The organism is Polynucleobacter nymphae (assembly GCF_018882155.1).
Lineage (GTDB): Bacteria > Pseudomonadota > Gammaproteobacteria > Burkholderiales > Burkholderiaceae > Polynucleobacter > Polynucleobacter nymphae.
In genome coordinates, this window is the sequence record NZ_JACVPA010000001.1 from 1,376,789 (window position 1) to 1,430,999 (window position 54,211).

At 45.1% G+C, this 54,211-nt stretch carries 67 protein-coding genes and 1 tRNA gene (2 of these 68 cut by a window edge); 41 read left to right on the forward strand and 27 right to left on the reverse strand.

All coding sequences use genetic code 11. The features are described 5' to 3' along the window. Positions 1-197 carry the start of a glutathione peroxidase gene (locus ICN29_RS07160; RefSeq protein ID WP_255538094.1) on the reverse strand. The gene continues 385 nt to the left of window position 1, outside the view, so the window shows 197 of its 582 coding nt (coding positions 1-197); its start codon is at positions 195-197; its stop codon lies beyond the left edge, outside the window. A gap of 93 nt (positions 198-290) precedes the next feature. Here ICN29_RS07160 and rfaE2 point away from each other — a divergent pair, with 93 nt between their 5' ends. Then, the gene (gene rfaE2, locus ICN29_RS07165; protein ID WP_216131107.1) at positions 291-779 is read left to right on the forward strand and encodes a D-glycero-beta-D-manno-heptose 1-phosphate adenylyltransferase; all 489 of its coding nucleotides are present in this window, start codon (positions 291-293) and stop codon (positions 777-779) included. Here the strand turns inward: rfaE2 and ICN29_RS07170 are convergent. Further along, positions 776-1,597, reverse strand: coding sequence for a type III pantothenate kinase (locus ICN29_RS07170; protein WP_216131110.1), 822 nt, complete (start codon positions 1,595-1,597; stop codon positions 776-778). The genes rfaE2 and ICN29_RS07170 overlap by 4 nt on opposite strands. Continuing rightward, complete coding sequence (locus ICN29_RS07175; protein ID WP_216131113.1) at positions 1,594-2,394, reverse strand: biotin--[acetyl-CoA-carboxylase] ligase; 801 nt, start codon at positions 2,392-2,394, stop codon at positions 1,594-1,596. The genes ICN29_RS07170 and ICN29_RS07175 overlap by 4 nt, the downstream gene beginning before the upstream one ends. A gap of 37 nt (positions 2,395-2,431) precedes the next feature. On the opposite strand from ICN29_RS07175, the gene ICN29_RS07180 reads away from it, so the two are divergent. The 8 genes from ICN29_RS07180 to ICN29_RS07215 are packed head-to-tail and all read left to right on the forward strand — an operon-like array spanning position 2,432 to position 8,417. Beyond that, the gene (locus ICN29_RS07180) at positions 2,432-3,526 is read left to right on the forward strand and encodes a VanZ family protein (RefSeq protein ID WP_216131116.1); all 1,095 of its coding nucleotides are present in this window, start codon (positions 2,432-2,434) and stop codon (positions 3,524-3,526) included. A gap of 16 nt (positions 3,527-3,542) precedes the next feature. Next, positions 3,543-3,851, forward strand: coding sequence for a (2Fe-2S) ferredoxin domain-containing protein (locus tag ICN29_RS07185; protein ID WP_216131118.1), 309 nt, complete (start codon positions 3,543-3,545; stop codon positions 3,849-3,851). 19 nt (positions 3,852-3,870) lie between these two features. Further along, positions 3,871-4,587 carry an alpha/beta hydrolase gene (locus ICN29_RS07190; RefSeq protein WP_216131120.1) on the forward strand — a complete coding sequence of 239 codons (717 nt, stop codon included), beginning with the start codon at positions 3,871-3,873 and terminating at the stop codon, positions 4,585-4,587. Positions 4,588-4,605: 18 nt separating this feature from the next. Next, positions 4,606-4,872: a YbeD family protein gene (locus ICN29_RS07195; protein ID WP_088525457.1), complete on the forward strand. Its 267-nt coding sequence runs from the start codon at positions 4,606-4,608 to the stop codon at positions 4,870-4,872. A gap of 9 nt (positions 4,873-4,881) precedes the next feature. Continuing rightward, positions 4,882-5,526 carry a lipoyl(octanoyl) transferase LipB gene (lipB, locus tag ICN29_RS07200; RefSeq protein WP_216131122.1) on the forward strand — a complete coding sequence of 215 codons (645 nt, stop codon included), beginning with the start codon at positions 4,882-4,884 and terminating at the stop codon, positions 5,524-5,526. Continuing rightward, positions 5,523-6,533: a lipoyl synthase gene (gene lipA, locus ICN29_RS07205; RefSeq protein ID WP_216131125.1), complete on the forward strand. Its 1,011-nt coding sequence runs from the start codon at positions 5,523-5,525 to the stop codon at positions 6,531-6,533. Before lipB ends, lipA begins: the two co-directional genes overlap by 4 nt. Beyond that, on the forward strand, positions 6,496-7,110 hold the full coding sequence (locus tag ICN29_RS07210) for a hypothetical protein (RefSeq protein ID WP_216131127.1): 615 nt from the start codon (positions 6,496-6,498) through the stop codon (positions 7,108-7,110). The genes lipA and ICN29_RS07210 overlap by 38 nt, the downstream gene beginning before the upstream one ends. Positions 7,111-7,112: 2 nt before the next feature. After that, entirely contained in the window at positions 7,113-8,417 is a 1,305-nt protein-coding gene (locus ICN29_RS07215) for an MFS transporter (protein ID WP_216131129.1), read from the forward strand. A gap of 14 nt (positions 8,418-8,431) precedes the next feature. Here ICN29_RS07215 and ICN29_RS07220 read toward each other — a convergent pair whose 3' ends face one another. Then, a complete protein-coding gene (locus ICN29_RS07220) occupies positions 8,432-8,692 on the reverse strand; it encodes an accessory factor UbiK family protein (protein WP_216131132.1) in 261 nt (86 codons plus the stop codon). Between the two features lie 262 nt (positions 8,693-8,954). On the opposite strand from ICN29_RS07220, the gene ICN29_RS07225 reads away from it, so the two are divergent. The 8 genes from ICN29_RS07225 (at position 8,955) to ptsP (ending at position 16,634) form a co-directional block, all read left to right on the forward strand. Continuing rightward, positions 8,955-9,941 (forward strand): TorF family putative porin, encoded by a 987-nt coding sequence (locus ICN29_RS07225; protein WP_216131135.1) that lies wholly within the window; start codon positions 8,955-8,957, stop codon positions 9,939-9,941. 25 nt (positions 9,942-9,966) lie between these two features. Continuing rightward, the gene (locus tag ICN29_RS07230; RefSeq protein ID WP_216131138.1) at positions 9,967-10,305 is read left to right on the forward strand and encodes a P-II family nitrogen regulator; all 339 of its coding nucleotides are present in this window, start codon (positions 9,967-9,969) and stop codon (positions 10,303-10,305) included. 13 nt (positions 10,306-10,318) lie between these two features. Beyond that, the gene (locus ICN29_RS07235) at positions 10,319-11,803 is read left to right on the forward strand and encodes an ammonium transporter (protein ID WP_216131141.1); all 1,485 of its coding nucleotides are present in this window, start codon (positions 10,319-10,321) and stop codon (positions 11,801-11,803) included. A gap of 105 nt (positions 11,804-11,908) precedes the next feature. Next, complete coding sequence (gene gshA / locus ICN29_RS07240; RefSeq protein WP_216131144.1) at positions 11,909-13,207, forward strand: glutamate--cysteine ligase; 1,299 nt, start codon at positions 11,909-11,911, stop codon at positions 13,205-13,207. 15 nt (positions 13,208-13,222) lie between these two features. Next, positions 13,223-14,164: a glutathione synthase gene (gene gshB, locus ICN29_RS07245; RefSeq protein ID WP_216131147.1), complete on the forward strand. Its 942-nt coding sequence runs from the start codon at positions 13,223-13,225 to the stop codon at positions 14,162-14,164. Position 14,165: 1 nt separating this feature from the next. Then, positions 14,166-14,588, forward strand: a complete 423-nt coding sequence (locus tag ICN29_RS07250) for a PTS sugar transporter subunit IIA (protein ID WP_216131150.1) — start codon at positions 14,166-14,168, stop codon at positions 14,586-14,588. Between the two features lie 19 nt (positions 14,589-14,607). Further along, positions 14,608-14,877, forward strand: a complete 270-nt coding sequence (locus tag ICN29_RS07255) for an HPr family phosphocarrier protein (protein WP_216131153.1) — start codon at positions 14,608-14,610, stop codon at positions 14,875-14,877. Between the two features lie 2 nt (positions 14,878-14,879). Beyond that, positions 14,880-16,634 (forward strand): phosphoenolpyruvate--protein phosphotransferase, encoded by a 1,755-nt coding sequence (ptsP, locus tag ICN29_RS07260; protein WP_216131156.1) that lies wholly within the window; start codon positions 14,880-14,882, stop codon positions 16,632-16,634. On the opposite strand, the gene ICN29_RS07265 is transcribed toward ptsP, so the two are convergent. From ICN29_RS07265 to gpmA, 3 genes are read right to left on the reverse strand one after another with little or no spacing between them, the layout of a single operon-like run. Next, positions 16,631-17,383, reverse strand: coding sequence for a HesA/MoeB/ThiF family protein (locus ICN29_RS07265; protein WP_216131159.1), 753 nt, complete (start codon positions 17,381-17,383; stop codon positions 16,631-16,633). The genes ptsP and ICN29_RS07265 overlap by 4 nt on opposite strands. 15 nt (positions 17,384-17,398) lie before the next feature. Continuing rightward, the gene (locus tag ICN29_RS07270; RefSeq protein WP_216131162.1) at positions 17,399-18,832 is read right to left on the reverse strand and encodes a S41 family peptidase; all 1,434 of its coding nucleotides are present in this window, start codon (positions 18,830-18,832) and stop codon (positions 17,399-17,401) included. 14 nt (positions 18,833-18,846) lie between these two features. Further along, entirely contained in the window at positions 18,847-19,536 is a 690-nt protein-coding gene (gene gpmA, locus ICN29_RS07275) for a 2,3-diphosphoglycerate-dependent phosphoglycerate mutase (protein WP_216131165.1), read from the reverse strand. 19 nt (positions 19,537-19,555) lie between these two features. Between gpmA and ICN29_RS07280 the strand changes: the two genes are divergently transcribed. From ICN29_RS07280 to ICN29_RS07295, 4 genes are read left to right on the forward strand one after another with little or no spacing between them, the layout of a single operon-like run. After that, positions 19,556-19,975, forward strand: a complete 420-nt coding sequence (locus ICN29_RS07280) for a rhodanese-like domain-containing protein (RefSeq protein ID WP_255538096.1) — start codon at positions 19,556-19,558, stop codon at positions 19,973-19,975. A gap of 4 nt (positions 19,976-19,979) precedes the next feature. After that, on the forward strand, positions 19,980-20,234 hold the full coding sequence (grxC, locus tag ICN29_RS07285) for a glutaredoxin 3 (protein ID WP_216131168.1): 255 nt from the start codon (positions 19,980-19,982) through the stop codon (positions 20,232-20,234). Between the two features lie 27 nt (positions 20,235-20,261). Further along, positions 20,262-20,783 carry a protein-export chaperone SecB gene (gene secB / locus ICN29_RS07290; RefSeq protein WP_216131170.1) on the forward strand — a complete coding sequence of 174 codons (522 nt, stop codon included), beginning with the start codon at positions 20,262-20,264 and terminating at the stop codon, positions 20,781-20,783. 24 nt (positions 20,784-20,807) lie between these two features. Then, positions 20,808-21,830, forward strand: a complete 1,023-nt coding sequence (locus tag ICN29_RS07295; protein WP_216131173.1) for an NAD(P)H-dependent glycerol-3-phosphate dehydrogenase — start codon at positions 20,808-20,810, stop codon at positions 21,828-21,830. A gap of 25 nt (positions 21,831-21,855) precedes the next feature. On the opposite strand, the gene trmL is transcribed toward ICN29_RS07295, so the two are convergent. Next, positions 21,856-22,326, reverse strand: coding sequence for a tRNA (uridine(34)/cytosine(34)/5-carboxymethylaminomethyluridine(34)-2'-O)-methyltransferase TrmL (gene trmL / locus ICN29_RS07300; RefSeq protein WP_216131176.1), 471 nt, complete (start codon positions 22,324-22,326; stop codon positions 21,856-21,858). Next, positions 22,319-23,068, reverse strand: coding sequence for a ComF family protein (locus tag ICN29_RS07305; RefSeq protein ID WP_216131179.1), 750 nt, complete (start codon positions 23,066-23,068; stop codon positions 22,319-22,321). Before ICN29_RS07305 ends, trmL begins: the two co-directional genes overlap by 8 nt. 23 nt (positions 23,069-23,091) lie before the next feature. On the opposite strand from ICN29_RS07305, the gene ICN29_RS07310 reads away from it, so the two are divergent. The 7 genes from ICN29_RS07310 to ICN29_RS07340 all read left to right on the forward strand — a co-directional run bounded on the left by ICN29_RS07310 (position 23,092) and on the right by ICN29_RS07340 (position 28,680). Beyond that, positions 23,092-23,889 carry a class I SAM-dependent methyltransferase gene (locus ICN29_RS07310; protein WP_255538097.1) on the forward strand — a complete coding sequence of 266 codons (798 nt, stop codon included), beginning with the start codon at positions 23,092-23,094 and terminating at the stop codon, positions 23,887-23,889. Positions 23,890-24,069: 180 nt separating this feature from the next. Further along, positions 24,070-25,227, forward strand: coding sequence for a cytochrome c oxidase subunit II (gene coxB, locus ICN29_RS07315; protein ID WP_216131182.1), 1,158 nt, complete (start codon positions 24,070-24,072; stop codon positions 25,225-25,227). Positions 25,228-25,267: 40 nt separating this feature from the next. After that, positions 25,268-26,887, forward strand: coding sequence for a cytochrome c oxidase subunit I (gene ctaD, locus ICN29_RS07320; RefSeq protein WP_216131185.1), 1,620 nt, complete (start codon positions 25,268-25,270; stop codon positions 26,885-26,887). Beyond that, positions 26,871-27,002, forward strand: coding sequence for a cytochrome oxidase small assembly protein (locus ICN29_RS10705; protein ID WP_216131188.1), 132 nt, complete (start codon positions 26,871-26,873; stop codon positions 27,000-27,002). Before ctaD ends, ICN29_RS10705 begins: the two co-directional genes overlap by 17 nt. 14 nt (positions 27,003-27,016) lie before the next feature. After that, positions 27,017-27,601 carry a cytochrome c oxidase assembly protein gene (locus ICN29_RS07330; RefSeq protein ID WP_216131191.1) on the forward strand — a complete coding sequence of 195 codons (585 nt, stop codon included), beginning with the start codon at positions 27,017-27,019 and terminating at the stop codon, positions 27,599-27,601. Beyond that, positions 27,598-27,795, forward strand: coding sequence for a DUF2970 domain-containing protein (locus ICN29_RS07335; RefSeq protein WP_216131194.1), 198 nt, complete (start codon positions 27,598-27,600; stop codon positions 27,793-27,795). Before ICN29_RS07330 ends, ICN29_RS07335 begins: the two co-directional genes overlap by 4 nt. Before the next feature lie 30 nt (positions 27,796-27,825). After that, a complete protein-coding gene (locus ICN29_RS07340) occupies positions 27,826-28,680 on the forward strand; it encodes a cytochrome c oxidase subunit 3 (protein ID WP_216131197.1) in 855 nt (284 codons plus the stop codon). 67 nt (positions 28,681-28,747) lie between these two features. Here the strand turns inward: ICN29_RS07340 and ICN29_RS07345 are convergent, their stop codons facing one another. Continuing rightward, positions 28,748-28,960 (reverse strand): twin transmembrane helix small protein, encoded by a 213-nt coding sequence (locus ICN29_RS07345; RefSeq protein WP_216131200.1) that lies wholly within the window; start codon positions 28,958-28,960, stop codon positions 28,748-28,750. Between the two features lie 24 nt (positions 28,961-28,984). On the opposite strand from ICN29_RS07345, the gene ICN29_RS07350 reads away from it, so the two are divergent. The 5 genes from ICN29_RS07350 to ICN29_RS07370 are packed head-to-tail and all read left to right on the forward strand — an operon-like array spanning position 28,985 to position 33,026. Then, complete coding sequence (locus ICN29_RS07350) at positions 28,985-29,770, forward strand: SURF1 family protein (protein ID WP_255538098.1); 786 nt, start codon at positions 28,985-28,987, stop codon at positions 29,768-29,770. Further along, positions 29,767-30,423: a redox-active disulfide-containing membrane protein gene (locus ICN29_RS07355; protein ID WP_216131203.1), complete on the forward strand. Its 657-nt coding sequence runs from the start codon at positions 29,767-29,769 to the stop codon at positions 30,421-30,423. The genes ICN29_RS07350 and ICN29_RS07355 overlap by 4 nt, the downstream gene beginning before the upstream one ends. Beyond that, a complete protein-coding gene (locus ICN29_RS07360) occupies positions 30,423-31,547 on the forward strand; it encodes a COX15/CtaA family protein (protein ID WP_216131205.1) in 1,125 nt (374 codons plus the stop codon). Before ICN29_RS07355 ends, ICN29_RS07360 begins: the two co-directional genes overlap by 1 nt. Next, positions 31,544-32,434, forward strand: a complete 891-nt coding sequence (gene cyoE, locus ICN29_RS07365; protein WP_216131208.1) for a heme o synthase — start codon at positions 31,544-31,546, stop codon at positions 32,432-32,434. Before ICN29_RS07360 ends, cyoE begins: the two co-directional genes overlap by 4 nt. Before the next feature lies 1 nt (position 32,435). Then, positions 32,436-33,026 (forward strand): SCO family protein, encoded by a 591-nt coding sequence (locus tag ICN29_RS07370; protein ID WP_216131211.1) that lies wholly within the window; start codon positions 32,436-32,438, stop codon positions 33,024-33,026. A gap of 11 nt (positions 33,027-33,037) precedes the next feature. Here the strand turns inward: ICN29_RS07370 and rpoH are convergent, their stop codons facing one another. Together rpoH and ftsY are read right to left on the reverse strand one after the other, a co-directional pair. Then, the gene (gene rpoH / locus ICN29_RS07375) at positions 33,038-33,943 is read right to left on the reverse strand and encodes an RNA polymerase sigma factor RpoH (protein ID WP_439651262.1); all 906 of its coding nucleotides are present in this window, start codon (positions 33,941-33,943) and stop codon (positions 33,038-33,040) included. A gap of 120 nt (positions 33,944-34,063) precedes the next feature. Continuing rightward, positions 34,064-34,954 (reverse strand): signal recognition particle-docking protein FtsY, encoded by an 891-nt coding sequence (gene ftsY, locus ICN29_RS07380; RefSeq protein WP_216131216.1) that lies wholly within the window; start codon positions 34,952-34,954, stop codon positions 34,064-34,066. 63 nt (positions 34,955-35,017) lie between these two features. Here ftsY and ICN29_RS07385 point away from each other — a divergent pair, with 63 nt between their 5' ends. From ICN29_RS07385 to ICN29_RS07405, 5 genes are all read left to right on the forward strand, one after another. After that, positions 35,018-36,385 (forward strand): M16 family metallopeptidase, encoded by a 1,368-nt coding sequence (locus tag ICN29_RS07385; protein WP_216131219.1) that lies wholly within the window; start codon positions 35,018-35,020, stop codon positions 36,383-36,385. Beyond that, a complete protein-coding gene (locus tag ICN29_RS07390; RefSeq protein ID WP_255538099.1) occupies positions 36,382-37,722 on the forward strand; it encodes a M16 family metallopeptidase in 1,341 nt (446 codons plus the stop codon). Before ICN29_RS07385 ends, ICN29_RS07390 begins: the two co-directional genes overlap by 4 nt. 73 nt (positions 37,723-37,795) lie before the next feature. After that, entirely contained in the window at positions 37,796-38,332 is a 537-nt protein-coding gene (rsmD, locus tag ICN29_RS07395; protein ID WP_439651263.1) for a 16S rRNA (guanine(966)-N(2))-methyltransferase RsmD, read from the forward strand. A gap of 36 nt (positions 38,333-38,368) precedes the next feature. Continuing rightward, positions 38,369-38,866, forward strand: a complete 498-nt coding sequence (gene coaD, locus ICN29_RS07400) for a pantetheine-phosphate adenylyltransferase (RefSeq protein ID WP_216131222.1) — start codon at positions 38,369-38,371, stop codon at positions 38,864-38,866. A gap of 16 nt (positions 38,867-38,882) precedes the next feature. Then, a complete protein-coding gene (locus tag ICN29_RS07405) occupies positions 38,883-39,149 on the forward strand; it encodes a YfhL family 4Fe-4S dicluster ferredoxin (protein ID WP_216131224.1) in 267 nt (88 codons plus the stop codon). Here the strand turns inward: ICN29_RS07405 and pth are convergent. The 6 genes from pth to ICN29_RS07435 all read right to left on the reverse strand — a co-directional run bounded on the left by pth (position 39,146) and on the right by ICN29_RS07435 (position 44,111). Continuing rightward, positions 39,146-39,736: an aminoacyl-tRNA hydrolase gene (gene pth, locus ICN29_RS07410; protein ID WP_216131226.1), complete on the reverse strand. Its 591-nt coding sequence runs from the start codon at positions 39,734-39,736 to the stop codon at positions 39,146-39,148. The genes ICN29_RS07405 and pth overlap by 4 nt on opposite strands. 98 nt (positions 39,737-39,834) lie before the next feature. Then, on the reverse strand, positions 39,835-40,503 hold the full coding sequence (locus ICN29_RS07415) for a 50S ribosomal protein L25/general stress protein Ctc (RefSeq protein WP_216131229.1): 669 nt from the start codon (positions 40,501-40,503) through the stop codon (positions 39,835-39,837). Between the two features lie 147 nt (positions 40,504-40,650). Then, a complete protein-coding gene (locus tag ICN29_RS07420; RefSeq protein ID WP_216131232.1) occupies positions 40,651-41,619 on the reverse strand; it encodes a ribose-phosphate pyrophosphokinase in 969 nt (322 codons plus the stop codon). A gap of 54 nt (positions 41,620-41,673) precedes the next feature. Beyond that, positions 41,674-41,750, reverse strand: a tRNA-Gln gene (locus ICN29_RS07425). A gap of 5 nt (positions 41,751-41,755) precedes the next feature. After that, positions 41,756-42,631: a 4-(cytidine 5'-diphospho)-2-C-methyl-D-erythritol kinase gene (ispE, locus tag ICN29_RS07430; RefSeq protein ID WP_216131235.1), complete on the reverse strand. Its 876-nt coding sequence runs from the start codon at positions 42,629-42,631 to the stop codon at positions 41,756-41,758. Continuing rightward, positions 42,624-44,111 (reverse strand): lipoprotein insertase outer membrane protein LolB, encoded by a 1,488-nt coding sequence (locus tag ICN29_RS07435; protein ID WP_216131238.1) that lies wholly within the window; start codon positions 44,109-44,111, stop codon positions 42,624-42,626. The genes ispE and ICN29_RS07435 overlap by 8 nt, the downstream gene beginning before the upstream one ends. A gap of 35 nt (positions 44,112-44,146) precedes the next feature. Here ICN29_RS07435 and mutM point away from each other — a divergent pair, with 35 nt between their 5' ends. Both mutM and mutY read left to right on the forward strand, forming a co-directional pair. Next, positions 44,147-44,983 (forward strand): bifunctional DNA-formamidopyrimidine glycosylase/DNA-(apurinic or apyrimidinic site) lyase, encoded by an 837-nt coding sequence (mutM, locus tag ICN29_RS07440; protein WP_216131241.1) that lies wholly within the window; start codon positions 44,147-44,149, stop codon positions 44,981-44,983. Beyond that, a complete protein-coding gene (gene mutY, locus ICN29_RS07445; RefSeq protein ID WP_216131244.1) occupies positions 44,968-46,113 on the forward strand; it encodes an A/G-specific adenine glycosylase in 1,146 nt (381 codons plus the stop codon). Before mutM ends, mutY begins: the two co-directional genes overlap by 16 nt. Here mutY and rapZ read toward each other — a convergent pair. The 9 genes from rapZ to ICN29_RS07490 all read right to left on the reverse strand — a co-directional run bounded on the left by rapZ (position 46,058) and on the right by ICN29_RS07490 (position 52,484). Beyond that, the gene (gene rapZ, locus ICN29_RS07450; protein WP_216131247.1) at positions 46,058-46,948 is read right to left on the reverse strand and encodes an RNase adapter RapZ; all 891 of its coding nucleotides are present in this window, start codon (positions 46,946-46,948) and stop codon (positions 46,058-46,060) included. The genes mutY and rapZ overlap by 56 nt on opposite strands. Positions 46,949-46,951: 3 nt before the next feature. Continuing rightward, complete coding sequence (gene hprK / locus ICN29_RS07455; protein ID WP_216132143.1) at positions 46,952-47,926, reverse strand: HPr(Ser) kinase/phosphatase; 975 nt, start codon at positions 47,924-47,926, stop codon at positions 46,952-46,954. An 8-nt stretch (positions 47,927-47,934) separates the two neighbouring features. Beyond that, positions 47,935-48,396 carry a PTS sugar transporter subunit IIA gene (locus tag ICN29_RS07460; protein WP_216131250.1) on the reverse strand — a complete coding sequence of 154 codons (462 nt, stop codon included), beginning with the start codon at positions 48,394-48,396 and terminating at the stop codon, positions 47,935-47,937. Positions 48,397-48,429: 33 nt separating this feature from the next. Then, positions 48,430-48,753, reverse strand: coding sequence for a ribosome hibernation-promoting factor, HPF/YfiA family (hpf, locus tag ICN29_RS07465; protein WP_216131253.1), 324 nt, complete (start codon positions 48,751-48,753; stop codon positions 48,430-48,432). Between the two features lie 182 nt (positions 48,754-48,935). Beyond that, positions 48,936-49,703, reverse strand: a complete 768-nt coding sequence (lptB, locus tag ICN29_RS07470) for an LPS export ABC transporter ATP-binding protein (protein ID WP_216131256.1) — start codon at positions 49,701-49,703, stop codon at positions 48,936-48,938. Next, positions 49,700-50,263: an LptA/OstA family protein gene (locus ICN29_RS07475; protein ID WP_216131259.1), complete on the reverse strand. Its 564-nt coding sequence runs from the start codon at positions 50,261-50,263 to the stop codon at positions 49,700-49,702. The genes lptB and ICN29_RS07475 overlap by 4 nt, the downstream gene beginning before the upstream one ends. Positions 50,264-50,268: 5 nt before the next feature. Beyond that, complete coding sequence (gene lptC / locus ICN29_RS07480) at positions 50,269-50,910, reverse strand: LPS export ABC transporter periplasmic protein LptC (RefSeq protein ID WP_216131261.1); 642 nt, start codon at positions 50,908-50,910, stop codon at positions 50,269-50,271. A 3-nt stretch (positions 50,911-50,913) separates the two neighbouring features. Continuing rightward, positions 50,914-51,486 carry a KdsC family phosphatase gene (locus ICN29_RS07485; RefSeq protein WP_216131264.1) on the reverse strand — a complete coding sequence of 191 codons (573 nt, stop codon included), beginning with the start codon at positions 51,484-51,486 and terminating at the stop codon, positions 50,914-50,916. 5 nt (positions 51,487-51,491) lie between these two features. After that, positions 51,492-52,484 (reverse strand): KpsF/GutQ family sugar-phosphate isomerase, encoded by a 993-nt coding sequence (locus tag ICN29_RS07490; protein WP_216131267.1) that lies wholly within the window; start codon positions 52,482-52,484, stop codon positions 51,492-51,494. An 11-nt stretch (positions 52,485-52,495) separates the two neighbouring features. Here ICN29_RS07490 and ICN29_RS07495 point away from each other — a divergent pair, with 11 nt between their 5' ends. After that, on the forward strand, positions 52,496-54,211 hold the 5' portion of the coding sequence (locus tag ICN29_RS07495; RefSeq protein ID WP_216131270.1) for a monovalent cation:proton antiporter family protein. The gene runs 267 nt beyond the window's last position; only the first 1,716 of its 1,983 coding nucleotides appear in the window; the start codon lies at positions 52,496-52,498; its stop codon lies beyond the right edge, outside the window.

Here is a 54,211-nt window from a genome sequence, read left to right on the forward strand (position 1 = left end):
CTAGCAGTATTTACAGCCAAAATTACTTTACCCTGGTACTGGCAAAGATTTTGAGGCGCCTCATCCTGTAGGCGAAGAAAGGTCTGGGATAGAAGAGGGCTGCAGTTAGGTGCAGCATTTGCAAGTTGGGCGCCCGATAAAAAGGCAAGTAGGGTAAAAACCCAGGTAGAAACTAGGCGGATTGTCTCGGGGGGCATGTAGCAACTTTTTTTATCGGGTTATTAGTCCTCAAGTCTAAGACATTCTGGGTAATATCGCTCGAAGTTAGCCAAAGCCATTAATATTGAGCCATGACTTCTTTGCCCCCACCTTCTTTTGAGTCCAAGGTTTGTCCTTTAGACCAGCTGACTGCTCGCATTGCAAAGCTTCCAAGACCTCTGGTCTTTACCAATGGGGTGTTTGACATTCTTCATCGTGGACATGCTAGCTATCTGGCTCAGGCCCGCGCCTTAGGAGCAAGCTTAGTAGTTGGCGTGAATTCAGATGCTTCAGTCAAGATGCTGGGCAAAGGTGAGGATAGGCCAATTAATTCTGAGGCAGATCGTCAGGCTTTATTAGCAGCTCTTGAAAGTGTGGACATGGCTGTACTATTTGCTGAGCAAACACCAGTGAGCTTGATTGAGAAAATCCGTCCTGATATTTACGTTAAGGGCGGTGATTATGAAATTGATACTCTTGAGGAAACGCGTTTGGTAAAGACTTGGGGTGGGAAAGCGATCGCTATTCCATTTCTATACGAGCGTTCTACCACTAGCTTGCTAGGTAAGATCCGCTCTTAAAGATTATGTAGTAACCAAGCCCAAATACCCCGTAGCACCAAGCCATCAATCACTTCAGTTGCCTCTACAGCTAAAGTAGATTGCGTTTGAGATTGACTCATCTCAGCTGCCAAGATCTTGGCATTGCCACCATCGATCCAAACTCTTGCAACCGGATGATTCATTTCTTTTGCCAATTGAATAGCATATTGAATAGCGCCGATTTGCGCAGCATCGCAACCACCAATGATTGCGTTATTTGTTGATAAGCCAAAACTATAGCTAGTCTCGTTACGCACTGCTAGTGGTAATTGAGCAGTATTGCCTTCTAGGCTTTTTTGCATCAACTCAAGTCCAGGTAATATCCATCCGCCATAGTGAACACCATTAGCGCCAAGTAAATCAATGGTTGTGGCTGTGCCAGCATTAATGATGAGTGTGTTGGCCTTAGATAGGGAGCGTGCCCCGATAACCGCAGCCCAGCGGTCCGCACCAAGTTTGCTTGGGTCTTGGTAGAGAGTGCGTACACCATTGTATTGGCTATTACCCCTGAGCTGTTTCCAGGAAACATCATTCCATTGTGGAAATAGTGATTGGAGGTTTTCAATTGCATCTTTACCAGCAACACAAGTAAACCCAATGGCATCTGGTTTGGGTAAGGTTTTAGCAATGTAATCTGCTAGCTCGGCCCTATGTTCAGACGAGGCTAGAGATTTACTGCTGATGGATCCAGAATAAGCCCACATTTTTTTTTGTCGATCTGATGGCTGTTGTGTTGATTCAACGGCAGCCCATTTAAGACGCGTATTGCCAACATCAAATAGTAAGTAAAGACTCATGTTTGTACTCTTAAGGAAACATCGCCTGCATGTATGGCAATCATTCGATTATCTTGTTGTAATAGTAATGCGCCGGCTTGATCTATGCCCTGAGCAATCCCATAGATAGGCTCCTTACCTGCGCCAGATATGCATACCGCCTGGCCTAGATAGGCATCCCATTTTTTCCATTGCTCTTGGCACATCCCAAAACCATGCTGATCAAATTCACTCAGATGATGTTCTAGAGAGGCAATGAGTTTTAACCAAAGGTATTCGACATCAGGTAGGTAAGATTGTGATGGAAGAAGTTGATCAAGGGCACTAACCTTTAAACCAGATTTGTTTCCTAAACTATTTTCAATTTCCTGAGCATTGTGTAAGTTCATACCAATACCAATAATCATCCACGTGAGATCACTTGCTTTTGCTTGACCACCTTCTATTAAGATGCCACCAAGTTTCGCGTTGTTCATTAGTAAATCATTTGGCCATTTCAATCGGAGGCCAGCTTGATAAAGAGCGGCTTCAGTCAAATCACATGCTTGTGCAATTCCAGAAATCACTGCTAATCCAACTAAAAGACTCAGACCGGTGAGTTCAGTTGGCTTTCTCTTAAATGGAAAGGCCAAGGAAAAGCAGATCGAATCTTCTGGTTTGGCTACCCAAGTGCGCCCGGCCCTACCTTTTCCGGCAGTTTGTTTGTGAGCAATGCGAGCTATCGGATCGATCAGCTCTCCAGCCCGCCAGCGCTCCAAAAGATCGTCATTGGTAGATTTAGTTTGCGCAACGCGTTCAAGGATGCAATTAGCAGTCATTTCGCCATTGTAGAAAGGTCTGACCTAGAATTGTGGGATGGATCAAAAAGACCAGCGCCCCTATAAGCTTGTATGGCCTCTACAGGCCATGCCGTTGGCTAGGGCAATGAGCCTAAGTTATGCGCTATTGATTGTCTATGTGAGCCTTAATCCTTTTGATTTTGATTTCCGCAACGGCATTGACGCTTGGGCTTGGGTACAGGCGCCGCTACCCCGTTTTATCACTCTATTCGATGTTTCCATCAATATCTTGGCATACATCCCTTTTGGATTTCTGCTGGTTTTTGCTGCCTATCCCCGTTGGCGTAACTTTGTGGCATTAAGTATTGCCTTAGTCCTTAGTGCTCTACTGGCATTGAGTGTGGAAACCCTGCAGTCCTGGGTTCCAACCCGCATCCCTAGCCAGATGGATTGGTGGGCAAATATATTGGGGGGTTTATTGGGCGGCTTATTGGCTATTCCCCTTGGACCGCAATGGTTGTCAGGTAGTGTAATTCGTCGTCGTTTTGATCAATGGTTTGGTCTTAACTGGGCTGCATGTGCGCTCTTCTTATTATTTCCCTGGTCACAAATTTATCCCCAAAGTTCATGGCTAGGTACGGGGGTTTGGGGTCATGCTATTTTTGGTTCGATTGATTGGGGAACTTTGGTCATTAATCAGATAGCGCAAGAAACTCTGATTACAGCGCTCTGTTGGCTTGGCGTTGCTTTATTGCTTTCGTCAGGCCTACGCACTAATGCTCCCCAGTGGCGCATTCTAAATGGCTTACTTTGTTTAACCGTGGTGATGAAAACTTTTTTTACTGCTCTTCAGTTTGGCGGAGAATTTAGCCTCATATGGCTAACAGCTGGTGCTCTGTGGGGAATGGTATTAGCAAGCGGTTTATTAAGTTGGGCTTTACGCCTAAATCAAAAAAGAAGACTTTGCATGGCGTTATTTTGTTTGTTCACTGCCACTATTGCTATTAATGTATTGCCCGATAATCCATATTTCATCATGAACCTGCGGCATTGGCATCAAGGGCGCTTATTGCACTTTAATGAGCTAATGCAATGGGTATCAGTGGTATGGTTACCCATTGCCTTAGTTTGGATGATCCGTAACGCGGCAGCACTGAAACTAAAACACTGACGAATATAATTTTCTTATGAGCTTTTCACACCACCTGTTTTTTTGTTTGAACCAACGCAGTAATGGCGAAGATTGCTGCGATCGCCATAATGCATTTGCATTGTTTGAGTATGCAAAAAGTAGAGTCAAAGAACTTGGACTCTCCGGGCCTGGAAAGATCCGCGTGAATAAAGCGGGATGCTTGGATCGCTGTGCTGATGGCCCTGTGATGGTGGTCTATCCAGAAGGTATTTGGTATACCTTAATCGATCAGGATGATGTTGAAGAAATTATCCAATCTCATTTAATTGCTGGGCGCCCAGTAAAGCGCCTAGAGTTGTCATAGTTCAGTTGAAAGTTTTCCCATGAATAGCCGTACAAAAGTAATCCATATTGAAGGTATTGTTGGTGCGATGGAAATGTCCATCGATTTACCAGATGAATTAAAAAGTGATCCCTCCTTTAGTATTCGTGGTTTGGCATTAGTTGCTCACCCTCATCCACTGATGGGCGGCACGATGGATAACAAAGTGGCACAGACCATGGCGCGCGCTTTCAATCAATTAGGTTATGTCAGCGTGCGTCCTAATTTTCGGGGTGTAGGTGGTACTGCTGGTGTGCATGATGAAGGTGTGGGTGAGTTAGAAGATTTATTACACGTCACTGATTGGATGTGCACCCCTTCAAGTTGGACACAATTTGAGGCTACTACCAACCAAACTTGGGTTGCAAGTTCAAATACTTTGCCGCTGGTAGTTTCCGGATTTTCATTCGGTAGCTTTGTTGGTAGTCACTTGGTCCAAAGACTTGCTGATCTAGGCCGTCCTGCTGAACGTTTGGTGATGGTGGGCAGTGCAGCTGGTAAATGGACATTAGCCCCCGTGCCTGCAGATACTATTCTGATCCATGGTGAGCTAGATGAAACCATTCCCTTGACTAATGTTTTTGATTGGGCTCGTCCGCAAGAGCTCACTGTGCAAGTAGTTCCTGGCGCAGATCACTTCTTTCACCGCAGATTGCATTGCATTCGCAACATCATTACAGGCGCCTGGCTAGGCATGCCAGACCATCGTAAACAATAAGAGAAATTGAAGAAAACTATGGCCGAAGAAAAATCACTCATTGAATACCCTTCCCAATTTCCAATTAAGGTGATGGGCAAGGCCAACCCAGAATATCTACCAGCGATCATTCATATTGCTAAACAATTTGACCCCACCTTTGATGAGACTAAAGTTGAGCAGCGACCCTCTAAGGATGGTAATTACTTGGGCATCACTTTGCCTATTACAGCTACCAGTCGTGAACAGTTAGATGAGCTATATAGAACTTTGTCGACGCATCCGCTAGTTAGCATTGTTTTGTAATTCATTTTTATGCCTGCTTTAGTAAAACATCTCGGTTTAGCAGATTACGTCTCTACTTATGAGGCGATGCGATTGTTTACTAAAGAGCGTAATAGTGCAACACCTGATGAGATTTGGGTTGTAGAGCATCCCCCCGTGTTTACTTTAGGACTTGCGGGTGATGCGAGCAATTTACATTCACCTAGTGGGCAAATTCCACTAGTGCAAGTTGATCGAGGCGGCGAGATTACGTATCACGGGCCCGGTCAGATTGTTGTCTATCTCTTACTTGACCTTAAACGTTTAGGAATCTTTGTAAAAGAATTGGTCTCTCGTATTGAGCAGGCAGTGATTAACACCTTGGCAGATTTTGGGATTCAGGCAGAAAGACATCCAGGAGCTCCTGGGATTTATGTTTTAGACCAGCCTGGGGTGCCAGTAGAGTGGGTTGGAGCCAAGGTGGCTGCCTTGGGCCTCAAAGTCTCTAAAAGCTGCTCCTATCATGGTCTAGCACTCAATGTGGCAACAGATCTTGAGGCTTTTAGTCGCATCCACCCTTGTGGCTATGAGGGCTTAAAGACAGTTGATATGCAAACTCTTGGGATCAAGGACAATGTAGACACTATTAGCCAAAGGCTTTTAGAGCATTTACAAAAGCAACTGATGCCATCATGACCACCAATAAGACCGATACCAAGACTACTGTAGAGCTACGTCAAGACCTCAATTACGACGCATCACGTAAGCAAAAGTCGAGTGAGAAGACTGCGCGTATTCCGATCAAGATTATTCCTCTAGAGCAAGTCCTCAAAAAACCAGAGTGGATTCGGGTAAAGGCCGCTTCTGGCAATTCTCGCTTTAATGAGATTAAAAAGATCCTCCGCGAGAATGAGCTCGTCACTGTTTGTGAGGAAGCAAGTTGCCCCAATATTGGTGAGTGCTTTGGTAAAGGCACTGCTACCTTCATGATCATGGGAGATAAGTGCACCCGTCGTTGCCCTTTCTGCGATGTTGGCCATGGTAGACCAGATCCACTTGATCAAAAAGAGCCAGCTAACCTGGCCCGCACCATTGCGGCACTGAAATTAAATTATGTGGTGATTACCAGCGTAGATCGAGATGATTTACGTGATGGTGGCGCAATGCATTTCGTCGATTGTATTTCTCAATCGCGTGACCTCTCTCCTTCCACGCGGATTGAAGTCCTAGTTCCAGACTTCCGTGGTCGCTTAGATAAGGCCTTGGATATTTTTTCAGAGTATGCCCACAATGGTTTGCCAGATGTGATGAACCATAATCTAGAAACTGTGCCACGTCTCTACAAAGAAGCAAGACCAGGCGCTGACTATCTGCACTCCCTAAAGTTATTGAAAGACTTCAAAGAGCGCTTTCCCCATATTCCGACCAAGAGTGGTTTGATGGTTGGCCTGGGCGAAACAGATGAAGAAATTCTAGAGGTCATGCGCGATATGCGTGAGCACAATATCGACATGCTCACTATTGGTCAGTACCTGGCGCCATCAGGTCACCACCTCCCGGTCCGCCGTTATGTTCACCCTGACGTTTTCAAGATGTTTGAAAAGGAAGCCTATGCAATGGGCTTCTCTCATGCAGCAGTCGGTGCAATGGTGCGCTCTAGCTATCATGCTGACCAACAAGCTCACGGGGCAGGCATTGTTTAAAGGCGGCATCAAAGCTGTTGTATTAATAGTAGTGACAATTCTTCTCATGGCCTGTAGCCCAAAGTTAGATTGGCGTACAGTGCAATCTCCCCAAGAGGGATATATCGCCTTATTTCCTGCTAAGCCAGATAAGATTGAGCGAAAAGTTTCTTATCAAGCTCAAGAGTTACTGCAAACACTTGAGGCAGCAAAAATTGACGAAGATATTTATTCTATTAGCTCTATTTATTTAAGTAAGCAACAGGCTGATTTGCTGGCAACATTATCAGAACAATTAAAAGATAATCTTTTTCGGAGTGCAGGTGTAGATCAGTCAACAGTACTCAGCTCAGATGGCGTTTATCAAACAGCCAATCATCAACGTATAACAACAAAAGATTATTTTTTAGAATTTAAGTCGACTAATACTGCGCAGCAGGCTATGCGTGTGCGCTGGATCACAAACCCAACTGCGAAAGGCGGTATTTGGCTTTATCAAGTATCTATTTTGCATACAGGGCCAGCACAATCCGATATTAGAACCTTTTTCCTTGCAGAAGATCGTGCCAATTTCTTTGATGAATTTCATCCGAACTAACAATGTCATCACACTGGCACTCTAACCCTCACATTGCCATTGAGTTGCCACTCAAGAATAGAGCAGCTATAAGAGTTTTTCTAAGTTTTGCTTGCGCATATTTTATTTCATATGCATTTCGGTCGATTAATGCTGTCATTGCGCCTGATTTAATCAGTGATTTAGATCTGAGTAATGCACAGCTCGGATTTTTATCGGCAGCGTACTTTTTTGGTTTTGGGGTTACGCAGATTCCAGTCGGTTTAGGTTTGGATCGCTTTGGTCCACGACTGACTGAGATGGCGTTAATGATGTTTGCAATCGCGGGGGCCTTAATTTTTTCTTTGGCTGATGGTTTTACTAGTCTAGTGATTGGTAGAGTTCTGATTGGAGTGGGTGTTTCAGCTTGCTTGATGGCATCATTTTCTGGCTTTCGTTATTGGTTTCCATCGGATAGACAGGCTCAGTTAGCTTCAGGCATGCTGATTTTTGGGACCTCAGGCGCTTTAGTTACTTCTTGGCCAGCACACGCTGTATTGCCTTATTTAGGCTGGCGCGGTGTTTTTATGGTGATGGCGGTATTTACTGGCTTAGCTATTATTACTTTGTATTTTGGTTTGCCAGTAAAGGCTAAGACTCCTAAATCCAGTGCCACTAATAATGAAGCACAAAGTAGCACTGTTAGTCTTTCATGGGCTAGCTACAGACCCATTCTGACAAATGCTTTTTTTTGGAGAATGTTTCCGATCGGTGCATTTTGTTATGGTGGGTTTATTGCGATTCAAACTCTCTGGCTGGGGCCATGGCTCACGAGTGTGATGGAGTATTCATCCAGTAGTGCTGCTCAAATCATATTTTGGTTTAACGGAGTTCTATTACTTACGTATGTTCTTAATACCGCCTTACTACCAAAGTTAGCTAAACGTGGCATTACTACTTTACGTTACTTAAGTTGGATGGTTGCAGCCGCATTAATATTTCAGGCTTGTGCTTTTTATCTACGTAACTCTTGGGTTTTAGTCTGGTGGTTTTTATTCGCAATAACCTGTGCTTCTTTTGTTCTTGCGCAAAGTTTAATTGTCACTAACTTTCCAAAAGCGTTTTCTGGGCGCGTCAGCACTACTTATAACTTGGCACTTTTTATTGGTGCTTTTTTAGTGCAATGGGGAATTGGATATCTGCTAGATATTGGTATTGAGGCTGGTTGGTCACCCGCAAGTGCGTTTGATTTAGCCTTAGGAATTTATTTAGCCTTGCAGATACTTGGGTACATTTGGTTTTTATTTGCGCCGAAATTTTTCCCCGGCACAGCCATTACTGAAGGTTAGGGATTAGAAAAATATTAAGTAGTACTTTTTTCTAACGCTGTAACTTTTGCTTCCAGCGCCTCTAATTTTTCTCTCGTCTTGGCGAGAACTTTAGTTTGCAACTCAAACTCTTCACGAGTAACCAAATCCATTTTCTGAAAACCTTGGTTCATCATCGCACGCACATTCTTTTCAATCTCTTGTGCTGGTGAATTCCGAATGGCGTCACCGACCTTGTTTTGCATATCGCTAGCAATTCGTTGAATTTGTTCGAGGATTTCACCGGGTTTTTGCATGATAGGGTTTCGCAGTTCTATGAAAAGTTGCATAAAAGATACATATTCATATTTTATGTTGGGCAGCCAAAAATAGGCAAAAAGGCTAAAAAGGGCCTAAAAGGGCCAAAATTCACATGGATGGTGCAATATGGGGCACTAAAAAAGTGCAAATGCCTTAATAAGGGGAATGGCTCTCTAACGCAAAAGAGGTCGACCTTCATGATCACTCCATGCATTAAGCATTCAACCCTTTTTTATTACAACCAGTAAGGAGTAACACATGAAAACATTACGTAAGAAGGCAATCTCTGCGGCAGCAGTTGCATTATTGACTGGTTTAGCCAGTGCATCTGCCTTTGCAGCTGATACCCCAACAAATCCAGAGGACACATCAGCAACTAGTCCTATTGCTGCTAACGTCACCGTTACCAGCAACTACATTTATCGTGGCTTGACACAATCGAATAACAAACCAGCCATTCAGGGCGGCTTTGACTATGCGCATGAAAGTGGTTTCTATGTAGGTAACTGGAACTCATCCATTTCATGGCTTAGTGACAGCTATGGTGGGAATGGCTACCAAAATATGAAATCTGGTAATGGATCTGTCGGCTCTGTAACAGCGCCTGTTGAGATGGACTTTTACGCAGGCTTTAAAAAGGAACTAATCGGCGAAGGTTTTGCATCTGACTTTGGCGTTTTGCAGTACTACTATCCAACCTCTGGCTTACCAAGCTGGACCTCTGCTGCTACAAATGCAGGCGGACTCAACCAGGCTGGCGCAGTATCTCAACGTCAATTTTTAGGTTTTAGCCCAAATACAACTGAGGTCTACGCTGCACAAAACTTTACTGCTGGCCCAGTTACTGGCTTTTTAAAGCTGTCTTATTCCTTGACAAACTTATTTGGCATCTATAACAGTGCTGGCTCTATGTATCCAGATTTAACTGCGAACTACGACACTGGTTGGAACGGCATCACTTTAAATGCACATGCTGGCTATCAATATGTTCCGAACAGTATTAATCAGTCACAGCAATATGCCAATACTAATTCGTCCTTTGTTAGCCCTGCTGGCACATACAACATGAGCTATGCCGACTGGAAGTTGGGTGTAACTAAGGACTTTGGTGGTGGCTTATCTGGTTCTGTCGCTTACACCGGTACAACAGCTGGAAAAGTAAATACTACTTACATCTACGCTACACCGCTTAATGGCAATCAAGGCCGTGGCAATGCTGTAGTTTCTTTGACTAAAACTTTCTAATTTCCACCTCTGAACGGAGAAACACATGAAATTAATTACCGCAATCATCAAGCCCTTCAAGCTTGACGAAGTGCGCGAAGCTCTCTCGGAAGTGGGAGTTTCGGGCATTACCGTCACTGAAGTTAAAGGCTTTGGCCGTCAAAAAGGTCACACCGAGTTATATCGTGGTGCTGAGTATGTAGTCGACTTTTTGCCGAAGGTAAAAATCGAAGCTGCTGTTGAAGATGGCATTTTGGAGCGTGCGATTGAAGCAATTGAAAAATCTGCACGTACAGGCAAGATTGGTGATGGCAAGATTTTTGTCTCTTCAGTTGAGCACGTCATTCGTATTCGCACCGGTGAAACCGGCGCGTCAGCACTTTAAAGAGAGGTTCAAAATGTTAACTTGGATGAAACGACTCGTTGCTGGTGGTGCTATGGCCTTGGCCATTGGCGTTACTGGTGTGATTGTGACTTCGCCAGCGTATGCTGATGAAGTTAAAAAGCCAGCAGTCACTGCTCCAGCCGCAACTCCAGCTGCTGCAGAACCTGCGCCCGTTCTTTGCTCTGAAAAGTGCAATAAAGCCGATACCGTTTGGATGATGGTATGTACAGCATTAGTGCTGTTAATGACACTTCCTGGCTTGGCTTTGTTCTACGGTGGTTTAACACGTAGCAAAAATATTCTGTCAATCTGCATGCAGTGTTTCATGGTCTTCTCCTTGATTACTGTGCTCTGGGCAATCTACGGCTATAGCTTTGCATTCACGGAAGGTAGTCCATTTATTGGCGGACTTGATCGCTTGTTCTTGGGTGGTATGACACCAGATTCAGTAGCGGCTACCTTTAGTAAAGGTGTTGTGATTCCTGAATTTGTATTCATGGCTTTCCAAGCAGTGTTTGCAACCATTACTTGCTGCTTGATCATTGGTTCCTTTGCTGAGCGCGCTAAGTTCTCTGCAATCTTGGTATTCATGGTCCTTTGGTTCACCTTTAGCTACTTGCCAATCGCGCACATGGTTTGGTTCTGGCCTGGTCCTGATGACATCAAAGATGTTGCATCACTCGAGGCTATTACAGCTCGTGCTGGTTGGTTATGGCAAAAAGGTGTGCTCGACTTTGCTGGTGGTACCGTTGTTCACATCAATGCTGCTATTGCTGGCTTGGTAGGTTCCTACGTTATCGGCAAGCGTGTTGGTTACGGTAAGGAAGCAATGAAGCCACATAACTTAGTTTATGTAATGGCCGGTGCCGCTCTTTTGTGGTTTGGTTGGTTTGGTTTCAACGCTGGTTCAGCACTCGAAGCAAACGGTAGCGCAGCATTGGCTTTCGTGAATACTTATTTAGCAACTGCTGCTGCTGTATTGAGCTGGTCTGTTGCTGAGTGGATTCTGAAAGGTAAGCCTTCTATGTTGGGCGCTGCTTCTGGTTGCGTAGCCGGTTTGGTTGCTATTACTCCTGCCGCTGGTTTTGCTGGCCCAATGGGTTCGATCGCAATCGGTCTATTTGCTGGCGTAGCTTGCCTCTGGGGTGTTACAGGTCTCAAGAAACTCTTGGGCTCTGATGACAGCTTAGATGTATTCGGTGTGCACGGCGTGGGCGGTATTTCTGGTGCTTTGTTGACCGGTGTATTCGCTGATCCAGCATTGGGTGGTTCTGGTATTTGGGACTACGTAGCAAATGCTGTTGCTCCTGATTACTCAATTGCTAGCCAGTTGTGGATTCAGGCTCAAGGTGTGATTACTACCCTGATCTGGTCTGGCGTGGTCTCTTACATTGCATTCAAATTGATCGATATGGTGATTGGTTTACGCGTCAAGGAAGAGGAAGAGCGCGAAGGCTTGGATATTAGCTCACATGGTGAGGCTGCTTACGAGTCTTAATCTGTAGATTTACCCCTCACTGGGCGGCATTCATTCGCTGCCTGGTTTTTAAGCGCGGGATCCAAGGATCCCGCGTCTTTCTTTTAATAATCTTACAATGGTGGGATGGTTCCACATCTCATTACTGCCTTAAGCGGCCCTTTACTCGAATTAGAGTCCAAGGTTCTAGAAGCGACCCCAACCATTGAGCGTTGGTTCAGGCTCGAATGGCAAGAGCATACCCCGCCGTTCTATTGCTCAGTTGATTTACGTAACTCAGGCTTTAAGCTAGCTCCGGTTGATACCAATCTATTTCCAGGTGGGTTTAATAATCTTTCCCCACAAATGTTACCTTTGGCTGTTCAGGCCGCAATGGCTGCAATTGAGAAGATTTGTCCAGAAGCTAAAAATTTATTATTAGTTCCAGAACGCCACACCCGCAACACTTTCTATTTACAAAATATTGCACGTTTGTCATCTATCTTGCGGCAAGCTGGTCTGAATGTTCGCTTGGGTACTTTTTCAGAAGAGATTAAAAAGCCAACTTGGATTGAGTTGCCAGATGGTAATCGTCTATTGATGGAGCCTCTTTCTCGCTTGGGTTTAAAAAAGCAACGCTTGGGCTTGAAAGATTTTGATCCATGCTCCATTCTGTTAAATAACGATTTATCTGCTGGCATTCCACCGATTTTAGAAAACCTGCATGAGCAATATCTATTACCTGGTTTGCATGCTGGTTGGCATGTGCGTCGCAAGTCTAATCACTTTGCTGCTTATGAAGAGGTGGCTAAGAAGTTCGCTAAGGTGGTGGATATCGATCCTTGGATGATTAATCCTTACTTTACAAGTTGCTCTAATGTAAATTTCCATGAGCGTAAAGGCGAGGAAGAGCTTCAGACAGCAGTAGAACAAATCCTGAAAAAGACAGCTAAAAAATATCGTGAATACGGCATTAAAGACAAGCCATATGTTGTTGTAAAGGCAGATGCTGGCACCTATGGCATGGGCATTATGGTGGTCAATGATCCTTCCCAGCTTAAGGATTTAAACCGTAAAGACCGCAATAAGATGAGTGTGGTTAAAGAAGGTTTGGCGGTAAGCGATGTATTGATTCAAGAGGGTGTGTATACCTTTGAGAAGGTCAATGAAGCAGTAGCAGAGCCAGTCGTATACATGATTGATCGCTACGTTATTGGCGGCTTCTATCGCGTTCACACTGATCGTGGTCATGATGAAAACCTGAACGCACCTGGCATGCATTTTGTACCCCTCGCTTTTGAGCAAAATTCAATGCCAGATATGAGTGCCAAGCCAGGTAGTGCAGCCCCCAATCGCTTCTATTTGTATGGGGTAGTTGCGCGCTTAGCACTGCTGGCGGCTTCATTAGAACTCGAGCGTACTGATCCTGATGCTGAAGCGGCTTAATTAATCTAAAAGAATATGGACTTACTGTTTATTGCCGACCCCCTTGAATCTTTTAAAGTGAAAAAAGATTCCACTTTAGCGATGATGCGCGTGGCTCAGCAAGCAGGACATCATTTATGGTTTTGTCAGAGTCGTAATGTTTTGTGGAAAGATGATCTCGTTGTTGCAGACTGTCAAACTCTGGCAGTTAAACCAAGCTCTGGCTCTTGGTTTGAGCTGGGCGCCCTGGAGTCTCGCACCCTAAAGTCATTTTCTGCAGTATTGATGCGCACCGATCCACCATTTGATATTGAGTATCTCAATACAACTTGGTTATTATCTGCTGCAGTCCGTCAGGGTGCAAAAGTATTGAATGATCCTACAGCCATCCGCGATCATTCAGAAAAACTTTCCATTACTGAATTTCCAGAGCTCATTCCACCTACATTAGTCACTCGTGAATTAAGCGCAGTGGAGGAGTTTCATCAAACGCATCGCGATATCGTTATCAAGCCTTTAGATGGCATGGGCGGGATGGGCATTTTCCGGGTTGGATCAGATGGCTTAAATCTAGCCAGCATTGTTGAGACGCTTGGCGAGAATGGCTCTAGAACCCTTATGGTGCAGCGCTTTTTACCAGAAATAGCCCAAGGCGATAAAAGAGTTTTGCTGATTGGTGGAGAGGTGGTGCCCTTCAGTTTGGCGCGCATTCCTCAGGGTAATGAGATCCGCGGCAATTTAGCTGCTGGAGGCAAAGGTGTGGCAATGCCATTGACTGATGCTGAAAAAAGGATTGCAGAAAGACTCGCGCCTATCCTGAATCAGCGTGGTTTATTCTTGGTTGGACTAGACTTAATCGGTGGTCACCTTACAGAAATTAATGTTACCAGTCCCACTTGTTTTGTTGAAATTACTGAGCAAAGTGGGTTTGATGTTTCACAGTTTTTCTTAAAAGCGCTTGAGAAGGCATTGTCATAACATGACTGGAATCGTAATTGTTGCTCATACACCTGTTGCCAGTGCAATGCTGGGATTTGCTGAGCATGCCTTTGGGGTATTGCCAGAACGAGTCAGAGCAGTTGATATTCCGCCTTATGAGGATACTAAGGTGAGTTTTGATCGGCTTTTAAAAGCCGCCTATGGAGTGAATAGGGGCAATGGTGTTTTGATTCTGACGGATGTTATGGGCGCAACGCCAGCAAATGTAGCATCAAAACTAGAAGCCCTTGGCCCCTTGTCAGGATTAAATACACCTGTGGTTGTACTTGCCGGCTTAAACCTACCAATGCTCATGCGTTGCATCAATCACCGTGAAGAAAATTTAGAAGAATTGGCTGAGAAGGCGCTTGCTGGAGGACAGCACGGCATCTTGCGCCTAGGTACAAAAGTTGCAGAACAATAATTAAGGAGTGCTACACGTAATGCCAGTCGCTGAAATTGAGATCATCAACAAACTAGGCTTACATGCCCGGGCCTCTGCCAAGCTTTCTCAATTGGCTGCTCAATTTCCATGTGAAATACTGTTGTCACGCAATGGGCGTCAAATTAACGCTAAGAGCATTATGGGCGTCATGATGTTAGCTGCTGGGATTGGAAGCACGGTAACGCTCGAGACTGTTGGGGATCAAGCTGATGAAGCGATACACGCCTTGACAGAATTAATCAATAACCGCTTCGGTGAAAGCGAATAAGCATGACTTTTGCATTGCACGGAATTCCAGTATCGAAAGGCATTGCTATTGGCAAGGCGGTACTGATTTCGCGTGCAGCATTAGAGGTTAGTCACTATTTAGTTGAGCCTGGCAAAGAAGAAGCTGAAGTGCAAAAGTTATTAGATGCTTTTGATCAGGTTCGCCAAGAGCTCAAGCAACTTCGCCAAGGTTTACCTAAAGATGCGCCCCAAGAAATGGCTGCCTTCTTGGATGTGCATGGCATGATCCTTGCCGATCCTGCTTTGGCTCAGAAGCCAATGAAATTGATTCGTTCTCAGCGCATGAATGCCGCCTGGGCTCTAACAACGGAATTAAATGATTTGTTAGAGCAGTTTTCTGAAATCGAAGACCCGTATTTAAAAGAGCGTGCTAACGATATTCGACAAGTAGCCGAGCGGGTCATTAAAGCCTTAAATGCTCAAAAAAAGGATTCGCTAGATAGCGCTGACATCATGTCACCCGGCGATCTTGGTGTTGATTCTATTATCGTGGCACACGATATTGCTCCTCACGATATGCTGCGCTTCAAGGAGTCTGCTTTCACAGGCTTTGTAACAGACCTCGGTGGTAAGACCTCTCATACTGCGATTGTGGCGCGCAGTATGGAGATTCCTGCGGTGGTAGGGATCCGTCACGCTAGTGAAATGATTCGACATGGTGATTGGTTAGTCTTGGATGGCGAGCAAGGCGTTGTCGTCGTTGCTCCGGATGAGAAGTTGCTTGAGGAATATCGAAAGTTACAAACTCAGGATTTAAAAGAGGCTCGCAAGTTAAAGCAACTCAAACATTCCAAAACTGAAACCGCGGATCGCGTTGAGATTGAGTTGTTTGCCAATATTGAATTGCCTGAGGATGCTGTTCAGGCCCTGAAATTGGGAGCCGTAGGTGTCGGTTTATTCCGCTCCGAGTTTCTATTTATGGATCGTAAGCAAGCATTGCCAGATGAAGAGCAACAATTTTTAGAGTACCGCCGTGTAGTGGACTTGATGCATGGCTTGCCTGTCAATATCAGAACAATTGACGTGGGTGCCGATAAAGCATTGGGCGGAGGCGGTAGCGATGTCTCTCAAACTGGCACATCACCATTAGGTTTGAGGGCGATTCGTTGGTCTTTAACAGAACCAGAAATCTTTTTAACTCAACTGCGGGCAATTCTGCGGGCTTCTGCACATGGTCAGGCTCGCATCATGATCCCGATGTTGGCTCACGCCAAAGAAATTGATGAAACTTTCCGCCTAATTGAAAAAGCCAAGCAACAGTTGCATCAACGTGGCCAGGCATTTAATCCCAATATTCAAGTGGGCGCCATGATTGAAATCCCGGCCGCCGCATTAGTCTTACCCTTGTTTATCAATCGCTTTGATTTTTTATCGATTGGCACGAATGATTTAATTCAGTACACCTTAGCAATTGATCGAGCTGATCATGCTGTGGCTCATCTATACGACCCCTTGCATCCAGCAATTTTGCATTTGCTGGCAAATATTATTGAGCAAGCGAAACGCGCCAATGTTCCAATTGCAGTATGTGGCGAGATGGCGGGTGATCCTTCCTTGACAAGATTATTGCTTGGCATGGGGTTGACTGATTTCTCGATGCACTTTAGTCAGCTCTTATTGGTCAAGCGCGAGATATTAAAAGCGAACGTAGGCTTATTAAAGTCCCGTGTTCCAAGAGTCCTCAAGGCATATGAGCCTGAGGATCAGGCTAAGGCCTTAGAGCGTTTAATGGCTTAATGCGCCTTACCGCAAACCGAACACTCAGGATTGCGGGAGATTTTGAATTCATCGATTTGGGTTGTGCGCGCATTCCAGAGCAGCATCCGACCCACTAAGGTTTCCCCAAAACCAAGCAGTACCTGTATTGCTTGTGCTGCTTGCATCGCACCAATAATGCCTACTAGCGGTGAAAAAATTCCCATTGAAGAGCAACTGACTTCTTCAAAATTCTCATCCGGTGAGAAGATGCAGGCATAGCAAGGCGATACGGCATTACGGGAATCAAAGACACTAATCTGGCCATCAAAGCGAAGCGCCGATCCAGAAACCAAGGGCGTGTGATGTTTTAGGCAACTGGCGTTAATTAAATGACGACTTGCAAAGTTATCGGTGCAATCCAAAACAATATCAACACTTGGCAATAAGTCATCCAGAAGCGCTGTCGTTGCTTTCGCTTCAATAGTTTCAATCTGAATGCTTGCATTGAGCTGTTGTAAAAATTGCTTTCCAGAATTGACTTTGCTTTGACCAACACTGTTTTCAGTGTGCATGATTTGGCGCTGTAGATTGGTGAGCTCAACTTGGTCGTGGTCCATCAGTGTGATGTGGCCAATGCCGGCAGCAGCTAAGTAAGGCGCTGCTGCGCTTCCCAGGCCACCGGCGCCGATTACTAGAGCGTGAGATCTTAATAGCTTTTCTTGCCCAGCAACATCGATTTCCTCAAGGAGCAAGTGCCTTGAGTAGCGAAGTAACTGCTCATCATTCATGTGCAGACCAGTAAATTACTCAAGCTTAGATGAAGAGCGCTTCACCGGCTGACCATTAAGAAATGCAACAGCCTGCGAAAGCATGAAGTCATCTGCGCTACCAAGCTCAGGTGGCTTCTTGTTCTTATCTTTTTCTTTTTCCTCAGGAGTTTTCTTCGCATTCTTTTCCTCAATGCGCTGCAACTCTTCGAGGCGACGTTGCTCTCGATCTTTAATTAGCTTATCTTCGGCAGATTGCTTATTACGTAGATGTTTTTCACTATCGATTTCACGAGTAATTAATACGTCATCTGGATCACCATCTTTATTTTGATCAACTGGGATGTCTGGCTTAACACCGAATGCCTGAATTGACTTTCCGCTTGGCGTGTAATAGTAGGCCGTGGTGATCTTTAGCGCGGAATCATTTGTCAGTGGGCGCACGGTTTGTACGGAACCTTTACCAAAGGTTGTCTTACCAATAATGGTTGCGCGTTTGTAGTCTTGCAATGCGCCAGCAACGATCTCTGAAGCAGAAGCGGAATAGGCATTGACCAATACAACCATCGGTAATTTTTTAAAAATTGCTGGCACACCCGCCAAGGGATCACCGGGCTCGCTCAGGCGGTACATGGCTGGTGAGGCATTGAATACTTGCTTTGAGTCTGGCGCTTGGCCTTTTGTAGAAACCACTACAACATCGGCAGGTAAGAAGGCTGCAGCAATGCCTACTGCACCTTGAAGGAGGCCGCCACCATTGTTTCGTAGGTCAAGAATGATGCCCTTGAGTTTTGGATCCTGATTAGCAAGTTCTGTCAATTTTTTAGCAAGGTCTGGAACAGTACGTTCTTGAAAGCTAGTGACCCGAACCCACGCGATATCGTTATCTAAGATCTTTGCTTTAACCGACTGCACTTTAATTTCTGCGCGAGTAATCGTAACTGGAAAACTACGCTCCTCACTCTTACGATATACGGTTAAGGTAATTTTGGTACCAGGTGTGCCACGCATAGTACGCACCGCTTTATCTAGTGACATCCCGCGAACTGGCTTGTCGTCTAAGCGAGTAATTAAATCGCCCGCTTGTAAACCAGCACGTGCAGCAGGACTATCTTCAATCGGGTTGAGTACTTTAACAACGCCATCTTCAGAGGTGATCTCAATTCCAAGACCGGCAAATTTTCCCGACGTTGCTTCTTGCATCTCAGTAAAATCTTTTTTATCGAGAAAGGTAGAATGCGGATCAAGACTGCTGACCATGCCTTTGACAGCATCGGTTAAGAGCTGCTTATCTTCGATTGGTTCAACGTATTCACGCTTGATTTGCGCAAAGACATTAGAGAGTGTTCGTAGTTCATCGAGTGGCAGCTGAGCGCCTTGCTGGGCGGTCGCTGACAGTTGAATAGTTGCTGCTATTCCAGCAATCAAACCAACTGCGATGAGAGCGAAATTTTTCAGAAATTGGCGCATGTTTCTATTTGATCCTAGTTCAGATAAAAGTGTTGAATGGGTTTGAGATTGTCATCAAGCTCATACACAAGTGGTACGCCATTAGGGACGTTTACATCCATAATGGCTTTGTCAGACATTTGATCCAAGTATTTAATTAAAGAGCGAATACTATTACCGTGTGCAACTAAGAGTACACGTTTGCCAGCTTTAAGTGCCGGCGCAATAGATTCATTCCACAAAGGAAGTACGCGCTCGACATTGTCTTTGAGACACTCGCCCAAAGGAATATCAGTGGCATTAAGTTTTAAATAGCGTTGATCATTTTTAGGATTGAGCTCATCGCTAGGTTCTAGCAATGGCGGTCGAACATCATATGAGCGACGCCAGATGTGGACTTGTTCATCACCATACTTAGCAGCAGTTTCTGCTTTATTAAGACCAGTAAGGGCGCCGTAGTGACGCTCATTCAATCGCCAGCTATGAACCACTGGGAGCCACATTAAATCCATAGAGTCTTGAATGTGCCAAAGTGTGCGAATAGCACGTCTTAAGACTGAGGTGTAGGCCACATCAAACTCATAGCCAGCTTTTTTGAGGTTTTCACCGGCTGACAGGGCTTGCTCTATGCCTTTTGGGGTTAAGTCAACGTCTGCCCAGCCAGTGAAGCGGTTTTCAAGGTTCCAGGTAGATTCGCCATGACGAATAAGGACAAGTTGTTTCATAGAGCCATTCTATAATCCGATGATGAACTTTCTTACTCAAATTGATAATTTAGCGCTTATTGCCCTCCTTTTGGTGTCAGGCACCGCGCTTTTCCTACCCACATTATCTACGCTTATTGGCGGAAAAGGCTTGTCGCCTACCGAGGCCACGATTTGGATTAATCGTCGTAAGGCTCACGTTTTGGATTTACGAGCTGAAGAGGCATTTAAAGTAGGCCGACTGCCCGGGGCAAAATCTATTAAGCCATCTGAGATTTCAGCTGCGATTGAGAAGCTAAAACTAGATCGCAAGCACCCAGTAGTGTTGGTATGCGAAACCGGCTCCCACTCTCGTAAAGCTATTGCTGAGGTTAAAAAACTCGGTTTTGCGGAAGTTGGAACCCTGGAAGGTGGCGTACAGGCTTGGAAACAAGCTGCCCTTCCATTGGTGAAGTCATAGAACTATGCCTCAAGTACTGATGTACAGCACCCAAGTTTGTCCATATTGTGTAATGGCTGAAAAGCTATTACACAAAAAAGGTGTCAGTAATTTAGAAAAGATTTTGATTGATCGTGATCCTGCGCAGCGTGAGCTCATGATGACTCGTACTGGCCGTCGCACGGTCCCGCAAATTTATATTGGCGAGACCCACGTTGGTGGATACGATGATCTTGTAGCTTTAGATCGCGCAGGCAAGCTCGATCCTTTATTGGTTTAATGTATTAATTCGTCAAGAAAGATAGCAATGACTGAACAAACTTCCGCACCTCAAGCAGATGCTGATAACTCAAAAGAGCCTGGATTTGGGATTCAGCGCATCTACCTTAAAGATCTCTCGCTAGAACAGCCTAATGCACCACAAATTTTGTTGGTTGCTGCTGAGCCTCAAGTGCAAGTGGAGCTTGATATTGCAGTCACCCCCTTAAGTGAAAGTGTTTTTGAGGTAGCGATTATTTCGACTGTTACCTCAAAAGTTGATTCAAAAGTTTTGTTTTTAGTTGAGGCTAAGCAAGCCGGTATTTTTGAGTTCAATAATATTCCACCGCAACAACTTGATCCAATGTTAGGCATCACTTGCCCAACTATCTTGTATCCATATCTTCGTTCGAATATTGCTGACATTATTGGTCGTGCAGGCTTCCAGCCAATTCATTTGAATGAGATCAATTTCCACGGCATGTATGAGCATCGACTCATGCAAGCTCAACAGGCAGCTGGCAAAGAGACTGAAGCCACTGATGAGAGCAAAATAATTCTTCCGCATTAGGCCGAAACAGCGAGCCCACAGATCATGAAAGTGACCCTGATTGGTGCTGGAGCTTGGGGAACAGCGATGGCCGCGCAAGCGGCACGCTACCTCAAGGATGGAGATGTTTGTTTGTGGTCGCGCAGTAAAGATCAGTTGGCAGATATTGAAAAGAGCGGTGAGAATCACTCTTATTTGCCCGGCATTCAGTTGCCTAAAAATATTTCATTAGAGAGCAACTTTTCAGTCGCAATTAAAAGACTGGCTGCTGATGATCTATTGGTGATTGCAACGCCAATGGCTGCGCTTTCAGAAACAATTTCTCAGGTATTGGAAATTACAGAGCATCCTCTAAATATTATTTGGCTATGCAAAGGTTTAGAGCCAGCTACTGCATTGCTACCCCATCAAGTGGTTGAGCGTGAAGATAGCTTACATAGTCATGGGATTTCACATTCCTATGGCGCATTGTCTGGCCCTAGCTTTGCCTCTGAGGTCGGCTCTGGAATGCCATGCGCATTAACGATTGCCAGTACCTCTGCAAATTTATGTGCAGTAGCTCAAGCAGCCTTTCATCATGGCAATATGCGCGTTTATTCAAGCGATGATTTGGTTGGCGTGGAATTGGGCGGCGCTGTTAAAAACGTTTTAGCAATTGCTGCTGGTATTGGCGACGGCTTAGATTTGGGTTTAAATGCCCGTGCTGCAGTCCTGACACGTGGTCTTGCCGAAATGATGCGATTAGTCAAAGCAGCAGGCGGTAGATCAGAAACCTGTATGGGCCTTACTGGTGTTGGCGACTTAATATTGACAGCCACTGGCGACCTCTCTCGCAACCGACGAGTGGGTCTTGAGCTTGCTGCTGGTAAGTCATTGCCTGAGATATTGTCTGGTTTAGGACATGTTGCTGAAGGCGTGCTCTGTGCCGCTGCGGTTACTGATTTGTCGAGGCGCTTGGGTGTAGAGATGCCCATTACTGCAATGATGGGTGAGGTGCTAGCTGGCAGACTCTCTCCACAGGAGGCGCTGAAGAAGTTAATGGCGCGCGACCCAAAAATAGAAACGTAGTAATCCCCCAGTTTTAATTGAGCGCCTACTTACCGCCTACAAGATCATTCTGGCGCCAGGCTTCATAGACCACAATCGCTACAGTATTAGATAAGTTCAAGCTGCGGCTGCTATCTTGCATTGCCAAGCGCATACGATTGTTTTCTGGGATGGAGTTACGAACCTCATCAGTAATCCCTTTAGTTTCTGAGCCAAAAATAAAGTAATCGTTACGAGCATATTTTCCCTCATGAAACTTGCCACGTCCTTTGGTTGTTAAGGCAAAAAGATGTTGTGGCTCTGGTTGTTCATCTTTCAGAAATTGCGCCCAATTGGCATGAACTTTTACTTTTGCGAACTCGTGATAATCAAGCCCTGCTCTTCGAAGCTTGGCATCTTCCATGGGAAAACCCAAGGGCTCAATCAAATGCAGCTTTGCCCCAGTATTAGCGCAAAGTCGAATGATATTGCCTGTATTTGGCGGGATTTCTGGTTCGAATAAAACAATATTAAACATGCGGTGCTTTTGCTGTTCTCAGCAAAACCCAGTTAGTGACGTGTGATGCACCATTGTCCTTCAGAATGCGGGCAATTTCATTAAGAGTGGCTCCGCTCGTCATAACGTCATCAAAAATGATGATGCTTTGATCTCCTAAAAGGTCAATAAAGTGATCATCAATATAAAAGACCCCCTGAATTGCTAAATGCCGCGCAGCAAGTCTGCCTCCTACCTGTTGAAATTCATGGTGATGACGTTTGAGTGCCCAAGGTAATTTCTGAATGCTTGGATTACAAGTTATTCTGCGTGCAATTTCCCAGCTTTGATTAAAGCCCCTCGCAGATAATTTTTGAGTACTTAGCGGTACAGGAAGAAGATAGTTTGCCAGGACATTTTTGAGTTGTATTGAAAAAATATGATTCCATGCATTTGCAAGTCCATGCGCATAGGCTAGACGCTTTTGATATTTCAGTTGATGGATCGCATGCTGTAGGGCTCCTTCATAACGATCTAGGCAATATGTCACATCAAAATATGGGGGATGAATACTGCATTGTTTGCAGCGCTGTTTCGCGAGCTCTAAGGTGTTTAAGGTGATGCCGCATTGATAGCAACATTCATAATTCAAAAGGCTATCAGCATCTAAAGATTGCAAACAGTCTGTACATATGGAGTCCTGCTGGAAGCGCTCGCATACGATGCAAGCGCTCGGTAAAATTTGTCTTCTAAGGGATTGGAAAAACTGGTCTAGAAATCGCATGGGGCGCTGAGTATACTGAGCGAATGACCCAGCCAATCAGATGGTTACAGGACGAAATTGCAGACCGTATGTTGCAAAAACTCGATATCGTGAAACTCGATGTAAAAGATGTATTAATCGTTCCAGATTTTCCTGGGAAGCATTTGGCATCTTTTGCAAAACGCTACCCCTATGCAAATATTCATAGCCTGACGGAGCCAGGAATTGCTACTTTTGAAATGTGGCGCTCAAAAGTGATGGTCAATTGGCGCTCTCTATTTCGTGGGAATTCAAGCTCCTTGGCTGATTACTTAGCAAAAGGTAAATTCAATCTTCCTGATAATTCTGTTGATTTGGTATTTAGTGATCTGTTATTACAGGACTTACCTGATCCACAATATTTTCTTCAGGAGTGCTGGCGTGTTTTGCGAGAGGGCGGCCTGGTCACTTTTACATACCTGGGTCCTGATACTGGAAAAGAGCTCCGCGCACTTGAGACCAGCCTGATTACATTAAAGGCTTTATTAAGTCCTTGGGATATGCACGATATGGGAGATGCTTTACTAGGAGAGCGTTTTTCTGATCCCGTAATGGATATGGAATTTATAAGCCTTGACTACCAGTCAGATGAACTATTGCTGATTGATGCAGAGGCACTGAAATTATTGGAAATACCTGCATCTGAGGGCATTAAAAATGCTGTTTTACCGAAAAAAATGACTTTAGAGGTGATTTATGGGCATGCGTGGGCGGTTGGAAAGCACCTCGCAAAGTCTCAGGATAATGTTGCCTATATTGACGTAAATCAAATTGGGCGCAAGACTAGGTCAGATTCTGCTTAAGTGTAAGTGCTTACTATCATTTTAAGCTTTGTTAAGATTGGATGAGGCTGGCTTATTCCAATTTGTTGTTGTGCACAATTAACCCTATAATCAGCGCTGTACGTATTGGCTTAAAACCGCTTTTTTGGGCATTTTGTGGCGTTTTAAGAACTTTGCTCGCGACAATAAACAGAGAATAAGATGAATTTATTTGGAAAAGTCACTAGGGCTTCGCTCTACTTAGTAGCAGCCTTTGGTACTGCTTTTGCACAGGCAACGGAAAACATGCCTGGTGGCCCGGCTGTATACCAGCTTAACTTTCCTGCGCCGGCCACCAAAATCATGCAAGAAATCCACTGGTTACATTGGATGATGTTGGTGATCTGTGCAGTGATTTTCGTCGGCGTATTTGGGGTGATGTTTTATTCCATTCTGAAACACCGCAAATCATTGGGTCACAAATCAGCCTCTTTCCATGAGAGCACAACAGTTGAAATTATTTGGACAGTCATTCCACTGCTGATCGTAATCGGTATGGCATTACCCGCAACTAAAACAGTTGTGGCAATGAAAGATACAACCAATTCAGATATCACCATTAAAACTACTGGCTATCAGTGGAAATGGGGTTACGACTACATCAAAGGTGAAGGTGAGGGCATCAGCTTCTTATCTACTTTGTCAACATCACGTGAAGCAATTAACAACCTCGCACCAAAATCAAATACTTACTTGATGGAAGTGGATAACGAAATGGTTGTGCCTGTTGGCAAGAAAATTCGTTTGATTACTACTGCTAATGACGTAATTCATGCCTGGACTATTCCAGCGTTCGGCGTAAAGCAAGATGCGATTCCAGGATTTGTGCGTGACACCTGGTTTAGGGCTGAAACGATTGGCACATTCCGCGGCCAATGTTCTGAGTTGTGCGGCGCGCAGCATGCCTTTATGCCTATCGTTGTGAGAGTTGTTTCACAAGAGGACTACACGGCTTGGGTTGCTGAAAAGAAAAAAGAAATGGGCGGCGCTGGCGAAGATCCATCTAAGGTTTACACCATGGACGAGCAAAAAGAGCGCGGCGCAAAAGTATATGCAGCTAATTGTGCCGCTTGTCACCAAGCAACCGGTAAGGGCGCTGGCGCATTCCCAGCTTTAGATGGTAGCAAAGTCGTGTTGGGTCCAAAGGCGGGTCAATACGACATTCTTATCAACGGTAAAAATGCAATGCCGAAATGGGCTGGCGTGATTTCTGATGGCGATATTGCTGCAGTAATGACCTATACCCGTAACTCATGGGGTAATAAGACGGGCGAAATTATTCAGACCCAAGAAATTATTACCGCACGTGGCGGCAAGTAACTCATTCATTAATACAGATAAAACGAAACCGGAGTAATCCATGAGCACAGTCTCTACCACCATAGACCACGCAGACGATCATGCGCATGAAGATCACACGCCACATGGTTTTCGCCGTTGGTTGTTCGCAACCAACCACAAAGACATCGGCACGATGTATTTGATTTTCTCTTTTGTTAGCCTATTAGCTGGTGGAGTGATGGCTTTAGGAATTCGTTTGGAATTGTTCCAGCCAGGTTTGCAATTCTTCCGCCCAGAATTTTTTAATCAGTTAACTACCATGCATGGCTTGGTGATGGTGTTCGGTGCGATCATGCCAGCCTTCGTTGGTTTTGCTAACTGGATGGTGCCCTTACAAATCGGCGCAGCCGATATGGCATTTGCTCGGATGAATAACTTTAGCTTCTGGATTTTGCCAGTGGCTGCAATGCTCTTATTTGGCTCATTCCTTGTTCCTGGCGGCGCTCCATCAGGTGGCTGGACAATCTACGCTCCATTGAGTTTGCAGATGGGTCCTGGAATGGACATGGCAATTTTTGCCCTCCATTTATTAGGCGCCTCTTCCATCATGGGTTCGATCAATATCATCGTGACTATCTTGAACATGCGTGCTCCTGGTATGACTTTGATGAAGATGCCAATGTTCTGCTGGACTTGGTTAATTACTGCCTACCTGTTAATCGCAGTGATGCCAGTATTGGCTGGTGCAATCACCATGGTCTTGACCGATCGTCACTTTGGTACCTCATTCTTCTCTGCTGTAGGTGGCGGTGACCCAGTGATGTTCCAGCATATTTTCTGGTTCTTTGGTCACCCAGAGGTTTACATCATGATTCTTCCTGCATTTGGAATCGTCAGTGAAATCGTTCCCGTCTTCTCTAGAAAAACGTTGTTTGGTTATAGCTCCATGGTTTATGCAACATCGTCTATTGCGATCTTGTCATTTATCGTTTGGGCTCACCATATGTTCGCAACTGGTATGCCTGTGACTGGTCAGCTGTTTTTCATGTATGCAACGATGTTGATTGCTGTGCCAACTGGCGTGAAGATTTTTAACTGGGTTGCAACGATGTGGAAAGGTTCCCTGACCTTTGAAACTCCAATGTTGTGGGCCATCGGTTTTATTTTTGTCTTTACGATGGGCGGCTTTACTGGATTAATCTTAGCGCTGGCGCCAATTGATATTGGTGTTCAAGACACTTACTACGTTGTAGCGCACTTTCATTATGTTTTGGTAGCAGGCTCATTGTTTGCAATGTTTGCTGGTTTTTACTACTGGTGTCCTAAGTGGACCGGCTATATGGCTAGTGAAGCTCGTGGCAAGATCCACTTCTGGACTTCCATGATTTTCTTTAACCTGACATTCTTCCCAATGCACTTCTTAGGCTTGGCTGGTATGCCGCGTCGTTATGCGGACTACCCAACCCAGTTTGCCGACTTCAATATGGTTGCCTCTATTGGCGCCTTAGGCTTTGGCTTGTCACAAGTGTATTTCTTGATTTTTGTAGTAATGCCTGCTTATCGTGGTCAGGGCCAAAAAGCAGCAAAGAACCCATGGGAGGGCGCTAAAGGTTTAGAGTGGACAATACCTTCACCAGCGCCACATCATACTTTTGAGACTCCGCCGAGTGCAGAGCAGATGCGTGAAGCAGGAATTTAATTCTTCAGCAAAGCAAGCTCTGGTTGCGAGTAATCGTAGATTGGGGTTTGTTCTTCTGAGTGTTGCCCTAGTCTTTTTTATTGGAATTGTGATTAAACGGAGCTGGTTGGGTTGATCCCGTATATTGCGATGGTTACTACTCAAACTCTAAATCGTCAGATTCTATTAAAGCTCTTAATTGCAGCTGTGATGATGTTTGGTTTTGGTTATGCTTTAGTGCCAATGTATAAGGCCTTGTGTGAGGTCACTGGAATTAATGTCGTCACCAGTAAGAATGATTACGGTGTCCGAGCCTTTAGCCCTAATCGAGTGGGTAATACGCAAGTGAACTATGCTCGTACGGTGACCATTGAATTTGACTCCAATAGCCGCGGGCCATTTACTTTTAAGCCGGTGAAGAATTTTATGGAAGTCCATCCCGGTGAAATGACTGAAATTGTGTATGAAGTGACAAACAATCTTGGCCGTACGGTGCGGGCTCAAGCAATCCCGAGTTATGCACCTAAAAGTGCAACGGAGTTTTTTACTAAGTTAGAGTGTTTTTGTTTCCAGGAACAAACGCTAGTGGTAAATGAAACGAAGAAGATGCCGGTAGTGTTTGTGATTGATGCAGGCTTGCCTGATGATGTGAAGACAATCACCTTGTCGTATACCTTCTTTGAGTTAGGATTGGGTGGTACACCGCCTGCGCCTAAATCGAAGGTACTGTTATGAAGAAGAAAAAAAGTAGCTTTATGCAGTCTATGAAAGCCGTCATGTGGGGCTTCTTGGGAGTGCGTAAAAAAGCAGGTTTGCAGGAAGATGTAGCTTCACTCAGTTTTGTGCACATTATCATTGCGGGTATTGTTGGTGCCTTGATTTTCATGGCTGTCCTGCTGTTGATAGTGAAAGCAGTTGTTTCCCATTGATTATTTTTTTGATTGAATAGAGAGAATCAGATGTCATCCAATTCAACCCCATACTATTTTGTCCCAGCATTATCTAGACATCCTGCTATGGCAGCAGCTGGCTTAATCGCCTTTGGTGTTGGTATGTCTGGCTGGGTAAATCAGACCTCTTGGGGCGGCGCCCTGAGCTTAGCTGGTGTGGCATGGATTTTGTTCGTGCTCTACAACTGGTTTGGCGATACGATTGCCGAGTCAAATTCTGGCAAGAATGGTGTCAACGTAGATGTTTCTTATCGTTGGTCGATGGCTTGGTTCATCTTCTCTGAAATTATGTTCTTTGCCGCTTTCTTTTCTGCATTGTTCTATGCACGCAATATTGCGATGCCTTGGTTGGGTGATGTAGAAAGCAAATTACTCTGGCCTAACTTCTCAGCAGCTTGGCCTAACGATGGACCTGCTGGTTTGGTTGAAAAATTTACCACTATGGGCCCATGGCCAATTCCAACTATCAACACTTTACTGTTGCTGAGCTCTGGTGTGACGATCACGATTTCACATCATGCGTTAGTTGAAAACCACATGAAGAAGGCGATCGTTGCCTTGGCTGCAACTGTTGGTTTAGGCTTTATCTTCTTGGGCTTCCAGGTTTATGAGTACTACCATGCTTACCATGAGCTCAACTTGAAATTGACCTCTGGTATCTACGGCTCAACCTTTTTCATGCTGACTGGCTTCCATGGCTTCCACGTATTTTTGGGTGGCACCATGTTGGCAATTGTGCTGCGTCGAATGATTCGTGGCGACTTTACCTCTAAACATCACTTTGCCTTTGAAGGCGCCGCTTGGTATTGGCACTTCGTAGACGTTGTCTGGCTGGGTCTTTATATTGCTGTGTACTGGATGTAAGTTGCATAAAAAATCGGGGCCTTAAGCCCCGATTGATTTTTAGCCGCCCCGTTCTACAAAATAAGCTTTAGTTTGTGCCCACTTTGATACCAGTAGCTTCAATCAGGCCAAAGTAATAGGCTAATAGAATCCCGAAGAATAGTGCAAGCGATAGCCCAATCCGTAGCATGAGCGAGCGAACCATTCTGGAACTATTGCCCCTATCTTTCATCATGTAATACAGGGCTGATCCTAAGCTGCCAACAATCATTAGTAGGACAATCGGAATAATCCACTTCATCTTAAATCCTTATTTTTAAATCTCTTGAATAACCTTTTTACTGCCCTCATTGCTAGGCGCATAGTTGCTACTGTATCAGCCTTCCTGGTTGTTGCAATCGCTTGTACCGCTGGTATTTGGCAGCTGAACAGGGCTGAAAGCAAGATTGCATTAGCTGCCAATTTATTGGCTCGGCAACAGCTGCCAATTTTGAGTGCGAATATTAGCCCTTTAACCTTGGAGGATGCGACTGAGCGTCGCATGATTGCTCGTGGGCAATACATTCCGGAGGCAGCTATTTGGTTGGATAACCGGCCAAGACCGATTCCTCCTGCTGGTAGCAATACCTCACAGTCTGGCTTTTATCTCATGATGCCTTTGCAGCTTGCAGGGCGCGATGAGATTCTTTGGGTCAATCGTGGTTGGGCGCCTCGTAATAATGAGAACCGAGAGTCTTTACCACCGGTGAAAACACCAAGCAAGGTTGCCACTATTGAAGGCATTGTGTTCGCTCATCCCGGCAAGGTTTATGCCCTAGGAGAAGGCCAAGCCGTCATAGATGCTGGCAAGCCAAGAATTGAGCAGAATTTTGATTTACGAGCTGAGGGTAAGTTACGTGCTTGGGCACAAAGCCCTTTTATTTTGCGAGAGGTTGATACTGGTATCGACGATGGCTTGCTGCGTGAGTGGGCTCCGCTGACGACCGGAGTCGATCGCCATTATGCTTATGCATTCCAGTGGTTTGCTTTAGCGGTTTGCGGTTTCTTATTTTGGTTAATTACTGGCCTGCGGCAGTATCGGCGGCAGGATATGAATGGGGATCAAGGGTGAGTGATAAAGAGTTATTAATTCCGGCATCGCAAACTGATTTAGTGGCAATCAATGCGCAGACTCGTCGCGGTCGCATTCAAATGCTTTTGCTTTTGCTGGCGTGTGCTACGCCTGTGATTGCCTCTTATTTGACGTACTACGTGATTAAGTCTGATTGGGGCAAGACAAACTTTGGAACTTTGATTTACCCAGCTCAAGAATTCAATTCTGCATGGCTAGATGTTCCGCTACAAGGCAAATGGACTTTATTAATTGCGCGGCCTGCAGGCGAATGCCAAATCAAAGATGAAAAATGTATTGAGGCTTTTTTTCTGATGCGTCAAGTGAAGGTTGCCATGGGCAGAGAAAATAAGCGCGTTCAGCTGCTATGGATCAATACCGATGGTGCGCCTGTTGACCCTGAAGTCGCAAAGGCTTATGACGAGCAAGTTGCTGGGTTCAAGATTGTTGCACTACCAAGGGACCCTAAACTGAGGACTGAGTTTGAAACTTGGCTTAATAAAGAGGGTGCCGGTCAACAAATTCAGTTGATTGACCCAAGCCCAGCGAAGATGATGTATTTTCCAGTCACGAATTCTCCAAAAGAATTTGCTTTCATCAAAAAAGACTTAGAAAAACTCTTGAAGCTCAATCACAAGGGTGAGAACCTGTAATGCCCACTTTTGTTTTGTTCTTGGAGTTAGCTGCCATCGCAATAGTTTTTGCTGGCCTGCCATTAGCCTATCTTTGGACAAGACCGGGATATAGCTTTTTCCAAAAGCTCAATTGGGTATTAGTCTTTATGACTTTCGATCTGATTGTGTTTGGGGCGTTTACCCGTCTTACAGACTCAGGCCTTGGCTGCCCTGATTGGCCGGGGTGCTATGGAGTCTCCAATCCTTTTCATGCTATTGGAGAAATACAGCAAGCTGAAACTGCCATGCCTAGTGGGCCCGTTACAGTGATCAAGGCTTGGATAGAAATGATTCATCGCTATCTTGCAATGACAGTGGGCGCCTTAATTTTGGTGCAAGTAGGCATGGCTTTCAGCAAGCTGAAGTCCTTAGGAAAATTCCCCTTGTTTTGTAGCTTAGGCTTGCTCTTACTGGTATGTATTCAGGGCGCTTTTGGTGCTTGGACCGTAACACTGAAATTACAACCCATTATTGTGACGATGCATTTGATGCTCGCTTTGCTTTTACTGGCCTGCTTAACTGTCTATGCTCAGCAAGCTTGGGAAAAAAGTTCTTCAGTGCATACTCTCCGCATTCGTCCTTTATCGGCCCAATTATTGCTGATTGCTTTTGTAGTACTTTCCATTCAGATTTTTTTAGGCGCTTGGGTTAGCACTAATTACGCCGTATTAGCTTGTCCTGATTTTCCAACTTGTCTAGGAAGTATGTGGCCAGAAACCAATTGGGGGGAGGGCTTTACGCTTTGGCGTCAATTGGGGCTCAATGCTCAAGGTGAATTCATTTCGCCAACAGCATTACAAACAATTCATTGGGCACATCGTCTATTTGCTGTTGTGGTTTTGATTATCTTGGGTATATTTGGTTGGAAAGCTTTGCAATTGACAACCCCAGCCTTAACTAGCCTTGGGCGCTTTGCAAAACTTTTACTAGCGATACTTTTGCTACAAGTTGTTACCGGAATATCAAATGTCGTATTTCAGTGGCCATTGTTGGCTGCTTTATTACATACCGCTGGCTCAGCGGCTCTAGTATTCTGTTTAGTCAGAATGGGTTATTGGGCATCTTGGTCTTCATCTGCTCAAAAGAAGATGGCAAAGTTATGAGTACTCCAACCTTTACTCCTGCGGCAATGCCGCGTTGGCGTCAATACTGGGTTTTAACCAAGCCCAGAGTGACTCAGCTTGCCGTTTTTTGTGCTTTGATTGGCATGTTTCTCGCTACCCCCGGAATGGTTCCTTATCCCGTTCTCATTGGTGGAGTAATTGGAATTTGGTTGTTAGCGGGCGCAGCGTTTGCTGTGAACTGTTTAATTGAACAAGCAGTCGATGCAAAGATGCGGCGCACTTCTTGGCGTCCATCAGCAACCGGTGAGGTGACCCCGTTTCAGATTATTGTTTTCTCAATCATTCTGGGCTCACTCGGCATGATTATTTTGTGGAACTTTTGTAACCCATTAACCATGTGGCTGACTTTAGCAACTTTTGTGGGTTACGCAGTGATTTATACCTGGCTGCTAAAGCCAGCTACACCACAAAATATTGTAATCGGTGGCCTTTCTGGAGCAATGCCTCCAGCACTGGGATGGGCAGCTGTAACCAATACAGTGCCTGCTGAAGCCTGGCTCTTAGTATTGATTATTTTTGCGTGGACGCCCCCACATTTTTGGGCCCTAGCTTTGTATCGTCGCGAGGACTACGTGCAGTCTGGCTTGCCGATGCTGCCAGTCACCCATGGTGAGCGCTTTACCTTACTCAATATTCTTTTGTATACCCTGATATTGATTGCAGCAACGCTACTACCTTATATCTACGGTATGAGTGGCATGGTGTATTTAGTTTCCGCCACTATTCTTGGATTCATTTTCTTGGGCTATGCCATTGCTTTATTTATTTCCTATAGCGATGCCTTGGCTAAAAAAACTTTCCGCTTTTCAATTACCTATTTGTCTTTGCTGTTTGCAGCCCTGCTCATAGATCATTACTTCCTCTAAGATGAATACCACCCTTTTACGCACTTGTTGCATTGCTGCTCTATTCTTGATTTTGACAGCGTGTAGTCCAAAGCCAGAATTTAAGAATATTGATATCACTGGTAGTACCGCTTTTGGCAAAGACTTTAGTTTGCTAGATCCAGATGGCAAGGTGAGAACGCTGGCAGACTTTAAGGGCAAAGTAGTGCTGATGTTCTTTGGTTACACACAGTGTCCTGATGTTTGCCCAACTACCTTGACTGAAATGCAGCAAGTGATGACCATCTTAGGGCCTCAATCAGATAAGGTACAGGTGCTTTTTGTGACTGTTGATCCTGGGCGAGATACCGCTACGATTTTGAAGCAGTATGTTCCCGCATTTGATCCGCGCTTCTTAGGACTACGTCCGACAGATGACGCTGCTTTAGAAAAGGTTGCCAAGGACTTTAAGATTTATTACAAGAAGGTGCCAGGTACAAGTCCCGGTTCCTACACCATAGATCACACAGCAGGCAGCTATGCATTTGATCCAGACGGTCGATTGCGTTTGTATATCAAGCATGCTCAAGGCCCTGAGACCTTGGCACATGACTTGAAAGAGCTCTTAAAGTAAGAGAATGCTAGTTAGGCTGCTTCAGATTGCAGCATGCCGCGCATCTTTTTGAGGGCAGCTGTCTCAATTTGACGCACGCGTTCAGCTGAGATACCGTATTCATGGGCAAGGTCATGTAAGGTTTTGGTACCCTTACCATCAGCATCCATTGCTAACCAACGTGACTGCACAATGTTGCGGCTACGCTCATCTAAAGCCATCAAAGCTTGGTCTAACTTAGGGCCTTGCAGCGCATCAGCTTCATTGCTAGCAATACGTTCTGTCGGCTCTTGGCTGTTATCGGCAAGCCATTGAATCGGTGCATAGGCTACATCTTCATTAGTATCATCGCCTTCAAGAGCAACATCACCACCGGCAAGACGCATTTCCATTTCTTTCACATCAGAACCTTTGACATCAAGAGCTTTAGCTAAAGCATTGATTTCACCGGGAGTGAGGGCGCTTAAAGTGGGTTTATTACTGCGTAAGTTAAAGAACAACTTGCGTTGTGCTTTCGTGGTTGCCATCTTGACTAGGCGCCAATTCTTGAGAATGTACTCATGAATCTCCGCTTTGATCCAATGGATGGCATAAGACACTAAACGGGCGCCATTATTTGGGTCATAACGTTTAACAGCTTTCATCAAACCGATATTGCCTTCTTGAATTAAGTCTGCATGTGGAATGCCATAACCAAGATATTGGCGAGCGACAGAAACAACGAGACGTAAATGTGAGAGCACTAAAGTTTTAGCTGCATCGACATTTTCAGAGCGACGAAATTCCTGCGCAAGATGTAACTCTTCTGCAGCACTTAGCATGGGCACGCGATTAACGTACGCGATGTAAGAATCAAGAGTGCCAACCCCTAGGGATGGCAGCATCGGAAATGTGGATGCAGATGCAGACGCAGTCTGCATGATAGGCAGTCTTTGCATGTTCGAATTGTCAGATTTCTGTTGAAACATTTTTTATCAATAGGTGGTGTTAATAGAAGTCTATTTTAGCACTCCTGTCAAGAGAGTGCTAAGGGTTTATATAGTCTATAAGTAGCTGATTTAATTGAATAATTCTGCTGAATATTGCCCCGCTGTGAATGGGGCTAAATCATCAATTCCTTCACCTTTGCCAAGGGCCAATATGACCGGTTTTGGTTCATCTTGGAGGGTATGTGCCAGGGCGCAGATAACACCGCCCTTAGCGGTGCCATCAAGCTTAGTAACAATGATTCCAGTAAGACCTAAGGCCGTATGAAACGCCTTTACTTGGCTTAAGCCATTTTGACCAGTATTGCCATCAAGTACTAGCAAAGTGTGGTGAGGCGCTCCAGGAAGGGCCTTGGCGATGACACGTTTGACCTTCTTGAGCTCTTCCATGAGGTGGTCTTGGGTCGCAAGGCGACCGGCGGTATCAATGATCAAGATGTCACTTTTACGTGAGATCGCGGAATGGATAGCATCGTGAGCAACCGCAGCGGCATCACCACCTTCTTGCGAAATGACATCTACTTGATTGCGACCCCCCCATTCTTGCAATTGATTGCGCGCAGCAGCTCTAAAGGTATCACCTGCAGCTAAGAGGACTGATTTGCCCTGAGACTGAAAGAGCCGACAAAGCTTTCCAATCGTAGTTGTCTTGCCGGCTCCATTAACCCCTACTACTAACCATACCTCTGGGATATTCGCTTTACTAGATTCAAAAAGTGGATTTGGTGAGGGTTCTAAGACCTTTAATAGAGCGCTGACTTCTCCAATGAGAAGCGCTTGAAGCTCTTGTACGCTAGAGGCTTTTTCAGATTTAGCAGCTTTACGTAGCTTGCCAATCAATTGTTCGGTCGTGGGCAGACCCACATCACTTTGAATGAGTGATTCTTCTAATGCATCAAACCAAGCTTCATCTGTTTTGCTTGATTTAAAAAGGGATCCGAGGGTTTTACGTAAGCCGAACATAATCGCTACAATTTAAACCTTGCATCTTATCAATTTAATTCTTGGGATATGGTGATTTAGCAGATGCGTTCCAATTTACTCCGAATTTGCTTTTTATTCTTGCTCTGTGCCCCCATATCTTGGGCTGCCAGTAGCGATTCTGTGGATACTCACGAATTCTTGCTCAGCAATGGATTGAAACTCATTATTCGCGAGGATCATCGCGCCCCTACTGTTGCTCATATGGCTTGGTATCGCGCAGGCTCAATGGATGAAGTAAATGGCCGCACTGGTGTTGCACATGTTCTTGAACACATGATGTTTAAGGGGACCCATAAAGTGAAGTCTGGAGAGTTCTCTCGATTAGTGGCCGCCGTTGGTGGGCGCGAGAATGCGTTTACATCTCGCGATTACACCGCCTACTTTCAGCAAGTTGAAAAATCTAAGCTAGATGAAGTGATTAAGCTTGAAGCAGATCGCATGTCTAATCTCAATTTTGACGATGCTGAATTTTTAAAAGAGATTCAGGTGGTAATGGAGGAGCGCCGCTTGCGTACAGAAGATAATCCGAGCAGCCTCTTAAATGAATCACTGATGGCGACTGCTTATATGAGTTCGCCTTATCGTCATCCGGTGGTTGGTTGGATGAATGATTTACAAAATATGAAGGCTGCCGATGCGCGTGACTGGTATCGTAGTTGGTATGCGCCAAATAATGCAACTGTAGTCATTAGTGGCGATGTAGACCCTCAGCAAATTCTGCAGGTGGTTGAAAAGTATTACGGTGTAATTGCTATGAAAGAGTTGCCAGTCCGCAAGCCGCAAATTGAGCCACCCCAAAAAGGAATCAAGCAAGTACAGGTGAGGGCACCCGCCGATAGCGCCCAATTGGCTATGGCTTGGAAAGTACCACGCTTAGAGCCTGGCAAGCTTGATGATCCTGAGCCTTATGCACTTGAGCTACTAACGGCTGTACTGGATGGTTATGACAATGCCCGTCTTAATAGAACGCTAGTTAAACAAGAAAAAGTAGTTAATGATGTTGGCGTTGCTTATGACATGATTTCTCGTGGACCAGAATTATTTTTAATCAGCGTTTCTATGGCAAAGGGCAAGACGATTGCTCAAGCCCAAGCAAGTATTCGTAAGGCCTTGGACGATTTAAAGCAAAAAGGGATTTTAGAGTCTGAGCTAAAGCGTATCAAGGTTCGAATACTTTCCGATCAAATTTATAAGCGCGATAGTATTTTTGGCCAAGCAATGGAAATTGGTACTACCGAGATGGCAGGTATTTCTTGGAAAGATATCGATTACATATTAAAAAAAATGCAAACAATTACGCCTGAACAGGTTCAAGCAGTTGCTAAGAAATATTTAGTGGATGAAGGTTTAACGATTGCTGTACTCGATCCCCAGGCTCGGAAATCTGAAGTCAGCAAGGAGGGTAAATGATGAAAGCTCTCAAAAATAGTATTCTGGTTTGCTTGATTACATTGGGTTGCTTTGCTACTGCACACGCTATTTTACCAATTGAGAGGCTTGATAGTTTTAAGGGTAGTAAAGGATATTTAGTTCAAACCAAAGCACTACCTATGGTCGATATTGAAGTCAGTATTGACGCTGGCCATCGCTTCGACCCTATCGGTAAGAGCGGTTTGGCTGATATGACAGCAGGCCTTATGAATTATGGGGTCAAGAGTGATCAAGGCATGCTTAGCGAAGCTCAAATCGCGGATGAGATCGCAGATTTAGGCGCCAATATTAGCTTATCTGTTGGTGGCGAGCGTACCATTTTGCGCATACGCAGCTTAAGCAGAAAAGATTTGCGTGATCGAGCAGTCAAATTAACTGCTGCAATGTTAAGTTCACCGACTTATGAAACAAAAATAGTGGAGCGGGAAAAGCAAAGAACGATTACTAATTTGCTTGAGGCTGAAACAAAGCCCGAGTTTATTCTTGAGCGGCGCTTTAAAAAATCTGTGTATGGCAACTACCCACTTGGAACTACTCCAACCATCAAGTCAGTAGCTGCGGTCAGCGCGAATGATTTAATGCAATTTCATAAACAGTTTTATCGTAGTGATCGCATGATTGTGAGTATTGTGGGTGATGTTGATCAAGCTCAGGCTAATGAAATCGTACAGATCCTACTACAAAAAATTCCTCAATCTGGCGCTTCTATTGCTCAGTTGCCAGAGTTGCAACGTTCACCAGTAGAGCCCTTAGCGCAGCGTGAGATTCAGATCCCTTTTGATTCTCAGCAGGCGCATATTACGATGGGAATGACTGCTGTAACTCGCAGCAATCCAGATTACTTCCCTCTTCTAGTAGGTAATTACGTGTTAGGTGGCGGCGGCTTCGTGTCTCGACTAATGGCAGAGGTACGCGAGAAACGTGGGCTTGCCTATAGTGTCTTTAGTTACTTTGCTCCTGGTAAAGATACCGGTATTTTCCAGGCTGGTCTTCAGACCAAGAGTGATCAGGCTGCAATGGCGCTTGAAGTCATGAGCTCAACCATTGCAAAATTTATTGCTGACGGCCCAACGCCATCCGAGTTGCTTGCTGCTAAATCTAATTTGGTAAATGGCTATCCATTGCGCATTGATAACAATCGCAAATTATTGGATAACGTTTCATCGATTGCCTGGAACGATTTACCACTAGACACAATGGAGATCTGGACTAAGCAAGTAGAGGCAGTTACTTTGGAGCAAGTGAGTGCTGCTTTCCAAAAATATCTAGCGATGGATCGTATGAAAATTGTGGTGTTGGGAGCAAAAAATAAATAAGTCTACAAAGGCTTCAAGGACAGAACCGCCCAAGAAGGTACGAATCATTGGCGGCGTTTGGAGAAGTCGTTTATTGACTGTTTTAGAGTTACCTGGATTGCGCCCCACTACCGATCGAATCAGAGAAAATTTGTTTAATTGGCTTGGTCAGGATCTAACAGGATTGCATTGTCTAGATCTATTTGCTGGCACCGGAGCTTTGGGTTTTGAGGCAGCTTCTCGCGGCGCTGATGTTGTAGTGTTGTTGGAAAAAGATAAAAAAGCCCACGCAAATCTATTGAGAAATTTTTCTTTACTACAGTCTTCGCCTCTGAGCAGTAAGGTAGCAATTTTGCATCGAGATAGCCTCGAATATCTCAAGCAGCAGGCTGACGGTTCAAGCAATTTAATTTTCATAGACCCCCCTTTTCAAGAATCGGCCTTATTGGAACAAAGCGTCATCGAGGCCGGTCGGGTTTGTGATGATTCTCGTGGGGGTGGTATTTATGTCGAATTTCCCTCGAATCGGGCTCGCGAGGAGATAGAGGCCCTCCTGCCAGACTGGCATTGTGGAAAATACTTAGAGGCGGGCCAGGTAAAAGCTTTTCTATTTCGCAGTGGAAGAGGCTAAACTCTTGCCTGTAGCTGATAAAGCCTTAGGAGAGTTATGACTGTCGCTGTATACCCAGGAACATTTGATCCCTTTACTCGTGGTCACGAGGATTTGGTGCGCCGCGCATCGAGCATTTTTGATGAGCTCATCGTGGGTATTGCCTTTAGTCGCAGTAAGCACCCTTTCTTTTCATTGGAAGAGCGCATTGATATTGCGACAGAAGTTCTTAGCCACTACTCTAATGTCAAAGTGGTTGGCTTTGATGGTTTATTGAAAGATTTTGCACGCGCTCACAATGCTCGTGTGATTGTCCGCGGTTTACGCGCAGTTTCTGACTTTGAATATGAATTTCAGATGGCTGGTATGAATCGCTATCTTTTGCCTGATGTTGAAACTCTCTTCTTAACCCCTTCCGATCAATATCAATTTATTTCCGGTACCTTTGTCCGTGAAATTGCATCAATGGGTGGCGATGTAAGCAAGTTTGTTTTCCCATCGGTTGAGAAATGGTTAGTTAAAAAAATGGCAAGCAATAGCCAGGCTAAAAAGTAAGGTTAGCGAGTAACACATGGCCTTAATGATTACGGACGAATGCATCAACTGTGATGTGTGTGAGCCCGAGTGTCCCAACGATGCTATTTATATGGGACTTGAGATTTACGAGATCAATCCCGATAAATGCACAGAATGCGTTGGACACTACGATGCACCCCAGTGCCGCCAAGTTTGCCCAGTAGACTGTATTCCATTCAATCCCCAATACACCGAATCTCAAGAGCAGTTAATGGCTAAATACAAGTTATTAACTATCAGTAAAAAAGTAAATGCTGCCTAGCCTTTGGAGTGCAGCTCTAGCATCGCAGTTTGGGTATCGCCCCTCATAAATAACGGTAAGATTTGCAGGCCATTTTCAATACTGCTATCAATCAACTTTTGTTCTACCAGTTGCGGTCTTCGCAATACATAGTCAGCTACATCCATGACACGACCATCGCCAGCCACATCTCGTGGATGGCCGATGCCTAAGCGAAGACGCCAGTAGTCTGGCGTTCCTAAGTGCGCTTGAATATCTTTTAAGCCATTGTGGCCGCCATTGCCGCCGCCCAATTTAATCCGCGCAGTACCAGGTTTTAGATCTAACTCATCCTGAACGACCAAAATATCTGCAGGAGCAATTTTATGAAAGCGACAAAGTGCACCCACTGCTTGACCACTGAGGTTCATATAGGTACTTGGCTTAAGTAGAAAGAGGTCTTCAGCTTCCCATTTTGCTTTCGCAACTTTTCCATGAAAGCGTTTTTCAGACTCAAAGCGAACCTTCAATTGTTTTGCAAGAGCGTCTACAAACCAGAAGCCAGCATTGTGCCGATCTTCTTCGTGCTCGTCTCCAGGGTTGCCAAGGCCAACAATTAATTTAGTCATGATGGGAGTTTAAAGACTTAAAAGCTTTTCTACAAAAAAGTAAAAAGAAAGCCCGCTTGCGCGGGCCTTCTTAATGCAAGGGATAGAGCTTAAGTGAATTAAGACTTATCTTTCTCTTTACCTGCAGCAGCTGCAGGGGCAGCAGCATCAGCAGCAGGGGCTGCAGCAGCTGCAGGAGCAGCTTCTTCAGTCTCAGCAGCTTTAACAGCCGGAATACGTGCGTTTGCAATAACTGGGTTCTCTTGTTCAATGTGCAATACCAAGCTAACACCTTTTGGCAACACAACGTCTTTAGCATGAATGGAGTGACCCACTTCAATTTTGCTCAAGTCCACTTCAAGGAAGCCTGGTAAGTCTGCTGGTAAGCAAGAAATTTCCAGATCATTGAGGATATGGCTAACAACAGCGCCTTGTAATTTCACGGCAGTTGAAATCTCAGCATTGGTAAAGTGCAATGGAACGCGCATATGAACTTTCTCAGTCGCAGATACGCGCTGGAAGTCAATGTGCAATACCAATGGCTTAAATGGATGCATTTGGTAATCACGCAACAACACTTTTTGTGTTTTTCCGCCGATTTCCAAATCCAAAATGGATGAGTGAAATGCTTCTTTACGGAGAGCATGAAACAGTGCGTTGTGGTCTAACTCGATAACAGCGGCTGCATCTTTACTACCGTAAACGATTCCCGGAGTTTTTCCGGAATTGCGCAGACGGCGGCTCGCACCCGTTCCCTGTACGCTTCTTTCAAAGGCTACTACTTTCATAATGAATTCCCTAGTTAAGGTTAATTTCCGTTCGCGACCAAACAGAAAAGCCTTCGATTATATCGTGGGAAGGAGGGTTTTTGCCTACAAATGCTTAAAAAACGCCTAAGAACTAGCAAAAAACGGGGTAAAGCAGGGATTTTTCGCCTATTCAGCAAACATCGACATCACCGAGTCACCTTTGCTAATCCGGGAGAGGGTTTCAGCGAGAAGGGGGGCAACAGTCAATTGACGAATTTTAGCCACTTTCATGGCCTCAGGAGTCAAGGGAATGGTATCGGTAACGACTAATTCATCGAGTTCAGAGGCAGCAATACGGGCGACTGCGCCGCCGGATAGGACCGCATGGGTACAGTAGGCAGTAACACCCTTAGCACCGCGCTCTTTAAGTGCTTCAGCCGCCTTACAGAGGGTTCCACCAGTATCAATGATGTCATCCATGATGACGCAATGGCGACCTTCAACTTCACCAATCAGATGCATGACTTCAGAGACATTTGCTTTAGGGCGGCGTTTATCAATAATTGCCAAATCAGTGCCGAGTTGTTTAGCCATAGCGCGAGCACGAACTACACCGCCGATATCTGGCGAGACGATGATGAGGTCTTTTTGGGTCTTCTGCGCTTCTAAGTCTGCCAAGAGTACTGGTGAGGCATAAATATTGTCTACCGGAATATCAAAGAAACCTTGGATTTGATCAGCGTGCAGATCCATTGTGAGTACGCGCTCAATACCAGCTACCGACTGAAGCATATTGGCAATGATGCGGGCCGAGATTGCAACGCGGGCAGAGCGAGGGCGACGGTCTTGGCGGGCATAGCCAAAGTAAGGGATTACGGCAGTGATCCGACCAGCTGACGCACGCTTAAGAGCATCAATCATGATCATGAGCTCCATTAAGTTGTCGTTAGTTGGGGCGCAGGTTGATTGAATCACGACAACATTTTTACCGCGAACATTTTCTTGAATTTCGACTTGGATCTCGCCATCTGAGAATCGGCCTACAAAGGCTTTGCCCATGGTGAGCTTAAGCTCTTTGGCAACAGCCTCTGCCAAAATGGGATTTGCGTTACCTGTGAATAGGGTCAGTAAATCTGAGTGGGTAGGGGCAGTCATAGGGTCAAGGGCTTTGTCGGGTCAAAAGGTTATCTTTATCATTTCTTCAGTATTTGGCAGGGGAAGAAGGATTCGAACCTTCGCATGCTGGAATCAAAATCCAGTGCCTTAACCAGCTTGGCGATTCCCCTACAGGTCATTCTGAAGAAATCAAATTGTAAGCGGGATTTTTATTTAAGCCCCGAACAATCCGACCTACCCACCCCTTTGGAAGAGTTTGCAAAAGATTTTCTAGTTTTGCGGTATCTGTCTTAGGGTCTAAGACAGTAAAAACGCTACTTCCAGAGCCCGACATACGGGGCTCTGAGCCCGGTACTGCATGGCCAATCCAATCCAAAGCTTGCTTCACTTGAGGACAAATCCGCATCGCTACTGCCTGACAATCGTTTGATAAGTCTGACCATGGCGATGCAAGAAAGCCATCAATTGTAATCTGAGCATGATTTCGGGTCAATTCTGGAGCTTGAAAAATACTCGCTGTGGCAATTCCTTGTTGGGGAAAAATCACCAAAAAATCACTATTTTCGAGCTCAATGCCTTGGATTTTTTCGCCTATTCCTTCCACAAAAGCATTTTGGCCATAGATAAAAAAGGGCACATCAGCGCCAAGTTGCAAACCTAAACTTGCTAAAGATTCTTTGTCTAATTTGAGATTCCAGAGTGTATTAAGTCCAATCAAAGTGCTTGCTGCATCTGAGGATCCGCCACCTAATCCAGCGCCCATCGGAATTTCTTTTTGAAGGCTGATTTCAACCCCGCCCTCAAAATTGCAAAAATCTTTTAATAATTTTGCCGCGCGTACTACTAAATCTTGTTCTAGTGGTACGCCGGGTATTGGGTTGATTCGGCGTACTTCATTTTCTGGAATTGCTTTTAAGGAAACAATGTCGCACCAGTCAATTAACTGGAAAACAGACTGGAGTAAGTGGTAGCCATCGGCCCGGCGTCCGACGATGTGTAGAAAAAGATTGAGCTTTGCTGGTGAGCGCAGCACCAAGGTAGGTTTAGTCATTAGGGCGATCAAAAACTAAACGAATATCAATCGACCCAATGTTAGAGCTCCGGGTCATCGTGAGTTTATCTAGGCGCATATTATTTCCCCAGGTATAGACCAATTCCCAGCCATCCTGATTAATTTTGCTCACTTGTCCTTTGGCATTTCTTTCGATGCTAGCTTCGCTCCCAGGTCTCACTTCACCCCTTAGCCAATTTGATAGACCACGCGCGGGCAATGGTAAGCCTAGAGTGTTTTGTACTAATGTGTCTGCATCAATTGCGGTAACGACTTGACCATCACGCTCTAGAGTCGCCTCACCAGGAGTAATTATAATTTTGGCGATAGAGCCACCAACAGGATTTCGAATTTCCAAGATGTCTTTGAGCGCATCTTGAGTCAAGGTAAAGCCGCCTGAGCCCCCTTGATTTTGGGATTCAGTAATGCCAATTATTTTTACCGCAAAACGTCCATCCCACGAGCCCTGAGGAGCTTGCTCTGGGGTAGACCAGTCTGGCATGAGGCGTTTCAAAGTTTCTTTAAGAGTCGAATTATTAGCGTCTAATTTTTGCCCTTGTCGCCACATCTCTTCAGCCTCGGGACGACGATTCATGACCCATAAGAGTTCACCAGTATGAGCAGCAATATCAGCCTCAGGCTTCATCGTAAATGCCTGCTGCAGTTGCTCTAATGCCAAAGTATTTTTACCAAGCCTAAAGTTCACCCAACCTAAGCTATCTAAGATGAAGGCGTCTCTCGGTGATAGCTGATGTGCTTTACTAATAAGCGCAAATGCCTCAGGAAGTTTGATGCTGCGATCAGCTAAGGAGTAACCCAAGGCATTTAGAGAGTTCGCATCATTTGGATGTTTGCGTAATATCTCACGCAAAGTTTTTTCCATCACATCGATGCGGCCCGCTTTTTCTGCGGACATGGCATAGGTGTAAAGCAGCCCCGGGTCTTTTAACGGCACCTTGACGGCTGATGCAATTTCATAGAAAGCACGCAAAGCCCCCGTCTCATCTTTTGACTTGGCAAGCAATGCCTGTAGCTGCAATAAAGTATTTTCTTGTTGCGCGGGAGTTTGTTGCCGAAGTAAAGAAATTGCTGGTTTGACAGCATCAGGCCAACGATTACTTAAAACGAGGAGAGTAATGAGCACCTCCTTGGGTTTGGTTTCGGAAGTTGGTGATAGTTCATCCCAAGTTTTTGCAGCTTGAAGTGCTAAATCAGGCGAGCCTCCGCTAATAGCAATTTCCATTGCTCTTTGCGCGAGACGAGGATCTTTGTATTGCCGGGCCATTTCCAGATAGGTGTTGAAAGCAAGCCCTGCCTCACCTCTTTGCAGGGCAATCTCTGAGGCAAGTACTTCAAATACGCCTTCGCCAGTCTTTAAGCCATCCATTTGCGCCTGGGCTTGACTCGCAAAGACTAGGCCGCTAGACAGGGCTAAAAGGAATAAGCCCTGTAAAAGGGGCTTGCTGATGAATTTGCTCATAAGCACATTCTAATCTGCGAATCTACAATCCATTTATGCCAGAGCTTCCAGAAGTAGAAGTCACCAGACTAGGAATTGCCCCCCATCTCGAGGGGCGGAAGGTCAGCGCCGTCAAAGTTCTGGATGGGCGCTTGCGGTGGCCTGTGCCTAGTAATTTGCCAAAGATTCTGCCAGGCCAAAAGGTGCGCTCTATAGCAAGGCGTGGGAAGTACTTATTACTTGAAATGGATACGGGTCACCTGCTCATCCATTTGGGCATGACTGGAACTTTACGGGTCTTGCCAAGCACTGATTCTTTGAAGCCACATGATCGAGTTACCTTTGAATTTGGCAAGCTCAGCTTACGATTACATGACCCCAGAAAATTTGGCGCAGTGTTATGGCACGCCAATACGAAGGGCCCACTTGAGAAAAATACGCTTTTGCAAAAGTTAGGAGTTGAGCCTTTTTCGGCTGAGTTCGCAGCTCAACTTGGCGCCGATATTCTTTACAAAGCCTCACGTAAGCGCAGCGTAGCGGTCAAGCAATTTTTACTAGCTGGTCAGGCGGTTGTAGGTGTCGGTAATATTTATTGCTCAGAAAGTTTATTTGAGGCGGGCATTCATCCTGCAAAAGCTGCTGGTAAGTTAAGCAAACCGCAATGTGCTCGCTTGGCAAATGCAGTCAGACTTATTCTGAAGAAGGCGATAGCTGCTGGCGGTAGTAGCTTAAAAGATTTTGTAAATAGTGAAGGTGATCCCGGCCACTTCATGGTGCAAACCAAGGTTTATGACCGCAAAGGCTTGCCGTGTAAGGTTTGCAAAGCGCCAATTGTACAAATTGTCCAGGGTCAGCGCTCCACCTATTTCTGTCCCCAATGTCAAAAACGCTAATCAATACTTTTTCAAAAAAGCTGATTGCTTGGCATGGAGTCAGTGGCCGCTCAGGTTTGCCGTGGCAAGGTAATCGTGATCCATATGCAGTTTGGGTTTCTGAAATCATGCTCCAACAAACTCAAGTCGCTACAGTCTTAGAGCGTTATCCACGCTTTATGAAACGTTTTCCTACTGTGAAAAAATTAGCGGCAGTTGATATCGATGAAGTATTGGCTGAATGGGCAGGTTTAGGTTATTACTCTCGCGCTAGGAATTTGCATGCATGTGCAAAACAAGTCATGCAAGAATTTTCTGGAAAGTTTCCGAATGATCCAATCATACTTGAGCAGCTAAAGGGTATTGGTCGATCAACAGCGGGCGCGATTGCCGCTTTTGCCTTTCATGAAAGAGCGCCAATACTCGATGCAAATGTCAAAAGAATTTTGGCACGTTTGTTTGCCATAGATGGTGCAATACAAGAGAAAACAGTAAATGATCGCCTATGGCAATTAGCAAGTGATTTATTGCCAACTCAGCCAGAAAATATGCCGGTATATACGCAGGCCTTAATGGACTTTGGCGCTACTTGGTGTACTGCGCGCAAGCCAGTATGCATAAGTTTGGAGAAAAAATGCCCATTTGCAAAAGAATGCCAAGCAAACTTAAGTGATCAGGTACTTACTTTGCCAAAGAAGGTAGCCAAAGCAAAGTCACCCGAATTTGATTGCGATATGTTGTTGGTTAGAGCAGGTAATTTTATTCTTTTGCAAAAGCGACCTAGCAAGGCAATCTGGGGTGGGCTATGGTCTTTACCAGAGTCAGCATGGAGACCAAAAACTGAAAAGAGTCACAAGAGAGCCCCCGCTCTCAAAGAGCTACTGACGATGACTTTGCCCAAGGAAAATATTCTGGGTTTAGCAAAATCTATCAAAGAATTAAAGCAGGGCAATCAAATTAAGCATATCTTTACCCATCGTCGTTTATGGATGCAGATTTGGGAAGGCAGATCTTCAAAAGCTTTGGAGTTTTTAGGCCCTGATCTGAAATGGGTACCTCTCAGTCAATTAGGCCGATATGGCTTGCCGCAGCCGATTAAGATTTTGCTACAGGGATTGAGTCTAGCTCGCGGTGACGATCTAAAAAATTAAGTTGTAGCGCAATTAAATCTTTTTGCGCGCGAAAATGTTCGCCGATGCGATTGACTAGGTAGACTGAGCGATGCTGTCCGCCAGTGCATCCAATCGCCACCGTTAAATAGCTGCGACCATCGGCAATATAGTGTGGTAACCATTTCTCAATGAATTGAATAATGTCACTTTCCATGCTGACTACTTCAGGAATTTTTTCTAAAAACTCTTTAACAGGCTTATCGTTGCCAGTTAAAGGCTTCAGGTCTATGTTGTAATGGGGATTAGGCAAGCAGCGTACATCAAATACGAGATCTGCTTCACTAGGAACTCCCTTTTTGAAACCAAAGGATTCAAAAATAACGGACAGCCCTAAAGGCTTATCTTTGAGAAAATCTTGAATCCAAGAGCGTAGTGCATGCGCAGGTAGATTACTAGTATCGATACTATGCGCTTGGGCACGCAGCGGTTCAAGTAGGCTGCGCTCTTTATTGATTGCCTCAATCAGTGTTGCTGATTGTGATTGTTGCGCATTGGTAGATAAGGGGTGGCGTCTGCGGGTTTCTGAAAAACGCTGCACTAAGGTATTGGTATCAGCATTTAAGAAAACAATTCTGACTTGATGATCTCGACGCAAGTTCTCAAGAATTGATGGCAGGTCAGCAATGGATTGGCCACGACGCGCATCAATCGCAACCGCTACACGTTCACTCTTTTCTTTTTCGAGGGTAGTGATCAGACTCTCAAGGAGGGAGACTGGGAGGTTATCTACGCAGTCGTAGCCGGCATCTTCAAAAGCTCTCAAGGCAACTGATTTACCTGAGCCAGAGATTCCGGTAATCAGATTAATTTGCATGGCTTAAAGTAAGCGACCCTGAGCTTTGACTGAATCAGCCTCAGTATTCATTTGAATACGTTGACGTTCCATGAATTCTTTTAAGGTATCAATGCCGCGTAATTGCAAAATAGTATTGCGTACAGCGGCCTCAACTAGTACTGCTAAGTTCCGTCCTGCGGCAACCTGAATTTTTACAGTACGAATAGGAATCCCCAAGACATCGATATGTTGAGCTTCAAGAGGCAGCCTTTCAAACTCTCCATCGGTTCTACGAACGAGTTGAACAATGAGTCGTAGCTTGAGTTTGCGACGTACTGCAGTTTCACCAAAGATGGTGCGGATATCGAGTAAACCTAGGCCACGAACCTCAAGTAAGTTGCGTAATATAACTGGGCACCGTCCTTCAATATAGTCTGGGCCAAGGCGAGCAAAATCAACTGCATCATCTGCTACTAAGCCATGGCCACGAGAAATCAGCTCTAGACCTAATTCACTTTTCCCTAAACCAGATTCACCAGTAAGCAATACACCTAAGCCTAAGATATCCATAAATACACCATGCATCGTGATTTTTGGTGCGCCAATTTTAGTCAGGTAGGTACGCAGATGATCAATGACTTCTGCTGCGGAAATAGAGGTTGTAAATAAAGGGGTAGAAGTACGCTGGCAAAAGAGTTGCAAATCAGCATCGGCTGCTTTGCCATCCGCTACGATGACACAAGGTGGTGTTTTAGAAATTAAGTTAGCGATCTGCTCTTGTTTTTGTTCAGGCTCTAGCGCTGCATGATAGTCAACTTCTTGTTCGCCAAAGATTTGGATACGACTTGGATGAATAAGATTTAAGTGCCCCACCAAGTCTGAGCTAGCTGCAGCTGCTTTGACTGCCTCAGTTGGGAAAGTGCGGTCTGCGCCTTCTAATCCACCAATCCAAGACAGTTTTAGATCTGAAACATTGTCATCAAAAATCTGCTGTGCAGTTACTCCTTCAAGGAGCAATGGCTGTGTCATTTTGTTGCATCCCACTGTTGTAATAATTCACATACCTTAGCTGGATCACTGGCGGACGATAAGAATTGACGAGTATCTGCATTAGATAGTAGCTGTGCAATAGAAGACAGAATTTCTAAATGCTGTTGAGTTGCTTTTTCAGGGACCAGCAAAAAAATCAGAATGGATACTGGCTCACCATCGGGAGCAGCAAACTCAATCGGGCTTTTGAGTTTCATGAAAGCGGCGCTTGGCTGTTTAAGACCCTTAACGCGCCCATGGGGAATTGCAACGCCGGCACCGAGTGCAGTGGATCCTAAATCTTCGCGTGCGTTCAAAAATTCCACTACGGAAGTTGCTTCAATACCTACTTTTTTGAAGAAGAGGTCTCCCGCTGCTGCAAATGCATCAGCTCTGCTGGTAGCAGGGTTATCTAATGCAATGCATTCAGGGGTGAAAAGATTGGTCAGGGCATTCATGAGAATTGATTATAGGTGTCCTGACTACAGAGATCACTCAAAGTGCTTATCGTGATGATGATCCTGGATTTTTTCTTTGTGTTTTACAACTTGACGTTCTAGTTTTTCGACCACGGCATCCATCGCATGGTATAGGTCGGCATTATGAGCCTCGGCAAATAATTCTTTACCCTTAAGGTGAATGGTAATTTCAGCGCTTTGACGAAGTTCCTTTTCCTTAGCGTTATCAATTACAAGAAAGGCGGAAGCATCAATGACATGGTCAAAGTGCTTACGAATTTTGGCCATTCCAGCTTCAAGGTGCGTGCGCATGGCAGGGGTTACTTCCAGATGGCGGCTATTAATTTTCAAATTCATCAGCATCTCCTCATATATACGCGTGCGCATGCTAATGCCCGGGGTGCGCAGCAGGCCCCTGAAATTGTTTGAGTAGTATTTTTGGAAAGGAACTTCATGAACCTCCAGCGTATCAGCGAATTTGCTGAAAACCAAGAGGGAAAAGCATTTTTATTAGTTAAACGGCCCAGAATGCCCCCAGCTTACATCCTGAAGTTTTCGCCTAGGTAGACTCTACGGACGGCATCATTTTGGATAATTTGGTCTGGTTTACCTTCGGCCAGCACACTGCCTTCACTAATAATGTAGGCATGGTCGCAAATACCCAGGGTTTCCCGAACGTTATGGTCAGTAATCAGAACGCCAATTTGACGATCTCGTAAGAAACGGACGATCCGCTGAATTTCCCCAACGGCAATAGGGTCAACGCCAGCAAATGGTTCGTCTAGCAAGATAAATTTGGGTTGGGAGGCTAAAGCCCTAGCAATCTCAACTCGGCGACGCTCACCACCAGACAGGGAGAGAGCTGGGTTGTTACGCAGATGACTAATTTGTAGCTCACCCAAGAGCTCATCTAGTCGATTAGCAATTTCAACTTTCGTTAGCGGCTTACCACCCTGCGCTTGAAGTTCAAGGACAGCTTGGATATTCTCGGCAACATTCAGTTTTCTAAAAACGGAAGCTTCTTGCGGAAGATAAGACAAACCCATGCGAGCACGTTCATGGATGGGTAAATGCGTGATGTCAGTACCATCTAGAACAATATTGCCCCCATCGAGCGGCACTAAGCCAACAATCATATAAAACGATGTTGTTTTGCCTGCACCATTGGGCCCAAGCAAGCCGACCACTTCACCACACTTTACTTCTATGGAAACATCTCGAACAACTGTTCTAGAGCCGTAACGTTTTTGTAGATGATGCGCGCTCAGAGTTGCTGCGCTATTAGTTTGAGCTAAATCCGTTGTCATTTCTCTAATGTGGCTTTTCGTCTTGGTGAAAGGATTGCTCTAGCCAAGGGCAGATCATCCGGCTTTGCATCTTTAGGTGGTGTAACACGATAGTACTGCTTTACATCATCGTATTCAATTTTCCAACCGCGCAGTTGGTCTAGCATTTGCATATTGAGGAGGCGTTTGAGACTGGCATCGCCAGTTAATGTGAGAACTTCAGTTTTAGCGTTGTAGGCTACCTGAGTTGCCAAGCCTTGCATGAACTCATCTGCAGGTCCTTCGCGACGCTGTCTAAAGCTGGCTGTCACATCTGGCGTGCCCTTGATATCAACAAATTCATAGCCCTCAGGATTTACTTCAATATGTCCATCCTCGCCAGTAACGATGATGCTTCCTTTGATGAGTAATACCTGCCCCTTCAGATCATAGATTTGCTTGACATCGTTTACAGAAACCTTTTCGGCTTCGAGTATGACAGGCTTATCTTGATCAGCCTTCTCAGCGTATGCAAGTTCCGCTAGGCTGAGTGATAGCAAAAACAATGCAGTAATGAAGCGAAGTATCAAACCAGTTTTCATGATCTTTATTGAGTGCTCCGTGGTGCTCGCTCAATGCGTCCTTTAACTTGACCTAAAAGGGTCATGCTTTGCTCAACGTTATTAAATTTTCCACCTTCGGTGGAGTGCATGATTGACATGCCTTGCTCAAGCGTTATAGGCCTATCCGTTTCAATGATGTCATCATTAATGAGTACTTTGAAATAAGTAGAAGAGGCAAGCATTCTCAAGGTTGCAGATTGTGTTGCTGTTGCTGCTTGGGCTGGTCGAAAGATGGATGCATTATCAATCAGATCCAAAATAGTGAGATCACCATCAAGATGACCTGTATCAGATTTGACGGTTACTGGCGTCTTATCAAGCTGGAAGAGGCGCATGCGGGGGGTCAAAATATCAATCGAAGCATCATCATCATAGTGAGTCACTTTTTTACCTAGAATTCGATATTTGGTATTACCTATTTCATTGAGGGCTGAGAGCGCTCCATTAGTGATTGTGTAATCAGGCTCATGAAGTCTTACACGCTCTAGAGTAGATTTTTCAGCTGGAGCCCCTTTTTGTACTAGCCAAAAGGTGACTAGCGTTAGAGCCCCCATCAAAAGCAATGGCATCAGACGCAATAGAGTGCGCCCAATACCGAGTTTGATTTTTTGAGAATTGAAGTGCATTACTTAGTTGCGCGCTTTATTGAGCAATTCTTCGTAGTGGTTTTGCGCCTTCAGAATCAGATCGCACACTTCTCGTACAGCCCTATTCCCGCCGCTATGATTACATACGAAATGTGCAAATTCTTTTACTGCTTCATGAGCTTGTGCAGGACAAATCCGAAAGCCGGCGTTCTTCATCATTTGCAAATCTGGCCAGTCATCGCCCATGACGGCACAGTCTGATGGGGCAAGGCCCAAGGATTTGATTACTTGGGTTAAGGCAATAGCTTTGTTTTCAACGCCCATGTGGACATGTTTAATACCTAGCTCTTCGCAACGGGCTAGAACCATCTTTGAATTTCTGCCGGTGATGATCGCGGTCGGTATTCCACACTGCTCTAATAATTTAATACCCAAACCATCTTGAATATCAAATGCTTTCAGCGACTCCTTACCGTCAGCGCCAATCCATACTTGCCCATTAGTTAAAACACCATCAACATCTAGAACCAAGAGTTTTACTTTGCTTGCACGCTCCCAAGCTTGTGGGTAGCTAGCAAGAGGATTGGTATTGTGGGTGTTAAAAGCGCTCGACATTAAAATTAAATTACTTTTGCTGCAAATAGATCATGCAGATTGAGTGCGCCTAATAGTTGCCCATTGCTATCAGTCACAACCAAATGATTAATACGATGTTTCTCCATCATCTCAATTGCCTCTTCTGCAAGTAGCTCAGGTGGAATAGTGCGTGGGCCGGGGGTAGTGGCACTTTTCAGGGTGATGTCATCCAGATTAGTTTTCTTTTCCAATAAGCGACGTAGGTCACCATCGGTCAAAATACCAAATACCTTTTTGTCTTTATCTAAGGCAACAACCATGCCCATGCGCTTGGCAGTCATCTCCAGCAGTGCCTCTTGTAATGAGGCTTCAACGGAAATTTTAGGAGTGTCATCAAGGCTGCGCATCACTTCACTGACATGCGTGAGTTGTTTACGGCCAAGTCTGCCACCTGGATGTGAGCGGATAAAATCTTCTGCCTCAAATCCTCTTGCATCTAACAATGCAACTGCCAATGCATCACCCATTGCCAATGCAGCAGTGGTACTTGTAGTTGGCGCCAGATTAAGTGGGCACGCTTCTTTTTCAACGCTAGTATCAAGGTGTGCATCTGCTAATTTTGCAAGCGATGAATTCGGAGCACCAGTCAATGCAATGAGTTTTGCTCCAGTGCGTTTGATAATGGGAACAATAGTTAACAATTCATCGGTTTCGCCGGAATTGGAGAGGGCTACAAATACATCCTCTCTTGTGACCATTCCTAAGTCACCATGACTAGCTTCAGCAGGGTGAACAAAAAAAGCGGGGGAACCAGTGGAAGCGAAAGTAGCAGCAATTTTGCGTGCAATGTGACCGGATTTACCGATGCCAGAAACCACAATTCTGCCTTTACAACCATGGAGTAGTTCAACCGCGAGTACTAGGGCATCGGCATTAGCCCCTTCAAGGCGATCGCGCATCGTTTGCAGTGCAGCAGCCTCAATAGTGAGGGTGTCACGCGCAAGCTTTAGGGTTCGTTCACGAGTCTTAGCTATCATCGAGTAAGTATATGCCGTCAGTCCTTCAGTTAACTCTCATTCTCTTGGCCTCTGGTGTGGCCGGAGTCCTTATTTTCCGCTATTTTGGCTTACCCCCTATTTTGGGCTATTTGGCCATTGGCGTGTTGATTGGCCCCCATGCCCTAGGCCTAGCTAGCGACTCAGCCACAGTCAAATATCTGGCTGAATTTGGGGTTGTTTTCTTAATGTTCTCGATTGGCCTGGAATTTAACCTCCATAAGCTGCGAGCCATGCGCAAGATCGTATTTGGCCTTGGTGCTAGTCAGGTAATTTTGACCATGCTCTTGGCGGTTCCAGCCAGCCTTCTCATGAACTGGATTTACCCGATCTCTTGGAGTGCAGCGATTGCCTTGGGCGGTGCCCTGGCAATGTCTTCTACCGCCATTGTGAGCAAGCTCATTTCTGATCGAGCTGAATTAGAAACAGAGCACGGTCGTAATGTTGTTGGCATTTTGTTATTCCAAGACTTGGCAGTGGTTTTCCTGTTGATTTTGTTGCCAGCACTCGGAAAAAATTCTACAGACTTATTTGTTGCTCTAACAGCTGCATCAATCAAAATCACTGTGGCATTAATACTGATTTTCTTTATCGGCCAATCACTCATGAGTCATTGGTTCAAGTTGGTAGCTAAGTTTCGCTCCCAAGAATTATTCATGCTCAATCTTTTGTTAATTGTATTGGGTATGGCGGGACTGACTGAGTATTTGGGGTTATCTTTAGCGCTCGGCGCATTCTTAGCCGGTATGTTGATCTCTGAAACACCATACCGCCATCAGGTAGAGGAGGACGTTAAGCCATTCCGCGATGTTTTGCTTGGACTTTTCTTCATTACGATTGGCATGCTACTGGATTTCAATGTTATTCGAGAGCAATGGGTATTGGTTTTAGCTTTGCTAATAGGCCCATTGGTGTTTAAGTTCAGCTTGATTGCTTTGCTCTCTAAAGTTTTTGGCTCAAGCACTGGTATCTCCATCAGAACTGGCCTATGTCTCGCTCAAGCAGGTGAATTCGGCTTTGTTTTGCTGACTCAAATCGATGGCTTGGATTTAATTGATCCAATCTTGAGTCAAGCAGTATTAGCGGCAATGCTGATCTCGATGTTCTGTGCACCTTTCTTAATTGAATACAGCGATCGTATTGCAATGCGCTTCTCTAGTAATGAATGGTTATTGCAATCACTTGCTTTGACGCGGGTGGCAGCAAAAAGTGTGCGCAACGAAAATCATGTAGTGATTTGTGGATTTGGCCGATCAGGCCAAAGCTTGGCACGCATGCTAGATCAAGAAAAAATTCCTTATATTGCTTTGGATTTAGACCCTGATCGCGTCAAAGAGGCAGCTGCTGCTGGTGATAACGTTGTCTACGGCGATGCTAGTCGTGAGAACTATTTGATTGCTGCCGGTCTCTCTAGAGCAAAAGCGGTGGTCATTACGTATGCAGATACTGCAGCAAGCATGCGCGTATTAAGACAAGTAGAGCATTTGCGACCAGGAATGACAGTATTAGTGCGCACTAGAGATGATGCGGATATTGCGAAACTGCAAGCCGCGGGCGCCACTGAAGTAATTCCAGAGCTCATTGAGGGCAGCCTCATGATTGCTTCTCACGTCTTACTAATCATGGGTGTGCCAATGCGCAAGGTAGTAAGAAGAATTACTTCTGCTCGTGAAGAGCGTTATAGCTTATTGAGGGGTTATTTCCGTGGC

Coding starts and splice junctions, on each gene's coding strand:
- rfaE2 (WP_216131107.1), top strand. CDS start 291: ATGACTTCTTTGCCCCCACCTTCTTTTGAGTCCAAGGTTTGTCCTTTA.
- ICN29_RS07170 (WP_216131110.1), bottom strand. CDS start 1,597: ATGAGTCTTTACTTACTATTTGATGTTGGCAATACGCGTCTTAAATGG.
- ICN29_RS07175 (WP_216131113.1), bottom strand. CDS start 2,394: ATGACTGCTAATTGCATCCTTGAACGCGTTGCGCAAACTAAATCTACC.
- ICN29_RS07180 (WP_216131116.1), top strand. CDS start 2,432: ATGGATCAAAAAGACCAGCGCCCCTATAAGCTTGTATGGCCTCTACAG.
- ICN29_RS07185 (WP_216131118.1), top strand. CDS start 3,543: ATGAGCTTTTCACACCACCTGTTTTTTTGTTTGAACCAACGCAGTAAT.
- ICN29_RS07190 (WP_216131120.1), top strand. CDS start 3,871: ATGAATAGCCGTACAAAAGTAATCCATATTGAAGGTATTGTTGGTGCG.
- ICN29_RS07195 (WP_088525457.1), top strand. CDS start 4,606: ATGGCCGAAGAAAAATCACTCATTGAATACCCTTCCCAATTTCCAATT.
- lipB (WP_216131122.1), top strand. CDS start 4,882: ATGCCTGCTTTAGTAAAACATCTCGGTTTAGCAGATTACGTCTCTACT.
- lipA (WP_216131125.1), top strand. CDS start 5,523: ATGACCACCAATAAGACCGATACCAAGACTACTGTAGAGCTACGTCAA.
- ICN29_RS07210 (WP_216131127.1), top strand. CDS start 6,496: ATGCTGACCAACAAGCTCACGGGGCAGGCATTGTTTAAAGGCGGCATC.
- ICN29_RS07215 (WP_216131129.1), top strand. CDS start 7,113: ATGTCATCACACTGGCACTCTAACCCTCACATTGCCATTGAGTTGCCA.
- ICN29_RS07220 (WP_216131132.1), bottom strand. CDS start 8,692: ATGCAAAAACCCGGTGAAATCCTCGAACAAATTCAACGAATTGCTAGC.
- ICN29_RS07225 (WP_216131135.1), top strand. CDS start 8,955: ATGAAAACATTACGTAAGAAGGCAATCTCTGCGGCAGCAGTTGCATTA.
- ICN29_RS07230 (WP_216131138.1), top strand. CDS start 9,967: ATGAAATTAATTACCGCAATCATCAAGCCCTTCAAGCTTGACGAAGTG.
- ICN29_RS07235 (WP_216131141.1), top strand. CDS start 10,319: ATGTTAACTTGGATGAAACGACTCGTTGCTGGTGGTGCTATGGCCTTG.
- gshA (WP_216131144.1), top strand. CDS start 11,909: ATGGTTCCACATCTCATTACTGCCTTAAGCGGCCCTTTACTCGAATTA.
- gshB (WP_216131147.1), top strand. CDS start 13,223: ATGGACTTACTGTTTATTGCCGACCCCCTTGAATCTTTTAAAGTGAAA.
- ICN29_RS07250 (WP_216131150.1), top strand. CDS start 14,166: ATGACTGGAATCGTAATTGTTGCTCATACACCTGTTGCCAGTGCAATG.
- ICN29_RS07255 (WP_216131153.1), top strand. CDS start 14,608: ATGCCAGTCGCTGAAATTGAGATCATCAACAAACTAGGCTTACATGCC.
- ptsP (WP_216131156.1), top strand. CDS start 14,880: ATGACTTTTGCATTGCACGGAATTCCAGTATCGAAAGGCATTGCTATT.
- ICN29_RS07265 (WP_216131159.1), bottom strand. CDS start 17,383: ATGAATGATGAGCAGTTACTTCGCTACTCAAGGCACTTGCTCCTTGAG.
- ICN29_RS07270 (WP_216131162.1), bottom strand. CDS start 18,832: ATGCGCCAATTTCTGAAAAATTTCGCTCTCATCGCAGTTGGTTTGATT.
- gpmA (WP_216131165.1), bottom strand. CDS start 19,536: ATGAAACAACTTGTCCTTATTCGTCATGGCGAATCTACCTGGAACCTT.
- ICN29_RS07280 (WP_255538096.1), top strand. CDS start 19,556: ATGATGAACTTTCTTACTCAAATTGATAATTTAGCGCTTATTGCCCTC.
- grxC (WP_216131168.1), top strand. CDS start 19,980: ATGCCTCAAGTACTGATGTACAGCACCCAAGTTTGTCCATATTGTGTA.
- secB (WP_216131170.1), top strand. CDS start 20,262: ATGACTGAACAAACTTCCGCACCTCAAGCAGATGCTGATAACTCAAAA.
- ICN29_RS07295 (WP_216131173.1), top strand. CDS start 20,808: ATGAAAGTGACCCTGATTGGTGCTGGAGCTTGGGGAACAGCGATGGCC.
- trmL (WP_216131176.1), bottom strand. CDS start 22,326: ATGTTTAATATTGTTTTATTCGAACCAGAAATCCCGCCAAATACAGGC.
- ICN29_RS07305 (WP_216131179.1), bottom strand. CDS start 23,068: ATGCGATTTCTAGACCAGTTTTTCCAATCCCTTAGAAGACAAATTTTA.
- ICN29_RS07310 (WP_255538097.1), top strand. CDS start 23,092: ATGACCCAGCCAATCAGATGGTTACAGGACGAAATTGCAGACCGTATG.
- coxB (WP_216131182.1), top strand. CDS start 24,070: ATGAATTTATTTGGAAAAGTCACTAGGGCTTCGCTCTACTTAGTAGCA.
- ctaD (WP_216131185.1), top strand. CDS start 25,268: ATGAGCACAGTCTCTACCACCATAGACCACGCAGACGATCATGCGCAT.
- ICN29_RS07330 (WP_216131191.1), top strand. CDS start 27,017: ATGGTTACTACTCAAACTCTAAATCGTCAGATTCTATTAAAGCTCTTA.
- ICN29_RS07335 (WP_216131194.1), top strand. CDS start 27,598: ATGAAGAAGAAAAAAAGTAGCTTTATGCAGTCTATGAAAGCCGTCATG.
- ICN29_RS07340 (WP_216131197.1), top strand. CDS start 27,826: ATGTCATCCAATTCAACCCCATACTATTTTGTCCCAGCATTATCTAGA.
- ICN29_RS07345 (WP_216131200.1), bottom strand. CDS start 28,960: ATGAAGTGGATTATTCCGATTGTCCTACTAATGATTGTTGGCAGCTTA.
- ICN29_RS07360 (WP_216131205.1), top strand. CDS start 30,423: ATGCCCACTTTTGTTTTGTTCTTGGAGTTAGCTGCCATCGCAATAGTT.
- cyoE (WP_216131208.1), top strand. CDS start 31,544: ATGAGTACTCCAACCTTTACTCCTGCGGCAATGCCGCGTTGGCGTCAA.
- ICN29_RS07370 (WP_216131211.1), top strand. CDS start 32,436: ATGAATACCACCCTTTTACGCACTTGTTGCATTGCTGCTCTATTCTTG.
- rpoH (WP_439651262.1), bottom strand. CDS start 33,943: ATGCAAAGACTGCCTATCATGCAGACTGCGTCTGCATCTGCATCCACA.
- ftsY (WP_216131216.1), bottom strand. CDS start 34,954: ATGTTCGGCTTACGTAAAACCCTCGGATCCCTTTTTAAATCAAGCAAA.
- ICN29_RS07385 (WP_216131219.1), top strand. CDS start 35,018: ATGCGTTCCAATTTACTCCGAATTTGCTTTTTATTCTTGCTCTGTGCC.
- ICN29_RS07390 (WP_255538099.1), top strand. CDS start 36,382: ATGATGAAAGCTCTCAAAAATAGTATTCTGGTTTGCTTGATTACATTG.
- coaD (WP_216131222.1), top strand. CDS start 38,369: ATGACTGTCGCTGTATACCCAGGAACATTTGATCCCTTTACTCGTGGT.
- ICN29_RS07405 (WP_216131224.1), top strand. CDS start 38,883: ATGGCCTTAATGATTACGGACGAATGCATCAACTGTGATGTGTGTGAG.
- pth (WP_216131226.1), bottom strand. CDS start 39,736: ATGACTAAATTAATTGTTGGCCTTGGCAACCCTGGAGACGAGCACGAA.
- ICN29_RS07415 (WP_216131229.1), bottom strand. CDS start 40,503: ATGAAAGTAGTAGCCTTTGAAAGAAGCGTACAGGGAACGGGTGCGAGC.
- ICN29_RS07420 (WP_216131232.1), bottom strand. CDS start 41,619: ATGACTGCCCCTACCCACTCAGATTTACTGACCCTATTCACAGGTAAC.
- ispE (WP_216131235.1), bottom strand. CDS start 42,631: ATGACTAAACCTACCTTGGTGCTGCGCTCACCAGCAAAGCTCAATCTT.
- ICN29_RS07435 (WP_216131238.1), bottom strand. CDS start 44,111: ATGAGCAAATTCATCAGCAAGCCCCTTTTACAGGGCTTATTCCTTTTA.
- mutM (WP_216131241.1), top strand. CDS start 44,147: ATGCCAGAGCTTCCAGAAGTAGAAGTCACCAGACTAGGAATTGCCCCC.
- mutY (WP_216131244.1), top strand. CDS start 44,968: ATGTCAAAAACGCTAATCAATACTTTTTCAAAAAAGCTGATTGCTTGG.
- rapZ (WP_216131247.1), bottom strand. CDS start 46,948: ATGCAAATTAATCTGATTACCGGAATCTCTGGCTCAGGTAAATCAGTT.
- ICN29_RS07460 (WP_216131250.1), bottom strand. CDS start 48,396: ATGAATGCCCTGACCAATCTTTTCACCCCTGAATGCATTGCATTAGAT.
- hpf (WP_216131253.1), bottom strand. CDS start 48,753: ATGAATTTGAAAATTAATAGCCGCCATCTGGAAGTAACCCCTGCCATG.
- lptB (WP_216131256.1), bottom strand. CDS start 49,703: ATGACAACGGATTTAGCTCAAACTAATAGCGCAGCAACTCTGAGCGCG.
- ICN29_RS07475 (WP_216131259.1), bottom strand. CDS start 50,263: ATGAAAACTGGTTTGATACTTCGCTTCATTACTGCATTGTTTTTGCTA.
- lptC (WP_216131261.1), bottom strand. CDS start 50,910: ATGCACTTCAATTCTCAAAAAATCAAACTCGGTATTGGGCGCACTCTA.
- ICN29_RS07485 (WP_216131264.1), bottom strand. CDS start 51,486: ATGTCGAGCGCTTTTAACACCCACAATACCAATCCTCTTGCTAGCTAC.
- ICN29_RS07490 (WP_216131267.1), bottom strand. CDS start 52,484: ATGATAGCTAAGACTCGTGAACGAACCCTAAAGCTTGCGCGTGACACC.